53 protein-coding genes (2 of these 53 running past the window's edge) are annotated in these 56280 nt (G+C 66.8%); 26 read left to right on the top strand and 27 right to left on the bottom strand.

Going from position 1 to position 56280, the window contains the following annotated elements; all coding sequences use genetic code 11:
* Together cydB and ACZK33_RS15740 are read right to left on the bottom strand one after the other, a co-directional pair.
* On the bottom strand, window positions 1-281 hold the 5' portion of the coding sequence (gene cydB / locus ACZK33_RS15745; RefSeq protein WP_014037846.1) for a cytochrome d ubiquinol oxidase subunit II. 871 nt of this gene lie to the left of the window's left edge; the window shows 281 of its 1152 coding nt (coding positions 1-281); its start codon is at window positions 279-281; its stop codon lies off the left edge, out of view.
* Window positions 282-296: 15 nt separating this feature from the next.
* Complete coding sequence (locus tag ACZK33_RS15740; RefSeq protein WP_071229725.1) at window positions 297-1886, bottom strand: cytochrome ubiquinol oxidase subunit I; 1590 nt, start codon at window positions 1884-1886, stop codon at window positions 297-299.
* A gap of 228 nt (window positions 1887-2114) precedes the next feature.
* Between ACZK33_RS15740 and cydD the strand changes: the two genes are divergently transcribed.
* Together cydD and cydC are read left to right on the top strand one after the other, a co-directional pair.
* Entirely contained in the window at window positions 2115-3860 is a 1746-nt protein-coding gene (cydD, locus tag ACZK33_RS15735; protein ID WP_423175463.1) for a thiol reductant ABC exporter subunit CydD, read from the top strand.
* Window positions 3857-5530 carry a thiol reductant ABC exporter subunit CydC gene (cydC, locus tag ACZK33_RS15730; RefSeq protein WP_423175465.1) on the top strand — a complete coding sequence of 558 codons (1674 nt, stop codon included), beginning with the start codon at window positions 3857-3859 and terminating at the stop codon, window positions 5528-5530. Before cydD ends, cydC begins: the two co-directional genes overlap by 4 nt.
* A 73-nt stretch (window positions 5531-5603) precedes the next feature.
* On the opposite strand, the gene ACZK33_RS15725 is transcribed toward cydC, so the two are convergent.
* From ACZK33_RS15725 to ccmA, 11 genes are all read right to left on the bottom strand, one after another.
* Window positions 5604-5948 carry a DUF1294 domain-containing protein gene (locus ACZK33_RS15725; RefSeq protein WP_317217056.1) on the bottom strand — a complete coding sequence of 115 codons (345 nt, stop codon included), beginning with the start codon at window positions 5946-5948 and terminating at the stop codon, window positions 5604-5606.
* Entirely contained in the window at window positions 5949-7061 is a 1113-nt protein-coding gene (metX, locus tag ACZK33_RS15720) for a homoserine O-acetyltransferase MetX (protein ID WP_423175466.1), read from the bottom strand.
* A 138-nt stretch (window positions 7062-7199) separates the two neighbouring features.
* A complete protein-coding gene (locus tag ACZK33_RS15715; RefSeq protein WP_180844503.1) occupies window positions 7200-8189 on the bottom strand; it encodes a tetratricopeptide repeat protein in 990 nt (329 codons plus the stop codon).
* Window positions 8183-8632 carry a cytochrome c-type biogenesis protein gene (locus tag ACZK33_RS15710; RefSeq protein ID WP_032129419.1) on the bottom strand — a complete coding sequence of 150 codons (450 nt, stop codon included), beginning with the start codon at window positions 8630-8632 and terminating at the stop codon, window positions 8183-8185. Before ACZK33_RS15710 ends, ACZK33_RS15715 begins: the two co-directional genes overlap by 7 nt.
* A 4-nt stretch (window positions 8633-8636) precedes the next feature.
* A complete protein-coding gene (locus tag ACZK33_RS15705) occupies window positions 8637-9254 on the bottom strand; it encodes a DsbE family thiol:disulfide interchange protein (protein WP_423175010.1) in 618 nt (205 codons plus the stop codon).
* A gap of 8 nt (window positions 9255-9262) precedes the next feature.
* Window positions 9263-11182 (bottom strand): heme lyase CcmF/NrfE family subunit, encoded by a 1920-nt coding sequence (locus ACZK33_RS15700; protein WP_423175011.1) that lies wholly within the window; start codon window positions 11180-11182, stop codon window positions 9263-9265.
* Window positions 11183-11644 carry a cytochrome c maturation protein CcmE gene (gene ccmE / locus ACZK33_RS15695; protein WP_032129787.1) on the bottom strand — a complete coding sequence of 154 codons (462 nt, stop codon included), beginning with the start codon at window positions 11642-11644 and terminating at the stop codon, window positions 11183-11185.
* Window positions 11641-11829, bottom strand: a complete 189-nt coding sequence (locus ACZK33_RS15690) for a heme exporter protein CcmD (protein ID WP_423175012.1) — start codon at window positions 11827-11829, stop codon at window positions 11641-11643. The genes ccmE and ACZK33_RS15690 overlap by 4 nt, the downstream gene beginning before the upstream one ends.
* A complete protein-coding gene (gene ccmC, locus ACZK33_RS15685; RefSeq protein WP_049460760.1) occupies window positions 11826-12596 on the bottom strand; it encodes a heme ABC transporter permease CcmC in 771 nt (256 codons plus the stop codon). The genes ACZK33_RS15690 and ccmC overlap by 4 nt, the downstream gene beginning before the upstream one ends.
* A 43-nt stretch (window positions 12597-12639) precedes the next feature.
* Window positions 12640-13335 (bottom strand): heme exporter protein CcmB, encoded by a 696-nt coding sequence (ccmB, locus tag ACZK33_RS15680; protein ID WP_032129785.1) that lies wholly within the window; start codon window positions 13333-13335, stop codon window positions 12640-12642.
* Complete coding sequence (ccmA, locus tag ACZK33_RS15675) at window positions 13332-13961, bottom strand: heme ABC exporter ATP-binding protein CcmA (protein WP_032129784.1); 630 nt, start codon at window positions 13959-13961, stop codon at window positions 13332-13334. Before ccmA ends, ccmB begins: the two co-directional genes overlap by 4 nt.
* A gap of 187 nt (window positions 13962-14148) precedes the next feature.
* On the opposite strand from ccmA, the gene ACZK33_RS15670 reads away from it, so the two are divergent.
* The 3 genes from ACZK33_RS15670 to ACZK33_RS15660 all read left to right on the top strand — a co-directional run bounded on the left by ACZK33_RS15670 (window position 14149) and on the right by ACZK33_RS15660 (window position 16656).
* Window positions 14149-15297, top strand: a complete 1149-nt coding sequence (locus ACZK33_RS15670; protein ID WP_049423978.1) for a pyridoxal phosphate-dependent aminotransferase — start codon at window positions 14149-14151, stop codon at window positions 15295-15297.
* 14 nt (window positions 15298-15311) lie between these two features.
* Window positions 15312-16118: an amidohydrolase gene (locus ACZK33_RS15665; protein ID WP_423175013.1), complete on the top strand. Its 807-nt coding sequence runs from the start codon at window positions 15312-15314 to the stop codon at window positions 16116-16118.
* Between the two features lie 103 nt (window positions 16119-16221).
* Window positions 16222-16656, top strand: coding sequence for a hypothetical protein (locus tag ACZK33_RS15660; protein WP_071229733.1), 435 nt, complete (start codon window positions 16222-16224; stop codon window positions 16654-16656).
* On the opposite strand, the gene ACZK33_RS15655 is transcribed toward ACZK33_RS15660, so the two are convergent.
* A complete protein-coding gene (locus ACZK33_RS15655; protein ID WP_121505078.1) occupies window positions 16643-16936 on the bottom strand; it encodes a hypothetical protein in 294 nt (97 codons plus the stop codon). The two genes, ACZK33_RS15660 and ACZK33_RS15655, sit on opposite strands and share 14 nt — an antisense overlap.
* A 352-nt stretch (window positions 16937-17288) precedes the next feature.
* On the opposite strand from ACZK33_RS15655, the gene ACZK33_RS15650 reads away from it, so the two are divergent.
* A complete protein-coding gene (locus ACZK33_RS15650; protein WP_010486702.1) occupies window positions 17289-17696 on the top strand; it encodes a hypothetical protein in 408 nt (135 codons plus the stop codon).
* 84 nt (window positions 17697-17780) lie between these two features.
* Here ACZK33_RS15650 and ACZK33_RS15645 read toward each other — a convergent pair whose 3' ends face one another.
* The gene (locus tag ACZK33_RS15645; RefSeq protein ID WP_423175014.1) at window positions 17781-18929 is read right to left on the bottom strand and encodes an MFS transporter; all 1149 of its coding nucleotides are present in this window, start codon (window positions 18927-18929) and stop codon (window positions 17781-17783) included.
* Window positions 18930-19019: 90 nt separating this feature from the next.
* Here ACZK33_RS15645 and ACZK33_RS15640 point away from each other — a divergent pair, with 90 nt between their 5' ends.
* Window positions 19020-19808 (top strand): AraC family transcriptional regulator, encoded by a 789-nt coding sequence (locus tag ACZK33_RS15640; protein ID WP_049401109.1) that lies wholly within the window; start codon window positions 19020-19022, stop codon window positions 19806-19808.
* Window positions 19809-19924: 116 nt separating this feature from the next.
* Here ACZK33_RS15640 and ACZK33_RS15635 read toward each other — a convergent pair whose 3' ends face one another.
* From ACZK33_RS15635 to ACZK33_RS15625, 3 genes are read right to left on the bottom strand one after another with little or no spacing between them, the layout of a single operon-like run.
* Complete coding sequence (locus ACZK33_RS15635; RefSeq protein ID WP_423175015.1) at window positions 19925-21547, bottom strand: pseudouridine synthase; 1623 nt, start codon at window positions 21545-21547, stop codon at window positions 19925-19927.
* Complete coding sequence (gene scpB / locus ACZK33_RS15630; RefSeq protein ID WP_049401104.1) at window positions 21540-22415, bottom strand: SMC-Scp complex subunit ScpB; 876 nt, start codon at window positions 22413-22415, stop codon at window positions 21540-21542. The genes ACZK33_RS15635 and scpB overlap by 8 nt, the downstream gene beginning before the upstream one ends.
* Window positions 22416-22428: 13 nt before the next feature.
* Entirely contained in the window at window positions 22429-23334 is a 906-nt protein-coding gene (locus ACZK33_RS15625; protein ID WP_423175016.1) for a segregation and condensation protein A, read from the bottom strand.
* A 375-nt stretch (window positions 23335-23709) separates the two neighbouring features.
* On the opposite strand from ACZK33_RS15625, the gene ACZK33_RS15620 reads away from it, so the two are divergent.
* The 10 genes from ACZK33_RS15620 (at window position 23710) to ACZK33_RS15575 (ending at window position 37593) form a co-directional block, all read left to right on the top strand.
* Window positions 23710-24009: a YciI family protein gene (locus ACZK33_RS15620; RefSeq protein WP_032129789.1), complete on the top strand. Its 300-nt coding sequence runs from the start codon at window positions 23710-23712 to the stop codon at window positions 24007-24009.
* Entirely contained in the window at window positions 24006-24281 is a 276-nt protein-coding gene (locus tag ACZK33_RS15615) for a BolA family protein (RefSeq protein ID WP_434060509.1), read from the top strand. The genes ACZK33_RS15620 and ACZK33_RS15615 overlap by 4 nt, the downstream gene beginning before the upstream one ends.
* 149 nt (window positions 24282-24430) lie before the next feature.
* Window positions 24431-25468, top strand: coding sequence for a LacI family DNA-binding transcriptional regulator (locus ACZK33_RS15610; protein WP_032129774.1), 1038 nt, complete (start codon window positions 24431-24433; stop codon window positions 25466-25468).
* A 76-nt stretch (window positions 25469-25544) separates the two neighbouring features.
* Complete coding sequence (locus ACZK33_RS15605; RefSeq protein ID WP_423175017.1) at window positions 25545-28631, top strand: TonB-dependent receptor; 3087 nt, start codon at window positions 25545-25547, stop codon at window positions 28629-28631.
* Window positions 28632-28881: 250 nt separating this feature from the next.
* A complete protein-coding gene (locus tag ACZK33_RS15600) occupies window positions 28882-30486 on the top strand; it encodes a glucoamylase family protein (RefSeq protein ID WP_099551830.1) in 1605 nt (534 codons plus the stop codon).
* A 4-nt stretch (window positions 30487-30490) separates the two neighbouring features.
* Window positions 30491-31828 (top strand): sugar ABC transporter substrate-binding protein, encoded by a 1338-nt coding sequence (locus ACZK33_RS15595; RefSeq protein ID WP_423175018.1) that lies wholly within the window; start codon window positions 30491-30493, stop codon window positions 31826-31828.
* Entirely contained in the window at window positions 31825-32706 is an 882-nt protein-coding gene (locus ACZK33_RS15590) for a carbohydrate ABC transporter permease (protein WP_005410323.1), read from the top strand. The genes ACZK33_RS15595 and ACZK33_RS15590 overlap by 4 nt, the downstream gene beginning before the upstream one ends.
* A complete protein-coding gene (locus ACZK33_RS15585; protein WP_006378064.1) occupies window positions 32703-33539 on the top strand; it encodes a carbohydrate ABC transporter permease in 837 nt (278 codons plus the stop codon). Before ACZK33_RS15590 ends, ACZK33_RS15585 begins: the two co-directional genes overlap by 4 nt.
* Window positions 33536-36703, top strand: a complete 3168-nt coding sequence (locus ACZK33_RS15580; RefSeq protein ID WP_423175019.1) for a discoidin domain-containing protein — start codon at window positions 33536-33538, stop codon at window positions 36701-36703. Before ACZK33_RS15585 ends, ACZK33_RS15580 begins: the two co-directional genes overlap by 4 nt.
* A 2-nt stretch (window positions 36704-36705) precedes the next feature.
* Window positions 36706-37593, top strand: a complete 888-nt coding sequence (locus ACZK33_RS15575; RefSeq protein WP_423175020.1) for an endonuclease/exonuclease/phosphatase family protein — start codon at window positions 36706-36708, stop codon at window positions 37591-37593.
* A gap of 481 nt (window positions 37594-38074) precedes the next feature.
* On the opposite strand, the gene ACZK33_RS15570 is transcribed toward ACZK33_RS15575, so the two are convergent.
* Window positions 38075-41341 carry an Rne/Rng family ribonuclease gene (locus ACZK33_RS15570; protein ID WP_423175021.1) on the bottom strand — a complete coding sequence of 1089 codons (3267 nt, stop codon included), beginning with the start codon at window positions 41339-41341 and terminating at the stop codon, window positions 38075-38077.
* Window positions 41342-41748: 407 nt separating this feature from the next.
* On the opposite strand from ACZK33_RS15570, the gene ACZK33_RS15565 reads away from it, so the two are divergent.
* A complete protein-coding gene (locus ACZK33_RS15565; protein ID WP_423175022.1) occupies window positions 41749-42723 on the top strand; it encodes an RluA family pseudouridine synthase in 975 nt (324 codons plus the stop codon).
* Between the two features lie 550 nt (window positions 42724-43273).
* Here ACZK33_RS15565 and zupT read toward each other — a convergent pair.
* The 3 genes from zupT to ACZK33_RS15550 all read right to left on the bottom strand — a co-directional run bounded on the left by zupT (window position 43274) and on the right by ACZK33_RS15550 (window position 44945).
* Complete coding sequence (gene zupT, locus ACZK33_RS15560) at window positions 43274-44083, bottom strand: zinc transporter ZupT (protein WP_201116816.1); 810 nt, start codon at window positions 44081-44083, stop codon at window positions 43274-43276.
* A gap of 98 nt (window positions 44084-44181) precedes the next feature.
* Window positions 44182-44598 (bottom strand): energy transducer TonB, encoded by a 417-nt coding sequence (locus tag ACZK33_RS15555; protein ID WP_032129663.1) that lies wholly within the window; start codon window positions 44596-44598, stop codon window positions 44182-44184.
* On the bottom strand, window positions 44595-44945 hold the full coding sequence (locus tag ACZK33_RS15550) for a 4a-hydroxytetrahydrobiopterin dehydratase (RefSeq protein ID WP_006456031.1): 351 nt from the start codon (window positions 44943-44945) through the stop codon (window positions 44595-44597). Before ACZK33_RS15550 ends, ACZK33_RS15555 begins: the two co-directional genes overlap by 4 nt.
* Window positions 44946-45035: 90 nt before the next feature.
* On the opposite strand from ACZK33_RS15550, the gene ACZK33_RS15545 reads away from it, so the two are divergent.
* Together ACZK33_RS15545 and ACZK33_RS15540 are read left to right on the top strand one after the other, a co-directional pair.
* Window positions 45036-45635 carry an NfuA family Fe-S biogenesis protein gene (locus tag ACZK33_RS15545; protein ID WP_032129662.1) on the top strand — a complete coding sequence of 200 codons (600 nt, stop codon included), beginning with the start codon at window positions 45036-45038 and terminating at the stop codon, window positions 45633-45635.
* A gap of 10 nt (window positions 45636-45645) precedes the next feature.
* Window positions 45646-47412, top strand: coding sequence for a hypothetical protein (locus tag ACZK33_RS15540; protein WP_423175023.1), 1767 nt, complete (start codon window positions 45646-45648; stop codon window positions 47410-47412).
* Window positions 47413-47936: 524 nt separating this feature from the next.
* Here ACZK33_RS15540 and ACZK33_RS15535 read toward each other — a convergent pair.
* Together ACZK33_RS15535 and ACZK33_RS15530 are read right to left on the bottom strand one after the other, a co-directional pair.
* A complete protein-coding gene (locus ACZK33_RS15535) occupies window positions 47937-48350 on the bottom strand; it encodes a barstar family protein (RefSeq protein WP_032129660.1) in 414 nt (137 codons plus the stop codon).
* The gene (locus tag ACZK33_RS15530; RefSeq protein WP_423175024.1) at window positions 48350-48808 is read right to left on the bottom strand and encodes a guanyl-specific ribonuclease; all 459 of its coding nucleotides are present in this window, start codon (window positions 48806-48808) and stop codon (window positions 48350-48352) included. The genes ACZK33_RS15535 and ACZK33_RS15530 overlap by 1 nt, the downstream gene beginning before the upstream one ends.
* A gap of 219 nt (window positions 48809-49027) precedes the next feature.
* On the opposite strand from ACZK33_RS15530, the gene ACZK33_RS15525 reads away from it, so the two are divergent.
* Window positions 49028-49639, top strand: a complete 612-nt coding sequence (locus ACZK33_RS15525; protein ID WP_005410310.1) for a superoxide dismutase — start codon at window positions 49028-49030, stop codon at window positions 49637-49639.
* Window positions 49640-49771: 132 nt separating this feature from the next.
* On the opposite strand, the gene ACZK33_RS15520 is transcribed toward ACZK33_RS15525, so the two are convergent.
* Window positions 49772-50620, bottom strand: coding sequence for an endonuclease/exonuclease/phosphatase family protein (locus ACZK33_RS15520; RefSeq protein WP_423175025.1), 849 nt, complete (start codon window positions 50618-50620; stop codon window positions 49772-49774).
* 163 nt (window positions 50621-50783) lie between these two features.
* Between ACZK33_RS15520 and ACZK33_RS15515 the strand changes: the two genes are divergently transcribed.
* Window positions 50784-52349 (top strand): POT-type proton-dependent oligopeptide transporter, encoded by a 1566-nt coding sequence (locus tag ACZK33_RS15515; protein ID WP_032129657.1) that lies wholly within the window; start codon window positions 50784-50786, stop codon window positions 52347-52349.
* Window positions 52350-52356: 7 nt separating this feature from the next.
* A complete protein-coding gene (locus ACZK33_RS15510) occupies window positions 52357-52983 on the top strand; it encodes a rhomboid family intramembrane serine protease (protein WP_010486760.1) in 627 nt (208 codons plus the stop codon).
* A 42-nt stretch (window positions 52984-53025) separates the two neighbouring features.
* Here the strand turns inward: ACZK33_RS15510 and ACZK33_RS15505 are convergent, their stop codons facing one another.
* Complete coding sequence (locus tag ACZK33_RS15505) at window positions 53026-53187, bottom strand: hypothetical protein (RefSeq protein WP_165929939.1); 162 nt, start codon at window positions 53185-53187, stop codon at window positions 53026-53028.
* Between the two features lie 209 nt (window positions 53188-53396).
* Between ACZK33_RS15505 and ACZK33_RS15500 the strand changes: the two genes are divergently transcribed.
* From ACZK33_RS15500 to cfa, 3 genes are read left to right on the top strand one after another with little or no spacing between them, the layout of a single operon-like run.
* Window positions 53397-53699 carry a GNAT family N-acetyltransferase gene (locus ACZK33_RS15500; RefSeq protein ID WP_006455911.1) on the top strand — a complete coding sequence of 101 codons (303 nt, stop codon included), beginning with the start codon at window positions 53397-53399 and terminating at the stop codon, window positions 53697-53699.
* Window positions 53700-53736: 37 nt separating this feature from the next.
* Complete coding sequence (locus tag ACZK33_RS15495) at window positions 53737-54618, top strand: DUF3298 and DUF4163 domain-containing protein (protein WP_049421528.1); 882 nt, start codon at window positions 53737-53739, stop codon at window positions 54616-54618.
* Between the two features lie 19 nt (window positions 54619-54637).
* Window positions 54638-55753, top strand: coding sequence for a cyclopropane fatty acyl phospholipid synthase (gene cfa, locus ACZK33_RS15490; protein ID WP_423175026.1), 1116 nt, complete (start codon window positions 54638-54640; stop codon window positions 55751-55753).
* A 174-nt stretch (window positions 55754-55927) separates the two neighbouring features.
* Here cfa and ACZK33_RS15485 read toward each other — a convergent pair whose 3' ends face one another.
* Window positions 55928-56280 carry the 3' portion of a M3 family metallopeptidase gene (locus tag ACZK33_RS15485; RefSeq protein WP_423175027.1) on the bottom strand. Its footprint extends 1816 nt past the window's final position, so only the last 353 of its 2169 coding nucleotides appear in the window; the start codon falls outside the window, past its right edge — the gene reads right to left on this strand; its stop codon occupies window positions 55928-55930.

Raw genomic sequence — 56280 nt, 5'->3', positions numbered from 1 at the left:
ATCGCCAGGTAGAACCCGGAGAAGCTGACCGCATACAGCGGCGGCCAGGCGGCGAAGATCGCACCGCCACCGAGCACCAGCCATACCTGGTTGCCTTCCCAGACCGGGCCGATGGTGTTGATCACCAGCCGGCGCTCGGCGTCGTTGCGGGCGACGAAGGGCAGCAGGGTGCCCACGCCCAGGTCGAAACCATCCATCACGGCGAAACCGATCAGCAGGATGCCGAGCAGCAGCCACCAGATCACGCGCAGCGTGGTGTAGTCCAGAAGAATGAAATCCATCTTGGTTCTCCTGCCTCAGGCCTGGCCGGCGGCCGGCGCCGAGGCATTGTGGGAAGCATGCGGCTGGGGCGACTGCAGCGACGGCAGCACCTCGTCCGGACCCTTGCGGATCGCCTTGAGCATCAGCTTGATCTCGACCACGATCAGCGCGGTGTAGATCGCGGTGAAGCCGGCAAGGGTCAGCACGATTTCATGCAGGGCTAGGCCCGACGCCGCATAGAAGGTCGGCAGCACGCCGTCGACCGCCCACGGCTGGCGACCGTATTCGGCCACGAACCAGCCACATTCGATCGCGATCCACGGTGCAGGCAGCGTCCACAGGGCCAGGCGCAGGAACCAGCGCTTGTCCTGGAAGTTGTTGCGGCAGGAGTAGTAGAAGGCCAGTGCGAAGAAGGCGATCAGGTAGAAGCCCAGGCCGGCCATCACGCGGAAGGTCCAGAACAGCGGCATCACGCGCGGCACGGTGTCCATCGCCGCCTGCGAGATTTCCTGCGGGGTGGCGTTGAGGATGTCATCGCGGTAGCGCTTGAGCAGCAGGCCGTGGCCCAGGTCCTGCCAATGGCGGTCGAACATTTCGCGCGCCTCAACGTCGTTCTTGTTCGCACGCAGGCGTTCCAGCGCACCGTAGGCCAGCTGGCCGCCGCGCACGCGGTGTTCGGCGCGCTCGACCAGTTCCAGGATGCCCGGAATCGGCTGGTTCAACGAGCGGGTGGCGATCAGGCCCATCAGGTACGGGATTTTCACCGCGTAGTCGTTCTGGTGGGTTTCCTGGTTCGGAATGCCGAAGGCGGTGAAGTCGGCCGGCGCACGCTCGGTCTCCCACATCGCTTCGATCGCGGCCAGCTTCATCTTCTGGTGCTCGCTGGCGGCGTAACCGCTCTCGTCACCCAGCACCACCACCGACAGCGACGACAGCAGGCCGAAGGCTGCGGCCACCGCGAACGAACGGCGGGCCAGGTCCTTGTGCTTGTTGCGCAGCAGGAACAGGGCGCTGATCGCCATCACGAACACCGCACCGGTCACGTAACCGGCGCTGACGGTGTGCACGAACTTGGCCTGCGCCACCGGGTTGAACACCACGGCCATGAAGTCGACGACTTCCATGCGCATGGTTTCCGGGTTGAACACCGCGCCGGTCGGGTTCTGCATCCAGCCGTTGGCGATCAGGATCCAGATGGCCGACAGGTTGGTGCCCAGCGCCATCAGCCAGGTCACCATCAGGTGCTTGACCTTGGTCAGGCGGTTCCAACCGAAGAAGAACAGGCCGACGAAGGTGGCTTCCAGGAAGAACGCCATCAGGCCTTCGATGGCCAGCGGCGCACCGAAGATGTCACCCACGTAGTGGCTGTAGTAGGACCAGTTCATGCCGAACTGGAACTCCATGACGATGCCGGTGGCGACGCCCATGGCGAAGTTGATGCCGAACAGGACGCCCCAGAACAGGGTCATCCTGCGCCAGATCTCCTTGCCGGTCATCACGTACACGCTCTCCATGATGGCCACCATGAAGGACAGGCCGAGGGTGAGCGGTACGAATAGGAAGTGGTACATCGCGGTCAGCGCGAATTGCAGCCGCGACAGTTCTACGACTGTCTGATCAATCATGGCCTGGCTACCTCGTTGGATAGTGCCGTTGCAGGTGGCGGGAAGGGTGGTCTACGACGTGAATGATGTGACCGACTACTTCAAACAGCCTTGATCCAGATCAATGTATGAACAGGTGTGCGAAGGGATCGTATGCGAACCTGATGAAGACTGCGACCGCCGGCCGCAGGGGCGGGCTATTGCCTGCGCCTACAATGCCGTGTCTCCCCCGTTGCCCGTGAAGACCTCTTGAGCGCTGCCGAAACGACCCCTGACGGCCTGTCCCCGGAAGCTGAAACCGCCCGCCAGCGGCGTGTCCGCACGGCCTGGCTGGCCGATCTGGCACGCTCCGCCCGGGGCCGCCAGCGTCTGGCCGCGCTGTGCATCAGCCTGTCCGGCGCACTGTTGATCGGCCAGGCTGCCGCCATCGCCTGGCTGGTGCAGCAGGTGCTGGTGGAGCGCGCGCCGCTGGCATCGGGCCTACCGGTGCTGGCGGGACTGGCGGTGATCCTGGTGCTGCGCACCCTGCTGGGCAGCGCCACCCAGGCGGCTGCCGGTGATGTGGCCGATGCCGCGCGGTTGGCGCTGCGCGAGCGTGTGTTCGCGCGCCTGCTTGGACATGGGCCGCTGTGGCTGCGCCAGCGCCGGACCGGCGAGCTGGGCGAACTGATGCTGCATCACGGTGATGCGATCGAGAGCTATTACAGCGGCTTCCTGCCGGTGCGCACCGAAGTGGTGGTGGTGCCGCTGCTGATCCTGGCCGCAGTGGCCTGGGTGGATTGGGTGGTGGCGCTGATCCTGCTGTTCACCGCACCGCTGGTGCCGTTCTTCATGATGCTGGTGGGCTGGGGCGCTGAAGCGGCCGGGCGCGCACAGCTGGGTGAGCTGGCGCGGATGAGCGGCCACTTCGCCGACCGGATCAAGGGTCTGGGCCTGCTGCGCCTGTATGGCCGCGGCGAGGCCGAACTGGACGGCATCGCGGCCGCGGCCGAAGGCGTGCGCGTGCGTACGATGAAGGTGCTGCGCATCGCCTTCCTGTCGTCCACGGTGCTGGAATTCTTCGCCTCGGTGAGCGTGGCGATGGTCGCGCTGTACCTCGGCCTGAGCTATCTGGGCCTGATGTCGCTGCATGCAGCGGTGCCGACGCTGGGCGCCGGCCTGTTCTGCCTGCTGCTGGCGCCGGAGTTCTACGCGCCGCTGCGGCGGCTGGCCGCGCACTACCACGACCGCGCCAACGCGCTGGCCGCTGCCGCCGAGGTGGAGCGCCTGCTGCAGTCGCTGCCCGGGGAGCAGGGCTTGATCGAAAGCGAGGTTGCACCGTTGGCGGTGGAGCCGGCCGAGGCCGCATTGCCGCCGCTGCAGGCGCAGGGGCTGGTGCTGCGCCCGTTGGGCGCGCCGCACGACGTGCTGCAGGATCTGGATGTGCTGCTGGAACCGGGCCAGCGCCTGGCCCTGGTCGGTCCCAGCGGGTCCGGCAAGAGCACGTTGCTGGAAGCGCTGGCCGGATGGTTGCCGCCGCGTGCCGGCAAGCTGCAGCTGCGGCCCGGCGTGCAGGTGGCCTATGCCAGCCAGCGGCCGTACCTGTTCCACGGCAGCATCGCCGACAACCTGCGCCTGGCCGATCCCGGTGCCAGCGATGCGCGGTTGCGCGCAGTGGCCGAGGCCTCGCAGGTGCTGCAGTTCGCACAGCGCCTGCCGCAGGGGCTGGATACCGTGATCGGCGAACGCGGCTTCGGCCTGTCCGGTGGTGAAGCACGCCGCATCGGCCTGGCCCGCCTGCTGCTGCGCGACCCGCAGGTGCTGCTGCTGGATGAACCCACCGCGTTCCTCGATGCCGATACCGAAGCGGCGTTGCTGCGCAGCCTGGCCGCCTATGCACGCGGCCGCAGCGTGGTGGTCGCCACCCACAGCCCTGCGGTGATCGCCTGGGCCGACCGCTGCCTGCTGTTGCCGGAAGGCCGCCTGGTCGAGCCGGCACAGGCGGTGCGCGCATGAGCCGTTCGCCTGATTCGCTGCGCGCGGTGTTCCTGCGCCACCGGCCGCGCCTGTTGCTGACCATGCTGCTGCTGTGGACCACGATGCTGGCCGGCACGGCGCTGCTCGGCCTGTCCGGTGGCTTCCTCACGGCGGCTGCGCTGGCCGGTGCGGCCGGCCTCGGCCAGGGCTTCAATTTCTTCTCACCCTCGGCCGGCATCCGTGGCCTGACCATGGCGCGCATCGTGTCGCGCTACTTCGAAAAGCTGGTCGGCCACGATGCCACCCTGCGCATCGCCCGCGACCTGCGCGTGTGGTTCTTCCGCCGCGCGCTGCCACTGGCACCGGCGCGGCTGGGGGCCACGCGTACCGGCGAGTTGCTGGCGCGCCTGCTGGGAGACATCGGCGAAGTGGATGGACTGCTGGTGCGTGCGATCGGGCCGCTGGTGGCGCTGGGTGCGCTGTCACTGGTGGCGGTCGCCTCGGCAGCGCTGATCCTGCCCTCGGCAGCGGTACTGCTGGCGGTGCTGGCGCTGCTGATCGCCTTCGGTGTGCCGTGGCTGGGCGTGCGTGGTCGCGACGACGAGGAGGCCGACCGTGCCGCGCATCGTGCTGCCCTGCGTACCGCAGCCTTCGAAGGACTGGAGGGCGCGGGTGATCTGGCCGCGTTGCATGCCGATGCAGCGTGGCAGTTGAAGGTGCGCGTGGCGGCCAAGCAGCTGGCTTCGCGGGATCGTCGTCGGCGCTGGCGCCTGATCGCGGCCTCGACCCTGCATGGCCTGGTCGCCGGGCTGGGCCTGGTGGCGATTCTGGCGTTGGCCCTGCATGCGGCCGAACAGCAGCGCATCGCGCCGGAAATGGCGGCGGGTCTGGTGTTCCTCACCGTGGCACTGATCGAACTGTGGGCCGGCATGGGCCTGGCCTGGCAGTCGCTGCAGTCCGGGCGCATCGCCGCCGATCGCCTGCAGGCCATCGTCGAGCAACCGCCGACGGTGGAGGACCCGCAGGCGCCGCAGGCGGTGCCGCAGGCCGCGCGCGTGCATTGGGATGACGTGCACTTCCAGTGGCCCGGTGCGGCGCGGCCGGTGTTGTCCGGCCTGCAGCTGACACTGGCGCCGGGCGAGCGGATCGCGATTCGCGGCGACAGCGGCAGTGGCAAGACCACCCTGTCGAGCCTGCTGCTGCGGCTATGGGATCCGCAACAGGGACGGTTGACCTACGGGGGCCGCGACCTGCGTGATTTCGCCCAGGCCGACTGGCACCGGCAACTGGCGTGGCTGCCGCAGAACGCGCCGGTGTTTGCCGGCAGCGTGGCCGAGAACCTGCGATTGGGTGATCCCGATGCCAGTGACGCAGCGTTGTGGGCGGTGCTGCGTCGCGTGCGCCTGGGTGAGTGGGCCGAGCGCAACGGTGGCCTGCAGACCTGGGTGGGCGAGAACGGCGCGACGATGTCGGCCGGCCAGGCACGACGCCTGGCGCTGGCGCGCGCGCTGCTGCGCAATGCGCCGATCCTGCTGCTGGACGAACCGACTGAAGGCCTGGACGTGGATACCGCACGTGCGTTGCTGCAGGACCTCTCCGGGTTGCTGGACGGGCGCAGCCTGCTGATGATCACCCACGACGACCTGCCCGACGGCGTGGTGGATGCGCAGTACCGGTTGCGTGATGGGGTTCTGGTGCGCGAAGCGTGAATGGTAGTGCCGGCCGCTGGCCGGCAACCTCATGACGTTGCCGGCCAGCGGCCGGCACTACCCATTTGAACGGTTACCACGAGAACTCGCGCAGCATCACCGCGATCGAGGCCACGTTGGCCAGCACGCACAGCCAGAACACCCACTGGAATTCGGCTTTGCGATGCTTGTGGCGGAACAGCGCCTGGCCCAGCAGCGCGCCCGGCCAACCGCCGGCAAAGGCCAGCAACTGCAGTGTGCGCTCGGGAACACGCCACTGCTTTCGCTGCGCCGCGCGCTTGTCGTGGCCGTACAGGCCGAACGACACCGCGCTGGCGAGCAGGCACCAACCGCCCAGCCACAGCGGCAGCACGCCGCTGACCGTCAGTGCGATCAACGCACCGAATGCGGCCAGCGCGAGGTTACGCCGCCATGCCACTTACAGCGCGTCGAGGAAGCCGCGCACGGCCGGGCCGAAACGCTCGAAATCGACGAGGAAGGCGTCATGGCCCTGCGGCGACTCCAGGCCGATGAAGCGCGCATCGGCACCGCCGGCGCGCAGGCCCTCGGCGACCTGTTGCTGCTGCTGCACCGGGAACAGGATGTCGGTGTTGGCGCCGATCGCCAGCGCCTTCTCCACCCGGATCTTCGCCAGCCCGGCCAGCACGTCGCCGTCGGCATACTCAGCCAGGTCGAACCAGTCCATCGAACGGCTCAGGTACAGATAGCAGTTCGGATCGAAGAAGCGCACGAAGCGCCGGGCATGGCCTTCCAGATAGCTTTCCACCTGGAATTCGAGGCCGAACGGATCGTCGTCGGCCTGGTCCGAATCCAGCCGCACGCGGCCGAAGCGCCCATCCCATTCCAGTGCCGAACGGTAGGTGATCACGCCCAGCTTGCGCGCCATGCGCATGCCGGACTCGGGATACTCGGCATCGTCGTAGTGGCCGCCATTCCAGCGTGGATCAAGGCGGATCGCCTCGCGCTGCAGCGAACGGATCGCGATCGAGAACGGCAGTGCCTGCGCACTGCCGGAAATGTTGACGTGGCTGCGCGCAATGCCCGGGTGCAGCATCAGTACCGCGAGTGCGGTCATGCCGCCCATTGAATTGCCGACCACGCAGGCCAGCTGTTCGATGCCCAGTGCACGCACGACTTCGATCGCGGCGCGTGCGCCGTCTTCGATCGACAGCTCGGGGAAGTCGAGGCGATACGGTTGGCCCGTGGCCGGGTTGAGCGATGCCGGGCCGGTCGAACCCTTGCAGCTGCCCAGCGAGTTCACGCACACCACGTACCAGCGGTCGGTATCGATCGGCTTGCCGGGGCCGACCATGCCTTCCCACCAGCCCACTGCGGGGTTAGCGTCATTGGCCGCGGCGTGTGCATCCGGCGACAGGCCGGTCACGATCAGGATCGCATTGCTGGCGTCCGCCGCCAGCGTTCCCCAGGTTTCATAGGCCACGCGTGCGCCATGCAGGGCGCCACCGCGCTTGAACGGGAATGGCGAGGGCAGGGCGTGGAAGCGGGTGCCGGGCGGGATGAATTCGGTCATGCAGTCATTCTAGCGGGGCCGCATGTGGAGCTGGCGACACGCTGGTTTCCATCGGCGATGCACCCGGTAGTGCCGGCCGCTGGCCGGCAACCTCATGAATCTGGATGCGCCCGCGTGGTTGCCGGCCAGCGGCCGGCACTACGGGAACCGCAGCTCCACCACGCCTTCATGCGGCAGGCTCACCTTTACCGGCACGCTCTGCAGATCGTCCTCGCTGCGGTTGGCACTGCCGCTGCGCGAGATGCGTGCCAGCACTTCTACTTCGCGATGCGCGGACAACGGTGCGGTCGGCATCGGGCTGTCTGCGTCGCCCAGCCCGACCGTGGCCGGGAAACCGGCCAGAGGCAGCTTGCGTGCGGCCACCGGCATCGGCGGTCCACCCACGGCGCGGGCCAGCACGAATACCTGGGTGCTGGCGGGCCACTCGGCGTTGTTCAGCGCAGGCAGTTGCACGCGCACCTGCAGCAGCGCCGGTGGCGCCGCAGCGGCAGCATCGGGCGCCTGGCCGGCGGCCTCACGGGCGATGGCGATCTGCGCCTGCAGCGCCTGCGCGGCGCCGGGCTCAAGCCGTGGCAGCAGGCCGCTCCAGACGTCGGCAGCCTCGGCGTTCTTTCCGCGTTGGCGCAGGGCGATGCCCAGCAGCCAGCTGGCGCGCTCCGCATCGGGCGCCAGCGCACGAGCCTGCTGCAACCAGGCCATCGCGGTGTCATCGAACTGCTTGCCGGCATCGGCCTGCGCACGTGCCTGCGCCGCTTCCACCAGCACGCCGGGGTCTTCCGGGGCGAGAGCGGCAGCACGTGCGAAGGCATCCGCTGCGGCGGCGGCGTTGCCCAGTTCGGCCTGCGACCGGCCCAGCAGCGTCCAGCCATCGGCTCGCTGCGGGTCTCGCTTCAGTGCATCCTGCAGGGCCTGCACGCCATCGCGCAGGGTGGCTACCGACGGGGTCGGTTGTACCTGTGCGGCACGCGGATCACCAACCAGCAGATACAGGCAGGCACCGGCCACGCCCAGCGCGAGCACGCCCACCACGAAACCGCGGCGACCGTGGTGGCGCAGCGGCCACAGCACCAGCGCCGCCATCAGTGCGGCCACCAGTCCAGCCAGCATCGGCAGCCAATGGCTCACCATCCGTCTCCTTCATCGGTCTTGCTGGCGGGGGCGGCAGCAACCGTGCGGCCACGGCGGCGGACGATGCCCAGTACCACCAGCGCGCCGGCGCCAAGCACCAGCAGCGGACCGCCCCACAGCAGCCAGGTGCCCGGCTGCAGAGGCGGTTGATAGAGCACGAACTCACCGTAGCGCGCGACCAGGAACTGCTTGATCTGTGCGTCGTCGCGGCCCTGCTGCATCAGCTGCAGCACCTCGCGGCGCAGGTCCTGCGCGATCTGCGCGTTCGAGTCGGCCAACGACTGGTTCTGGCACTGCACGCAGCGCAGCTGCGCGGCCAGGTCGTGGAAGCGGCGTTCTTCGGCGCCATCGCGGAACTGCAGTGGCTGCGGATCATGCAACGGCTGCTGTGCCAGCACGGCCAGGGGCAGCATCAGAAGCAGCAATGCCAGCAGCCAGCGCATGGGCTCAGGGCGCCGTGTGCAGCGTGCTGCCGGCATTGCCCTGGGCCTTCTCGATCTTCTCCAGTGCCGGGATCAGCTTCTCGTCGACCACACGCTGGGTCATCGCACCGCTGTACTTCCAGCGCACGACGCCGCTGCCATCGACCAGGAAGGTCTCCGGTGCGGCGGTCACGCCCCAGTCGATCGCGGTGCGGCCTTCCACGTCGCTGAGCACGACCATGAACGGGTTGCCCAGCTGTTCCAGCCAATGCAGGGCATCGGTCGGTTCATCCTTCCAGTTGTAGCCGATCACGCGCACGCGCTTGCTCTCGGCGAAACGGGTCAGCACCGGGTGTTCCTCGCGGCAGGCCGCGCACCAGCTGCCCCACACGTTCAACAGGTAAGGCGCGCCGCGCAGTTCGTCGCTGTGCACGATCATTTCCGGGTCGTGCAGCATCGGCAGCGCGAACGCCGGCGCCGGCTTGTCGATCAGCGCCGATGGCAGCACGTCGCGCTGCGGATCGCCCGATTTCATCACCCCGTAGATCATCAGCCCGAGCAGGCCGAAGAAGAACAGCACGCCGATCACGATGGCTACCGGCGGCAGCGGGCGGGAGGGGCGCGGGGTGGGGGACTCGGACATGGGAACTCCTACGGACGACGGAAGCGGCGGTCGGCGGCGGTGATGAATCCGCCCAGGGCCATCAGCAGCGCGCCCAGCCAGATCCAGCGCACGAACGGCTTGATGTGCACCCGGACCGCCCATGCATTGTTGCCCAGCGGCTCGCCCAATGCCACGTAGACATCACCATCGAAGCGTGCATCGATGCCGGCCTCGGTCATCACCTGGCCGCCGCTGGCGTACTGGCGCTTCTCCGGATGCAGCAGCGCCAGCTCGCGGCCGTCGCGGAACACGCGCAGGTGACCACGGTCGGCGATGAAGTTCGGGCCTTCGCGATGGTCCACGCCCTCGAAGCGTACTTCGTGGCGGCCGACCACCACCTGCTGGCCCGGTGCCAACGCCACTTCGCGCTGCACGTTCAGGGCTTCCACCAGCAGCGCGCCAGCCAGGAACACGGCAATGCCGGCGTGGGCGACGATCATCCCGAGCATCTCGGCGGTGAAGCGGCCGTTGCCGCGCAGTCGTTGCCAGACGAAGCGTGCGGTACCGAAGCCGACCCAGACCGCGGCAGCGACACCGAGACCGGCCTTCCAGCCGTTCTGCGGCGCCTGCCACCAGGCCAGCGCACCCAGCAGCACCGCCAGCCCCAGCCAGGGTGCCAGCAGCGCGAACGCGCGCGAGGGCTGGTCGCGTTGCCACTTCACCAGCGGGCCGAACGGCAGCAGCAGGATCATCGGTGCCATCAGCAGCAGGAACAGGCTGCCGAAGTAGGGCGGGCCGACCGAGATCTTGCCCAGCGACAGCGCATCGGCCAGCAACGGATACAGTGTGCCGAGCAGCACCATCGCGCAGGCGGTGGCCAGCAGCAGGTTGTTGGCCAGCAGCAGGGTCTCGCGCGAGGTGGCGGTGAAGCCACGGCGCGGATCGTCGGCGTCCACGCTGAGCTGGCTGGCGCGCAGCGCGTACAGCAGCAGGCTGCCGCCGACCAGCACCGACAGGAACACCAGAATGAACAGGCCGCGCGAGGGATCGGCGGCAAACGAATGCACGCTGGTCAGCACGCCGGAGCGCACCAGGAAGGTGCCCAGCAGCGACAGCGCGAAGGCGGCGATCGCCAGCAGCAGGGTCCATCTGCCGAAGGTGCCGCGCTTCTCAGTGACCGCCTGCGAATGGATCAGTGCCGCACCGACCAGCCACGGCATGAAGCTGGCGTTCTCCACCGGGTCCCAGAACCACCAGCCGCCCCAGCCCAGCTCGTAATAGGCCCACCAGCTGCCCAGCGCGATGCCCAGGGTCAGGAAGCCCCAGGCGACGTTGGTCCACGGCCGCGTCCAGCGCAGCCAGCGTGCGTCGACGCGGCCTTCCAGCAGTGCCGCTACCGCGAACGCGAACGGCACAGCAAAGCCCACGTAACCGATGTACAGCATCGGCGGATGGATGATCAGGCCCGGGTCCTGCAGCAGCGGGTTGAGATCACGGCCTTCCAGCGGCGCCGGATTCAGGCGCAGGAACGGGTTGGAGGTGAAGATCAGGAAGGCGAGGAATCCGACGCTGACCACGCCCATCACCGCCAGCACGCGCGCCTGCACCGGTGCCGGCAGGTGCCGCGAGAACAGCGCCACTGCGCCGGTCCACAGCGCCAGCACCAGCGCCCACATCAGCAGTGATCCCTCGTGCGCACCCCACACCGCCGAGTAGCGGTAGATCATCGGCAGCAGCGAATTGGAGTTCTCGGCCACGTAGCGCACCGAGAAGTCCTGCTGCACGAACGCGGCGGTGAGCACCGCGAAGGCGCCGGCGAGCAGCAGCAGCTGTGCGAAGGCGGCTGGCCGTGCCACCGCCATCCATGCCGTGTTGCCGCGATGCGCGCCGATCAGCGGCAGGCCGGCCTGCAGCAGCGAGGCCAGCAACGCGCACAACAACAGGATCTGACCCAGTTCGGGCAGCACTCAGCGCACCTCGGGTGCCGTCACCGGCACGTCATGCTTGCGATGGGCGTCGCCCATCTTGTCGGCCACTTCCTTGGGCACATACTTCTCATCGTGCTTGGCCAGCACCTCGTCGGCGACGAACACATCGTCCTGCAGGCGGCCACTGGCGACCACCGCGGTGCCTTCGGCGAACATGTCCGGCAGGATCCGCGACGTGGTCACCGCCAGCTGGGCATCGCCGTCGGTCACTTCAAAACGTGCTTCCAGCGAACCGACCGGGCGGTTGAAGGAGCCCTTCACCACCATGCCGCCCAGGCGGAACCGCGACTGCGCATCGACATCGCCGCGCAGCACTTCCGAAGGCGTGTACAGGTAGGCGATGTTGCGTTCCAGCGCCATCGCCACCAGCGCGGTGGCCAGCCCGGAGGCGAGCAGGGCCAGCAGTACCCAGACCAGGCGGCGACGTTGTACCGGCGTCATCGTTCCAGCTCCGTCGACAGCGGCGCCGCAGCGTCCTGTTTGACGGCGCGGGTCTGCTGCCGCTGCTGGCGTGCCATCGCCAACCGGCGTGCCACGCGCAGGCGCAGCCACGAACCGATGGCATCGGCGCCGAGTACCAGCACGAACACGGCGTAGGCGCCGATCACATAGGGCAGGTGGGTCATGATTGGGCCTCCCCGGCCGCACGTGCGGCATCGACGCGACCACCGACCCAGGCCTTGCCGGCCTCGCGGTCGAGATTGTCGGCGCGGGCCTTGGCCAGCACCGAACCGGCGAACCAGAACTTGGTGCCGATCACCATCCACCACAGTGGCGCGATCATCGCGCTGCTGATCGCCGATTCACCGAACACGTTGATCGACTGGCGCTGGTGCAGGCCGCCCCACCAGTCCACCGAGTAGCGGATCACCGGCAGCAGGCTGACACCGACGATAGCCAGCAGGCCAGCCGCGCGCGCGGCGCTGCGACGGTCCTCGATTGCGTGGTAGAGGCCGATCACGCCCAGGTACAGGAACAGCAGCACCAGTTCACTGGTCATGCGCGGGTCCCAGTCCCACCAGGTGCCCCAGGTGCCCTTGCCCCAGATGCTGCCGGTGAGCAGGGTGATCAGGGTGAAGCCGGCGCCCATCGGCGCGCAGGCCATGGCCAGGATCTCGCAGACCTTGATCCGCCAGATCAGGGCGATGGCGGCATACAGCGCCATCAGCGCGAACACGAACAGGCTCATCCAGGCACTGGGCACGTGGATGTAGAGGATGCGGAAGCTGTCCAGCTGCTTGGCTTCCGGCGGCACCACCAGCAGTGCCTGCCACATGCCGACCAGCAGCACCGGCACCGCAGCGAGGTAGAACACCCGCGACCAGCGGGCAGCGAATCGGTCGAACGTGGGGGGCGAACCGAGTTGGTGGAACCAGCGGACAATCGGATTCATGCGTGGCGGCTATCCAGCAGGGGTGGATTGGCTCTCAGCTCGGTCAACTCAGAGAAATACGTATTGCAGCGGCGGTGGCCAACGGCGCCAGCACCAGCGCGACCAGCAGGCCGGCGCCCAGCATCAGCAGCGCACCGACCGGATCCTGTCCGCGTCCCGCCGCTGCCAGGCTGCCTGCACCGAACACCAGCACCGGCACGTACAGCGGCAACGACAGCAACGCCACGAGAATACCAGAGCGCCGGATGCCTACGGTCAGTGCAGCGACCACGCCACCGATCAGGCTCAGCAACGGTGTTCCCAGCAGCAACGATGCCAGCAACATCGGCAGCTGGTCATGCGGCAGATGCAGCATTTCGGCCAGCAACGGGCTGACCACGATCAGCGGCAGCGCAGTGGTGGCCCAGTGCAGCAGCACGCGCACCAGCACCAGCCAGGCCAGCGGCACCGGCGCCAGCAGCCATTGCTCCAGCGAGCCGTCTTCGGCATCGGAGCGGAACAGCGAATCCAGCGACAGCTGGCCGGCCAGCAGTACCGCCAGCCACAGCACCGCGCCGGCGGTGGCGGCCAGCAGTTGCGGTTCGCGGCCCTGGGCGAGCGCGAACAGCACCACCACCAGTACCGCGAACAGCAGCGGCTGCAACGCATCGCCGCGGCGGCGCCAGAGCAGGCGCAGGTCGCGCTTGAGCAGGGCCGCTGCGGTCTGCCACAGGCCCGGTTCGGTGCCTGGCGCGATCATGCGGTACCGCCGAGGTCGAGCTGGCGGGTACGCACCGGCGGTGCGGCATAGGCGCCGTGGGTGGTGACCAGTGCAGCGCCGCCGGCACGCAGATGCGCGGAAATCATCCGGTTGACCAGGGTGATGCCCTCCAGGTCGAGGTTGGCATAGGGTTCGTCGAGCAGCCACAACGGCGCCGGTGACAGCCAGATGCGTGCCAGTGCCAGCCGCCGCTTCTGCCCGGCGGACAGATGCCGAACGAGAGTGTCCTCATAACCGGCCAAGCCGACGATGGCCAGCGCGTTGCCGGGCATCTGCCGCGCACGCCGTCCGTGCAGGCCGCACAGGAAGTGCAGGTTCTCCAGCGTGTCCAGATCGGGCTTCAATGCGGGCAGGTGGCTGAGGTAGGCGACGTAACGCGCGCGCTCGGCATTGCCGGCCGGCCTGCCATCGATCTGCACCTGCCCGGCACCAGGCCGGGCCAGGCCCGCCAGCACGCGCAGCAGGGTGGTCTTGCCGGCGCCATTGCCGCCCTGAACCAGCAGGGCTTCGCCGGCGTCCACATGGAAGTCCAGCGGGCCGAACACCGGCTCGTCATTGCGGGAAAAGCTCAGGCCGCTGGCGGCCAGCAATGCAGGGGTGTTCAAGGGGCAAAGGTCTTCATGCCGGAGTGCGGCGGCAATTGTAGCGGTGAATTCACAGGGTAGTACCGGCCGCTGGCCGGCAGGTGCGACCCAGCGTCGCAGATTGCCTGGGGTTGCCGGCCAGCGGCCGGCACTACCGAAGCAGGGATTGCGTAAACTCAGGGGTCTGTCTCCCCATATCCCCAGGCCGATGCAACCCACCACCAAGCTGCCCAAGGTCGGTACCACGATCTTCACCGTGATGTCCCAGCTCGCCGCCGAACACGGCGCAGTCAACCTCGGTCAGGGGTTCCCGGACTTTTCCGCACCGCAGCGCCTGATCGACGAGACTGCCAAGGCGATGGCCGCCGGGCTGAACCAGTACCCGCCGATGACGGGTGTGGCGCCACTGCGCCAGGCCATCGCGCAGAAGGCGCTGGACTGCTACGGCGCGCAGGTCGACGCGGACAGCGAAATCACTGTCACCAGCGGCGGTACCGAGGCCATCTTCAACGCCATTCACGCCGTGGTGCGTGCGGGCGAGGAAGTGATCGTGCTCGACCCGGCGTATGACTGCTATGAACCGGCGATCGATCTGGCCGGCGCCAAGGCCGTGCACGTGTCGCTGGATCCGCAGACCTTCGCCGTCGACTGGGACCGCGTGCGTGCTGCGATCACCCCGCGTACCCGCATGCTGATCGTCAACACCCCGCACAACCCGTCCGGCGCGATGCTGTCGGCGCAGGACATGCAGGCGCTGGCCGAGCTGCTGCGCGGCACGCAGATCTACCTGATCTCCGATGAGGTGTACGAACACATCATCTATGACGGTCGCCGCCACGAGTCGGCGCTGCGCTACCCGGAACTGCGCGAGCGCGCGTTCGTCATCTCCAGTTTCGGCAAGACCTACCACTGCACTGGCTGGAAGATCGGCTATGCGATCGCCCCGCCGGCGCTGACCGCCGAGTTCCGCAAGGTGCACCAGTACAACACCTTCACCAGCTTCGGCCCTGCGCAGTACGGCTTCGCCGCGATGATCCGCGATGAGCCCGAACACCACCTGGAGCTGGGTGCGTTCTACCAGGCCAAGCGCGATCGTTTCCGCGAACAGCTGGCCAGCACCCGGCTGAAGGCGCTGCCGGTGCCGGGCGGTTACTTCCAGCTGGTCGACTACTCGGCCATCAGCGACCTGCCGGACCATGAGTTCGTGAAGTGGCTGACCATCGAGAAGGGCGTCACTGCCATTCCGCTGTCGCCGTTCTACGAAAATCCGCCGGCCGGCCAGCGCCTGGTGCGCCTGTGCTTCGCCAAGAACGAAGCGACCATGGACGCGGCGATCGAACGCCTGCGCCTGCTCTGAGCGGAGGGTTGAACATGCAGGACCTGCGCATTTCCCTCGTTCAGGGCGACACCCGCTGGCACGACCCGGCGGGCAACCGTGAGTACTACGGCGCGCTGCTGGCACCGCTGGCCGGCACCACCGATCTGGTGATCCTGCCGGAGACCTTCACCAGTGGCTTCTCCAATGAAGCCATCGCCCAGGCCGAAGGCATGGATGGTCCGACCGTGGCCTGGGTGCGTGAACAGGCCAAGGCGCTGGACGCGGCGGTGATCGGCAGCGTGCAGCTGCGTGATGGCGAAGGCGTCTACAACCGGCTGCTGTTCGCCACACCCGATGGCGACCTGCAGTACTACGACAAGCGCCACCTGTTCCGTTACGGCGGCGAGCACGAGCGCTATGCCGCCGGCCGTGAGCGCCTGAGCGTGGAATGGAAGGGCTGGCGGATCAATCCGCAGGTCTGCTACGACCTGCGTTTCCCGGTGTTCTGCCGCAACCGCTACAACGTGGAGCGTCCGCAGCAGCTGGATTTCGATCTGCAGATCTTCGTCGCCAACTGGCCGTCGGCACGCGCCTATGCGTGGAAGACACTGCTGCGTGCACGTGCGATCGAGAACCTGTGCTTCGTTGCTGCGGTGAACCGTGTCGGCGTCGATGGCAACCAGCTGCATTACGCGGGTGACAGCGCGGTGCTGGATTTCCTCGGCCAGCCGCAGGTGGAAATCCGCGAGCGCGAACAGGTGGTCACCACCACCATTTCGGCCGAGGCGCTGGCCGCCCATCGCGCGCGCTTCCCGGCGATGCTTGATGCCGATGCCTTCCATCTGGACGAGCAGGCCTGAGCGACGGCCTGAACGCCGCCGCACCAGCGCGCGCGCCTGCATCCAACGTGCACGCGCGCGCTGCTAGATTCGCCGCCAGTCCGACCGAACTGGAAGTCCTGCCATGAACACGTCCTTCGCCCTGCTGCTGGCCCTGTCGGCCGCATCGCTGGCCCCGGCCGCGCACGCCGCCGGCAACCTCGACTGCCAGCTGCGCTACAACCTGTCCGGCTGGTCGCTGATCTACAAGACCGCCTCCGGCAATGGCACGGTCACCTGCAGCAATGGCGCCAGCATGCCGGTGCGCATCCAGATGAAGGGCGGCGGCCTGACCGTGGGCAAGTCGAAGATCACCAACGGGCGTGGCAGCTTCACCGGCGCGGTCAGCGTCAACGAACTGCTGGGTACTTACGCCTCGGTCGGCGCGCATGCCGGTGCGGTGAAGTCCAGCAACGCGCAGGTGATGACCAAGGGCGACATCTCGCTGGCCCTGTCCGGTACCGGCAAGGGCTGGGACCTGGGCGTGGACGGCACCGCGTTCACCCTCAGCCGGCGCTGAGGCGCGACGGCTCGGCAGATCCCCAGCTGATGCGGATGTAGTGCTGTTCGGAATCGCTCAACAACCGTTCGACATCGAAACCATTCTTGAGCAGTTGTGCGGTCACGTCTTCGACGAGCTGCTCGCTGGCCATCACCTGGCTGAAGCCGAACACGAGATAGCGGCGGCCATTCTCCGAGCCGATCTGGATCGAGTTGTCGAGGTCGCGGTAGAACTGTTCGATCGGGCGCTTGGCGGCATCGGCGTTGGCGCGTGCCTGTTCGGCGGTAATGGTGATCATGGGCATCTGCCTGGTGTGGGAGAGCGCGCACGATAGCCAGCGCCCTGATGTGAATTCCGGGCGTGGCGCACAATGCCTTGTGTTTGCAGCAATTCCTAACATGCGGTGTGAGCGTCGATCCGCGCCGGAAAAGTGCCGCGCGACGGTGAGCATCCTGCATCTACATGAGGTCATCGGTCAGGGATGGGTTCCAACGGCAGTGGAGGCGTGAAACGCGCCGCCCACAGGGGATCCTGCGGCCATCCGATGCTGTGGACGCTCATGCATTTACGTTTCCTTGACCCTGCAGTAACCACGCAATGCCTAACAGGGACGTCCCAGCGATTCTGCTGGGATCATTGGAGACGCTGGAATGGAGTTCAGAACGTCCGTGCTGCTCGTGGCCCTCATCGCCACGCCCGCCATCGCCCACGCCGAGGTCTGCCTGTCTGACAGCGGACTCGTTGTGCCGTGTCCCAGCCTGTTGCCGCATCCGGTGACGGCCAGATTCGAGATCGGCACCCTGCCGCGTGTGGCTGGCTCGCCGTCGGAAATCTACATCACAGGCGGCGGCCAGGTGGATGGAACGAGTAATTTCTCGGTCTATGCCAATGGTCAGTTCCTGTGCCGTACCAATGACAATTACGACGGTGGCAACACCACGCCCATCCGCCATTGCACCGCGACCATCGCAACACCCGGGACCTATGTGATCTCGGCGTCGCGCAACAGTCCTGGCAACTTCCTCGCGCCGATGGACGAAGTGATCAACGTGCAGTAACCCGCTGTTCGCTGATCCAGGCCCCGGGGCAGGGACCTCGGGGCCCCTGCTGCCCGCGTGGCAGCAGGAGCGAGTCCTTCATCGTTACGATCGGCAGCCAGGCCTTCCGCCGTCGACTGACCGATCCCGCTGCAGCCACAAGGCCAGCAGGCCACACACGATGAGGGTCGGTGCCAGCAGCTGCACTGCACCGACCAACGCCATTGCCGCGCCGATCAACAGGTAGTAAAGCAGGCCGAACAGCGCGCCTGCGCTGCCGAGACAGTGTGGATAGCCGCGCAGGGCCTGGCCGAGCACATTGGGAATGGCAAAGCCGAAGCCAGTCACCACCGGCACCATCGCCGCGACCAGGGCAGGGTGATCATGCAGCAGCGCGGCCAGCAGGCCTCCCGTCAGAACCAGGCCTGCGGCGATGCGGATGCGCGTGGTTGCGGCAACGCCTGCACGCAGCAGGCGGCCATTGCCCCACGCGCCCAGTGCCGAGCCCAATGCCAGCACCGCGCCGCTGGCGCCGAACCAGGTGGCTGGCCAGTGCAGGCGCGCAAACAGGAAGGGGCCGAGTGCATACCAGCTGTACATCGCCACGTTGAAGGCCATCACCAGCAACGCGTGTGACCAGATCCAGCGATCGTGCAGCAGTTCCCGCAGCAGCGGCAGCATGGGCGTGTGCGGGATATGTGCAGGGCGGCTTTCGCGCAGGCCAGCCAGGCATGCGACTGCCAGCAGGACAGCTATCAGCAGCAGGCCGGACTGTACGCCGACATAGCCATTGGCGGCGACCAGCAGCGTGCCCAGTGCAAGACCGATGGCCGGGCTCAGGGCCAGGGCCATGCCGATCCAGGAGAATGCCTGGGCCAACGCTGGCCCCTGCAGATGGTCGCGCAGCACGGTCTGGGTCACCACCGAAGCGGCGGCGGCGCCGACTGCGGCCAACACCTGGGCCAGCAGCACGTGGCCGAAGCTGCCAGCCACCAGCCCGCCCAATGCGCCCGCTGCGAAAACGCCGAGGCCACAGAGAAGGGCAGGGCGACGACCGATACGATCGGCCAGACGCCCCCACAGCAGCACGCCTGCAGCGAAGCCGAACAGGTACAGGCTCATGGCCTGGCTGGCGGCACTCGGCGGCAGGGCGAAGCGTTCGGCCAGATCGGCCAGGGCCGGGCTGTACAGGGTCTGTGCCAACTGCGGAAACATCAGCAGTGCAATGGTGAGCAGCAACAGGCGGCGCGACATGCGGGCGCTCCAGGAACAGGGCCGCGCATTGTGGTCGCGTCCGCAATGGCGCACTCTGTATATCCTGTCATCGAATACATGAAATAAGTCATGGCCTGGTTGCAGCCGGATGCACACTTCGACGCCGATGCCTGGGGCGCTCCGGTGCTGGGTATCGCGGCCTCATTGGCGGATCACGACTCGGGTTGGCACCAACATGCGCGCGCGCAGCTGCTGTACACCCGGCAGGGCTGTACGCGCCTGACCTATGGTGATCGCGTCAGCCTGCTGCCGCCCGCGCGCGCAGCGTGGATTCCGGGTGGGCTGCGCCATCGCGCGCAGATGCGCCAGGCGGTCGACTACCGTTCGTTGTACTTCGACGCCACCCTGTCGGCCCAGCTGCCCCGCCAGCCGGCCATCATCGGCGTAGGTCCGCTGCTGCAGGCCTTGCTGGAGCCGATCGCGCAGGCACCGTTCGACCATGACTGGCAGTCGCCGCGCGCACACCATCAACTGGCGTTGTGCGTGCTGGAAATCGTCGCTGCACCGGTGGCGCCGATGGACCTGCCTCTGCCGCGTGATCCGCGGATCGCACGTTGTCTGCCGCTGGCCGAACAGTTGCCGCCCGAACTGGGCGAATTGGCTGCGCGTGCGGACCTGAGCGTGCGTACCGTTGGCCGGCTAATGCAGCGTGATACCGGCATGAGCTACCAGGCCTGGCGCCAGCAATGGCGCCTGATGCGGGCCATGGAGCTGCTGCTGCTCGGCCATCGCGTCGCGCATGTGGCGCAGGACACCGGCTTCTCCGCCGAGAGCCCGTTCATCGCCTTCTTCCGCAGCATGACCGGCACCACACCCGCCGCGTTCCAGCGCCACGCAAAAGGGGACGGAGGGGATTAAGTCGCTTTCGCCCCTTCGACACACGCCGTGGCAAAAACGACTTAATCCCCTCCGTCCCCTTTTTAAAGAAAAACCCCGGCCGGAGCTGGGGTTTTTCATTTCAGTCGGATCGCTGATCAGCCGCCGCGCGGGCCGCTGCGGCGCGGGCCGCCCGGACCGCGGTTGCCACCCGGACCACCGGGACCACGGTTACCGCCCGGGCCACGGTTGTTGCCACCGCCCGGACCGCGACCGCCCGGACGGGCGCCCTGCGCCGGCTTCGGGCTGCCATACGGGTTGAAGCCCGGGGTGGCGTGGTCGGACGGGAAGCTCGGGGCATTGCCTGGATGGCCGTACGGGTGCTTGTTGCCCTGGCCCTGCGAGCGGTTGCCCGCGCCGGCCGGACGACCCTGGCCGCCTGCGCCGCCACGGCCTTCACCGCCGAAGCCGCCACGGCCCTGGCCGCCACCGGCGCCAGCACCCGGACCCTTCGGCTTGCCGTACGGACGACCCTGGCCGCCTGCGCCCGGACCACGGGCACCCGGGCCACGTGCGCCCGGACCGGCATTGCGATGGCCGCTCGGGCCGGTGCTCACGCCATCCGGCACGTACCAGGTGCGGAACGCGGCCGGGTTGCCTTCCGGCAGCGAACGATCGTTTTTCTGGGCACGCTGCTTGAACGGCTTCTGCGACTGCTTGGCCGCCGCTTCGCCGCTGACCGTCAGGCCGCCCTTGAAGCCGCCGCCCTTGCCGCCGCGACCACGGCCGCGGTCTTCGCGGACGTTGTCGAAACGACGCAGCTCGCGGCCTTCGTCAGCGGTGTTGTGACCGTTGACGTAGGCGTTGCCGCGGCCACCTTCGCGCACGCGCACGGTGGTCTTGGCGGCACGGCGCTGGCCGATCACCGGCTGCAGGGTCAGTGCCGACGGTGCGCCTTCTTCCAGCTTCAGCTGCGCACGCAGGGCTTCCACCTGGGCGGTGCCCAGTTCCACCGAATGGCCGCGGGCCAGTTCGCGCGGCAGGCTCACCTTGCCGTAGCGGGTGCGCTTCAGGCGGCTGACCTGGCAGCCCTGCGACTCCCACAGGCGACGCACTTCGCGGTTGCGGCCTTCCTTCACCACGACGCGGAACCAGTCGTGCGAGTCGGTGCCGCCGATGCGTTCGATCTCGTCGAACTTGGCCGGGCCGTCTTCCAGTGCCACGCCACGGGTGAGGCGGTCGACGATGGCGTCGGAGACCTTTTCCTCGCCTTCCGGTGCACGCACGCGCACCACGTACTCGCGTTCGACCTCGAACGACGGGTGCATCATGGCGTTGGCCAGTTCACCGTCGGTGGTGGCCAGCAGCAGGCCGGTGGTGTTGATGTCGAGGCGGCCGATCGCGATCCAGCGCGCGCCCTTCAGCGGCGGCAGCGATTCGAACACGGTCGGGCGGCCTTCCGGATCATCGCGGGTGGTCACTTCGCCTTCCGGCTTGTTGTAGACCAGCACGCGCGACGGCTCGGCCAGGGCGGTGGCGACGAAGCCACGGCCATCCAGTTCGATCTTGTCGCCGCTCTTGACCGACATGCCGGTCTGCGCGACTTCACCGTTGACCTTGACCAGGCCTTCGGCAATGCGCTGTTCCAGCGCGCGGCGCGAGCCAAGGCCGGCCTGGGCCAGCACCTTGTGCAGGCGTTCTTCCAACTTGAACTGTTCGGAGGTGGCTTCGCGCTTCAGCGAGAGCTTGTTCAACGACAGCTTGCGAGGGGTGTCACTCATCAGTTTTGCTCCGGCCGACGGTTTCGAGGTCGGCCTCTGGTTCGGAATCGGCTTGGTCAACAGCCACGGTCGTCATCGCGACGGCGTTGTCTTCGCGTTCGTTCACTGGCACCGCGCGCTCGCCCGGCGCGGAATCGGGGTGCCCATCATCGAGGGGCGAAGGTGCTTGCTCATCGGAAGCCGGCGCAGGGGCTGCGTCGGCGGAATCGGGGGTGTCACTGCCGGCCAGGCCGGCATCATCGTTCGCGGCAGCGCCTTCGTCGCCGGCCGAGATGTCAGGACCGTCGGCGCTTGCCGCTGCCGGTGCATCGCGGTCCAAGGACAGCTGGGGTTCCAGCTCGCCCAGGTCCTTCAGTTCCGACAGTGGCGGCAGCTCATCCAATCGCTTCAGGCCGAAATAATCCAGAAAGCCCTTGGTGGTGCCGAACAGCGCCGGCTTGCCGGGTACGTCTCGGTGGCCGACCACGCGGATCCACTCGCGTTCTTCCAGCGCCTGGATGATGTTGCTGCTGACCGCCACGCCGCGCACCTGCTCGATCTCGCCACGGGTGATCGGCTGCCGGTAGGCGATCAGCGCCAGGGTTTCCAGGGTGGCGCGGGTGTAACGGGTCTTGCGTTCGGTCCACAGCCGGCTGATCCAGCCATGCACTTCGCCGGTGACCTGGTAGCGGAAGCCGGAGGCGACCTCGACCAGTTCCACGCCGCGGCCTTCGCAGGCTTCGCGCAGGCGTTCCAGTGCGCGTTCGATGCTGCCCGGCGGTGCCGGTTCCTCTTCCGGGAACAGGTCCTTCAGCTGGGCCAGGGTGAGCGGCTGGCTGGAGGCCAGCAGCGCACCTTCGACAATGCGGTTGATCAGCAATTGATCCATCGGCAGTCAGCGCTCACTCGTCTGCATTGGCGGCGTCGTTGTCGTCGAACTCGCTGCTGAACTGCAGCGGGGCGTTGGTGTTGCCGGCGGCCAGCGATTTCACGTAGATCGGCGCCAGCGGTTCTTCCTGGACGATGTCCAGCAGCTGTTCCTTGGCCAGTTCCAGCACCGCCAGGAACGTGACCAGCACGCCCAGCTTGCCTTCTTCGGCCGTGAACAAGCCTTCAAAACGATAGAACTTGCCATCTTCCAGGCGTCCCAGCACTTCGCCCATGCGTTGCCGCACGCTCAGTGCCTCACGCTTGATGGCGTGGCCGCTGAACAGCTCGGCGCGCTTGAGCACGTCGTGCAGCGCCAGCAGCATCTCCTTCAGGTCCACCGGCGGCGGCAGTTTCACCGTAGCGCGTTCGGGCATGAAGGCATGGGCCAGGCTGGTGTCGCGGTCCTGGCGGGGCAGGGCGTCGATGTCCTCGGCGGCCTGCTTGAAACGTTCGTATTCCTGCAGCCGGCGCACCAGCTCGGCGCGCGGGTCGGCTTCATCGCCTTCCTCGCTGACCGGGCGCGGCAGCAGCATGCGCGACTTCACCTCGGCCAGGATCGCGGCCATCACCAGGTACTCGGCGGCCAGCTCGAAGCGCAGCACGCGCATCACGGTGATGTATTCCACGTACTGCCGGGTGATCTCGGCGACGGGAATGTCCAGTACGTCCAGATTCTGGCGGCGAATCAGGTACAGCAGCAGGTCCAGCGGGCCTTCGAAGGCATCCAGGATGACTTCCAGCGCATCCGGCGGAATGTACAGGTCCTGCGGAATCTGCAGGACCGGTTGCCCATGCACCACGGCCAGCGGCATTTCCTGCTGCTGGGGGGCGGGCGGCCGGGTTGGCGGGTTCGCGTCGAGCGCGAGTTCGGAAGTCATCTAATGGACATCAGGATTGCAACGGACCAGTCGCGGCACCGGGTTCGCCGGGCCTGCGCCACGGAGCCCCAGGGCACCAGACACGCCGGGATCGGCGCGATTCCATACATATCAAACAGCAGGACGCGCCGCAGGGAACGGCAGCGACAAAACTACGGGGAGGTCGTCTACGTGGCCCGGCCGGGTGGTCCGGTTTGAAGCAGCGGGACGGTCGTCGGGGGCTGCGTTGGCCGCAAAAACCGACGGGCTGCTGCATCCAGCCACGTGCAATGGAGTCTAGGGTAAGCCTTTGTTGCGCCAGTGTCCAGCCGGGCCGGGGCAGGGGCCGCATTGGCTAGAATCTGCGGACCCGACAACGCAAGCGAGGAAATGCCGGTGTGGTATGTGATCGAAGGGTATGACGGCCAGGATGTGCTGGCGCAGCGGCTGCAGGCGCGGCCGGAACACCTGGCGCGGTTGCACGCGCTGCGCGACGAGGGACGCCTGCTGCTGGCCGGCCCCTGCCCGGCGGTGGACAGTGAAGACCCCGGCCCGGCCGGTTTCAGTGGTTCGGTGGTGATCGCGCAGTTCGAGTCGCTGCTGCAGGCCCAGGCCTGGGCCGACGCCGACCCGTACGTGGCCGCCGGCGTCTACACCCGCGTGCAGGTGCGACCGTTCCGGAAGGTGTTGCCGTGAACGCGGAACGGATCTCGCGAATGCGTGATGCGCTGCAGCATGCGCTGGCGCCGAGCGTGCTCGAGATCGAGGACGACAGCCATCGCCACGCCGGCCATGCCGGTGCGCGCGATGGCCGCGGCCATTTCAACGTACATGTGGTCAGTGAACGCTTCGCCGGACTGGGCCCGCTGGCCCGGCATCGCGCGGTGTACGCCGCGCTGGGGACGATGATGGAGACCGATATCCACGCGTTGTCCATCCGCGCGCAGACCCCGTCAGAACAGGGCTGAGCCCTTGTCCCACGCTGTCCTGGCGGGTCCCTGCGGGGGCTCGCTGCAGACAGATTTCCATGTCCATTTCGGGACATTCGCCTAACGGACTGTTTACAAGCCCAGATGGAAACGCTTACATTCCGCGCCAATGCTGGTAGGTCCAAGCCGTGGAGGGCGGCTTCGTGAACAAGGCAGCTATCACAATCAAAGACGTCGCTCGCGAAGCCCGGGTCTCCGTGGCCACGGTTTCCCGCGCGCTCAACGGGCATGAAAATGTCGCCGAACCGGTCCGCCAGCTTGTGCTGGAGGTGGCCGCACGGCTGCGTTACACCCCGCACGCCGCCGCCCGCAGCCTGAGCAGCCGCCGCACCAATACGGTGGGCGTGGTACTGCCTGACCTGTACGGCGAATTCTTCTCCGAACTGATGCGTGGCATCGACAATGTCGCCCGTAGCCGTCGCCAGCACCTGCTGGTGTCCAGCTACCACGGTGACCAGGAGCAGCAGGGCGCGGCCCTGCGCGCCATGCGCGGCCGCGTCGACGGCCTGCTGGTGCTCTCGCCCTATGCCGAGAGCCCCGGTTTCCTGACCGACAACCTGCCGCAGTCGTTGCCGACGGTGTTGATCAACACCTATCTGCCCGGGCAGGACCACCCGGTGCTGAGCATCGACGACCATGCCGGTGCGATGGCGATGACCCGCCATCTGCTTGACGCCGGCCACCGTCGCATCGCTTTCATTTCTGGCCCGGATCTCAACTTCGACGCGCGCGAGCGCCTGCGCGGCTTCCGTGACGCGCTGGCGGCTTTTGGCGGTGGCGCCGAGGGCATCGAGCTGCCCGGTGATTTCGACGAAGCTTCCGGCCATCGCGCCGGTCAGGAGTTGCTGGCAGCCGGAGCGCTGCCTGATGCCGTGTTCGCCGCCAACGACATGATGGCCCTGGGATGCCTGTATGCATTCACGCAGGCCGGTGTCCGTGTTCCGACCGATGTCGCCCTGGCGGGTTTCGATGACATTCCACTGGCGCGTTTCGTCCACCCGTCGCTGACCACCATGCAGGTCAGCATCGCCGAGCTCGGCGACCGGGCCATGACGCGCCTGCTGCAGTTGATGGACGGCACCTCCACGGACGGGACAGGGGACAAGCAGACCCTGGTTCCCCGCTTGATAGTTCGCGATTCCACCACTCCGCCATCGGGCCATTGAAGCCAGAGGCGTTCCTTCTTTTTTGATTGATCGCAGGGACCGCGCAAGCGGTCACCGCCACCCGGAGATTGAGTTGATGATGCATACCACCTTCCGCACGCCGGCACGCCGGCTGCTGAGCACCGCACTGGTCAGCTGCCTGATGCTGGCCGCCGCTCCGAACGTCATGGCGCAGTCGGCCAATGCCAGCCTGCGCGGCCAGGTTTCCGGCGCCCAGGCCGGCGCCGAAGTGACCGCCACCAACCTGGCCACCGGCACCGTCCGTCGCGGCACCGTCCGTGCCGATGGCAGCTACTCGCTGATGGGCCTGGACCCGGGCACCTATGACGTGGTCGCCAACGGCCAGTCGCAGAAGGTCACCGTCACCGTGGCCTCGACTGCTACCCTGAACTTCGCCGGTGCCGCCAGCAGCACCCCGGGTTCGACCACGGCCACCAACCTGGACACCGTCAACGTTGTCGCACCGACCCTGCTGCAGGAAGTGCGCACGTCCGAAGTCGGCAAGACCGTCAGCCTGCAGCAGATCCAGACCACGCCGCAGGTCTCGCGCAACTTCCTGGAGTTCGCCGACGCGGTGCCGGGCATGATCTTCACCCGCGATGCCAAGGGCAACACCTCGCTGCGTGGCGGTGCCACCAACTCCGACGGCACCAACGTCTATATCGATGGTGTGGGCCAGAAGAGCTACGTCAAGGGTGGCGGCATCTCCGGCCAGTCCGGCAGTGCGGGCAACCCGTTCCCGCAGCTGGCCATCGGTGAGTACAAGGTCATCACCGGCAACTACAAGGCCGAGTACGGCCAGGTGTCCAGCGCCGCGATCACGGCTGCGACCAAGTCGGGTACCAACGAGTTCAAGGGTGAGACCTTCTACCGTTATACCAACGAAAGCATGCGTGCGATGACCCCGGCCGAACGCCAGCCGGGCAAGAGCAAGGAAGACTCGGCCGAGAAGGAATACGGCTTCGCGCTGGGTGGCCCGATCATCAAGGACAAGGCCCATTTCTTCGTCACCTATGAAGCCAAGCGCTTCGATCTGCCGGTGACCATCGCGCCGGACGGTGCCGTCACTCCGTCGGCCGCCAATCTGCCCGCCGATGGTCTCGCAGGTCTCGGCCCGGCCAGCCAGCCGTTCCAGCAGGACCTGATCTTCGCCAAGATCGACTTCGAGCCGACTGACAACGATCGCATCGAACTGACCTTCCAGGACCGGGACGAAACCCAGCAGCAGTTCAGTGGCCAGACCGCGAAGGTACACGGCAAGGTCGTGGACAACACCGACCGCCGTTATGCGCTGCGCTGGAACCACAGCGGTGAGCGTTTCTACAACGAGTTGATGGTGACCCACGAGGAGGCCTTCAACAATCCGCTGCCGTTGACCATGGGCAACGGCATCATCTACACCGCACCGGATTTCGGTGACTCGGACGCCAACCGCCCGCAGGAGAAGACGCTCGTCCAGGTTGGCGCGGCTGATGCCTTCGCCTCGCAGGTGAAGGGCCAGAAGGGCTGGGCGATCGAGGACAACCTGACCCTGGACGGCCTGCAGTGGGCGGGTGACCACACCATCAAGATGGGCGCCAAGTACAAGCAGATCGACCTGTACGCTTCCGACGCGGCGCAGATCAACCCTCAGTTCTCCTACACCATCGACAACCCGGCGTTCCCCTCGAGCACGCCGTATAAGGCGCAGTTCACCAAGGCCAGCACCGGCGTCACCGGCGTGCAGTCCGAGGTGCGTGCCAAGGTCAAGCAGATTGGCCTGTTCATCCAGGATGACTGGCAGGTCAACGATCACCTGCAGCTGAATATCGGCCTGCGCTGGGACTACGAAAAGAACCCGGTCTACACCGATTTCGTGACCCCGCCGGAGGTAGTGAAGGCGCTGTTCTCGCAGGATCCGAACGCGCCGGCGGGCGTGTCCCAGACCTATGCGCAGACGCTGGCGCTCAGCGGGCTGAACGTCAACGACTACATCAGCACCGGCCACAACCGCAAGAACTTCAAGAACGCCTGGCAGCCGCGCCTGGGCTTCTCGTATGACGTCAATGCCGACGAACGGCACGTGTTCCATGGTGGCGCCGGCCGTTCCTATGACCGCGACCTGTTCGACAACCTGGCACTGGAAACCACCAAGCTGGCACTGCCGCAGCCGACCGTTTACTTCCGCAACCCGGCCACCGGCAACTGCATGTACGGCCAGACTCCGTGCTTTGACTGGAACCCGAACCTGATGAACGGCATCGAGAACGTGCAGGCACTGCTGGGTTCCACCAGCAATGAAGGCATGGAAGTCGATCTGCTGAACAACAACATGAAGGTGCCGTACGCCGACCAGTTCAGCCTGGGCATGAGCAACCAGTTCGGTGAGTGGCTGACCGACGCGACGATTTCTCGCACGCTGACCTATGATGGGTTCGCCTTCACCCTGGGCAACCGCTTCAACAACGGCAACTTCTTCGATAACCAGATGCTGTGTGGTGCCAAGGAGCCGACCTACGGCCAGCCGTGGAACTGCAACATTCCGGGCTTCGGCAGCCTGATCATCGGCCAGCAGGGCATCAAGACCCGTTCCACCCAGGTGCTGCTGTCGGCGCAGAAGCCGTACAGCAAGGAAAGCGGTTGGGGCACCTCGATCGCCTATACCTGGACCAACGCGCGTCACAACCGAAACATCAACGAGCATTACTCGTTCGATCGCGGCACCATCGGTGAGTACCCGACCATCAAGTCCAACGGCGCGCCGCGCCATCGCCTGGTGGTCACCGGCTCGTATGACGGCTTCTGGGGCATCACCTTTGGCGGCAAGCTGACCTTGGCCACGCCTACCCCGGGCAATGACTGGTCCTGCATCGCGCAGGCTGGCACTGCCAACTGCCTGCCGACTCCGGCCGCGGGTACTCCGGGTGGCAATGGCCGCTTCCTGCTCGGTGGCAAGATCTTCGGCTACCGCTCGCTGGACCTGCAGGCGACCAAGACCTTCAAGCTGGCCGGCGATACCGAGCTGTATGCGCGTATCGACATCATCAACGTGCTCAACTTCGACAACTTCTCGAACCTGAACTACGTGAAGAGCGATGGCAAGCTGCTGGTGAGCTACAACGAGACCGGCGATGTGATCGGTACCCCGCGTCAGGTGAAGGCCGAAGTGGGCTTCCGCTTCTAAGCGGATCCGCCTGATGCACGACCCCGTTGCCGCCGCTCCGCCGGCGGCATCGGCTGCTTGAAAACGGCAATGGCCGGCCCCGTGCCGGTCCATTGCCCATGCCGCTGCCGGCCAGGCGGCAGCGGCATGGGCAATGATCGCGGTGTCAAACCACGTTTTTCGTGGTTTTTTCAGAACGCATCTTGTAAACGATTTCAGATCATTGGACGGTATGCTTTCCCATCGATCAGACCACCGGAGAAATCGCGCCATGCAGGCACGCCATCTGTTGTCCGCCGCAGCGTTGAGCCTGGCCGTGGCCGCCTGCCAGCCGGCCCAGCAGGAACCTGCCAAGCCGCGGCCGCCGGTGATCCTGATCGAGGCCGACGCACCGCCGCGGCCGATGAAGCCGGTGCTGCCGCCGCTGTTCGATGACATCGAGCGCCGTACCTTCCAGTTCTTCTGGGATACCACCAACGAGATCAACGGCCTGACCCCGGACCGCTATCCGTCGCGGCCGTTCGCCAGCATCGCCTCGGTCGGCTTCGCGCTGACCGCCTATCCGATCGGCATCGAGAACGGCTGGGTCAGCCGCAACCAGGCGATCGACCGCACCCTGACCACGCTGAAGTTCTTCCGCGACGTGCCGATGGGGCCGCAGCGCACCGGCAAGGCCGGCTACAAGGGCTTCTACTACCACTTCCTGGACATGCAGGAAGGGCGTCGCTACGACAGCTGGGTTGAACTGTCCTCGGTGGATACCGCGCTGCTGATGATGGGCGTGCTGTTCGCGCAGTCGTACTACGACGGTGACGATCCGCGCGAGAAGGAGATCCGCCAGATCGCCGACACGTTGTACAAGAAGGTCGACTGGCCGTGGCTGCAGCAGCGTGCGCCGCTGATCTCGATGGGCTGGTTCCCGGAGAGCGGCTTCATCGACCACGACTGGATGGGCTACAACGAGGCGATGATGGTCTACATCCTCGCCCTGGGGTCGCCGACGCACCCGGTCAGCCCGGATGCGTGGACGGTGTGGACGCGCACCTACGACAACGACTGGGGCGTCTACCAGGGCCAGGAATACCTGTCGTTCGGCCCGCTGTTCGGCCACCAGTACAGCCATGTCTGGATCGACTTCCGCGATATCCAGGACGCGTACATGCGCGAGCGCGGCAGCACCTACTTCCTCAACAGCCGCTCGGCTGCCCTGGCCCAGCGCGAGTACGCCATCGCCAACCCGATGCAGTGGAAAGACTATGGCGAGAACGTATGGGGCCTGACCGCCAGCGACGGCCCGCAGAACACCACCCAGGAGTACCGCGGCGAGCAGCGCCAGTTCCGCCACTACTCCTCGCGCGGCGCCGGCCTGCGCGAGAACTTCGATGACGGCACCATCGCCCCGACCGCCGCGATCGCCTCGGTGGTGTTCGCGCCCGAGCAGGTGATCCCGGCTACGCTGGAAATGCACAAGCGCTACGGCGACTACATCTATTCCAGCTACGGCTTCCTCGATTCGTTCAATCCCAGCTTCAACTACGACATCCCGATCAAGACCGGCCGCCTGGTGCCGGATCGCGGCTGGGTCGCCAGCGATTACATCGCCATCGACCAGGGCCCGATCCTGACCATGATCGCCAACTACCGCGATGACTTCGTCTGGGAAGTGATGAAGAAGAACCCGTACATCCGCAAGGGCCTGGAACGGGCCGGGTTCAGCGGTGGCTGGCTGGCGCCGGAAGGCTCGTTCCAGCCGCTGGAACTGCAGAAGGACGAAAAGGCCGCGGCAGCACGCGCGGTGGGTATCGCCGAATCACGCGCGGCTGCCGCGCAGGAACAGAAGAACAATGCCAACCGCACCACAGGCCAGGGCAAGTAACCCGATGCCGAACTGGATCGACCGCCTGCGCCGTTGGGCGCTGCCTGCCCTGGCCGCGTTGGCCGTGGCCGGCTGCGCCCGTACCGAACCGGGCACCACCGTGCGTTTCTGGGCGATGGGCCGCGAAGCCGAGGTGGTCAGCGAGCTGATCCACGAATTCGAGGCCGAGAATCCCGGCATCAAGGTGGATGTGCAGAACATCCCGTGGACCGCCGCGCATGAGAAGCTGCTGACCGCGTTCGCCGCCGACGGCCTGCCGGACGTGTGCCAGCTGGGCAACACCTGGGTGCCGGAGTTCGCCGAACTCGACGCGCTGACCCCGCTGCAGCCGTTCGTGCAGCGCTCCACCGTGGTCGACCCGAAGGACTACTTCCAGGGCATCTGGGATACCAACGTGATCCACGGCGAACTGGTCGGCGTGCCGTGGTATGTCGATACGCGCCTGATCTACTACCGCAAGGATCTGCTGGCCAAGGCCGGCTACGACCACCCGCCGCGCACGTGGCAGGAATGGGAGGAGCAGATGGCGGCGATCAAGCGCATGCAGGGCCCGAACCGCTACGCGGTACTGATGCCGATCAACGAATTCGAGCAGCAGCTGTCGCTGGCCTTGCAGCAGCCCGACCCGCTGCTGCGCGACGATGACACCCGCGGCAATTTCGCCAGCCCGGGGTTCCGTCGCACGCTGGCCTTCTACGCCAACATGTTCGAGCAGGGCTGGGCGCCGAAGATGTCCGAGACGCAGATTTCCAACGTCTGGGACGAATTCTTCCGCGGCTTCAACGTGTTCTACATCTCCGGCCCCTGGAACATCCGCGAGTTCAAGAAACTGCAGCCGAAGGAACTGGAAGGGCAGTGGGGCACCGCCGCGCTGCCGGGGCCGGATGGTCCGGGCGCGGGCATCGCCGGTGGCACCAGCCTGGTGATCTTCCGCAAGTCGCAGCAGAAGGAGGCTTCCTGGAAGCTGATCGAATTCCTGTCGCGCCCGGAAATCCAGGCGCGCTTCCATTCGATCATCGGCGACCTGCCGCCGCGCCGCAGTACCTGGAACGCGCCGTCGCTGGCCAACGATCCGCTGGCCGCTGCGTTCCGTGACCAGCTGGAGCGGGTCAAGCCGACGCCGAAGGTGCTTGAGTGGGAGCGCATCGTGCAGGAAATGCGCATCGTCACCGAGAAGGTGGTGCGTGGTGGCCTGGCGCAGGACAAGGCCGTGGAAGAGCTGGACCAGCGCGTGGACAAGGTGCTGGCCAAGCGCCGCTGGATGCATGAACAACAACGCCTGCAGGAGCGCGCGCCGTCGCCGCAATCGAGCAGCGCCGTGGCCGCCGGGAGCGCGCAATGAAACGTACTTCGCTGGCCGGCTGGATCTTCGCCGGCCCCTCGCTGATCGTGCTGGGCGTGTTCTTCGGCCTGCCGGTCGCCTCGGCGCTCGCGCTGAGCGTGACCGACTTCGACCTCTATGCGCTGGCCGACAGCAGCAACCTGCGCTTCGTTGGCCTGGGCAACTACATCGACCTGCTGCAGACGCCGATGTTCTGGAAGTCGCTGTGGAACACCACCTACTTCGTGCTGATCGGCGTGCCGTTGTCGATCGGCGTGTCGCTGGGCGCGGCGATGCTGCTCAATGCGCCGGCCGCGCGCTTCAAGGCGCTGTTCCGCACGGCCCTGTTCGCACCGGTGGTGACCACGCTGGTGGCGGTGGCGGTGATCTGGCGCTACCTGTTCCATACCAGCTATGGCCTGGTGAACTACGGCCTGGGCCATCTGGGCATCAGCCCGATCGACTGGCTGGGCGATCCCAACTGGGCGATGCCGACCATCATGCTGTTCGCGGTGTGGAAGAACTTCGGCTACAACATGGTGATCTTCCTGGCCGGCCTGCAGGCGATCCCGCATGACCTGTACGAGGCCGCCCGCATCGACGGTGCCTCGCGCTGGAAGCAGTTCCTGCACATCACCCTGCCGATGCTCGGCCCGGTGCTGCTGGTGGTCGGCGTGATCACCGTGTCCGGCTACTTCCAGCTGTTCGCCGAACCCTACGTGATGACCCGCGGCGACCCACTGCAGAGTACCGTCAGCGTGCTGTATTTCATGTTCGAGGAAGGCTTCAAGTGGTGGAACCTGGGACGCGCCTCCGCGGTGGCGTTCCTGCTGTTCCTGATCATCCTTGCGGTGACCACCGTGATGCTGCGTTTCGGCCGCAAGAGGCAGTTGGTATGAGTCGTGAAATCGGCCAGTCGCGCTGGTACCCGTGGTTGATCAATGGTGCGTTGCTGGTGCTGGCCCTGGTCAGCCTGGCACCGCTGCTGTGGATGCTCTCGGTTTCGTTCATGCCACAGGGCGAGGCGACCCATTTCCCGCCGCCGCTGCTGCCGTCCAGCATCACCACGCGCAACTACCATGAGTTGTTCGCGCGCACCGGCATGGGCGGCAATTTCGCCAACAGCCTGCTGGTGTCGGTCGGCATCACCCTGGGTTCGCTGCTGCTCAACACCATGGCCGGCTATGCCTTCGCCAAGCTGAACTTCGTCGGCCGCGAGCGCCTGTTCCAGGTGCTGATGGCGGCGCTGGTGATTCCGGCCCAGGTGGCGATGCTGCCGCTGTTCCTGCTGATGAAGCAGCTCGGTCTGGTCAACAGCTTCGGCGGCGTGATCGTGCCGGCGCTGGCCAGCGTGTTCGGCATCTTCCTGGTGCGCCAGTACGCGCGTTCCATTCCGGACGAACTGCTGGAAGCGGCCCGCATCGACGGGGCAGGGGAGCTGCGGATCTTCTTCCAGATCGTGCTGCCGATGCTCAAGCCGGTGCTGGTGACCCTGGCGATCTTCACCTTCATGGGCGCATGGAACGATTTCATGTGGCCGTTGATCGTGTTGACCGACCAGGAGCACTACACTTTGCCGGTGGCGCTGGCCACCCTCTCGCGCGAGCACATCATGGACGTGGAAATGATGATGGCCGGCGCGGTGGTCACCGTGGTCCCGGTGCTGGCGCTGTTCCTGGTGCTGCAGCGGTACTACATCCAAGGTCTGTTGCTGGGGAGCGTCAAAGGATGAAGCGAGCGATCGCCGTTGGACTGGGCCTGTTGTGGACCTCCCTGGCGATCGCCGCACCACCGGCGCTGCCGGCACCGAAGGTGCTGGACGACTTCGACGACATCGCAGCCTGGAAGCTGGTGCTGTCCGACCAGGTCAGCGGTTCGCTGCGGCCGGTCAGCGGCGCCGGTGGTGGCCGCGCGCTGTGCCTGGACTATGACTTCCACGATGTCTCCGGTTACGTCGGCATCCGCCGCGCGCTGAACATCGACTACCCGGTCAATTACCGTTTCGGTTTCCAGCTGCGCGGTGATTCACCGGGCAACGACCTGCAGTTCAAGCTGATCGATGCCAGCGGCGACAACGTCTGGTGGGTCAATCGTCCCGGCTACAGTTTCCCCAAGGCGTGGACGCCGGTCGAGTATCGCCGTCGCCAGATCGACAAGGCGTGGGGGCCGTCGCCCGAGAAAGAGATGGCACGCAGCGCTGCGGTCGAGTTCACGATCTACAGCAAGGTCGGCGGCCGCGGCACAGTGTGCTTCGACAAGCTGACCCTGCAGGGCCTGCCAGCCCAGGATGACTCGGCGCTGGTGCCGTCGGTTATCGCTGATACCGCCACCGCGCTGCAGGACCGCATGATCGACGGCAAGAGCGATACGTTCTGGATCAGCGGTGGCGTCAAGCAGCAGACCATCAGCCTGGACCTGCACAAGAGCCGCGAGATCGGTGGTGCGGTGATCGACTGGCTGCCGAACCTGGAAGCCCGCCGCTACACCGTGCGCACCTCCGAGGATGGCCGCGACTGGCGCACCGTGCGCGAAGTCACCAGTGGTGCCGGTGGCCGCGACTGGCTTGCGCTGCCGGACACCGATGCGCGCTACGTGCGCTTCGATCTGCAGGACGGCCCGAACTGGCGCTACGGCATCCGCGACATCGCGCTCAAGCCGCTGGCCTTTGCTTCCACCCCGAACGCATTCCTGTCCTCGGTCGCCGCCGACCTGCCACGGGGCTCGCTGCCTCGTGCCTATGTGGGCGAGCAGCCGTACTGGACCCTGCTCGGCCTTGATGGTGGCCAGGAACAGGCGTTGATCAGCGAGGATGGCGCACTGGAGCCGGCCAAGGGCAGCTTCAGCATCGAGCCGTTCATCCGCCTCGATGGCAAGCTGCTGGACTGGTCAAAGGTGGCCATCACCCAGTCGCTGCAGGATCACTACCTGCCGATCGCCAACGTCGACTGGGTGCATGAGAAGGTCGGCCTGGCAGTGACCAGCTTCGTGCAGGGTACGCCGGAGCGCGCGCAGCTGATCGGCCGCTACCGTCTGAGCAATCCGGACAAGGTCGCGCACGAGTACACCCTGGCGCTGGCGATCCGCCCGTGGCAGGTCAACCCGCCCACCCAGTTCCTCAACACCGTCGGTGGTTTCAGCCGCATCGATGCATTGGACGTGGGTGAGCAGCTGGTGCGGGTCAACGGTGAGCCGCGCATCTACCCGCTGCAGGTGCCGGACGCGCGCTTTGCCAGTACGTTCGACGGCAAGCTTGATGCGATGCATCTGGAAAGCGGCACGTACCCGGCGACCACAGCGGTGAAGGACAGCACCGGCATGGCGTCGGGTGCGCTGATGTACACGATCAAGCTGGAGCCCGGCCAGAGCCGTGAAGTGGCGGTGGTGCTGCCACAGACCGGTGGCTGGGCACCGCAGGCGCTGGACGTGGCCAAGGCGCAGGCGCAGGTGGCCGAGCAGTGGCGCAAGAAGCTGGGCGTGGTCTCGCTGCAGGTGCCGGCTGCGGGCCAGGCGCTGGTGGATACCCTGCGCACCGCGGTCGCGCACATGCTGATCTCGCGCGTCGGCCCACGCCTGCAGCCGGGCACGCGTTCGTATGCGCGCAGCTGGATCCGCGATGGCGCGATGATTTCCGAGGGCCTGCTGCGCATGGGCCGCAGTGATGCGGTGCGCGACTACATCAACTGGTATGCGCCGTATCAGTTCGAGAACGGCAAGGTGCCGTGCTGCGTCGATGCCCGCGGCAGCGACCCGGTGCCGGAGAACGACAGCCATGGCGAGTTGATCTACAGCATCGCCGAGTACGGGCGCTACACCGGCGACAGCACTTTCACCGAGCTGATGTGGCCGCATGTGCAGGGCGCCTACGGCTACATGGAGCAGCTGCGCGCCAGCGAGCGCACCGAGGAGAACCGCGCACGCAACCCGGCCTTCTACGGCATGATGCCGGCCTCGATCAGCCACGAAGGCTATTCGGCCAAGCCGATGCACTCGTACTGGGACAACTTCTGGGCACTGCGCGGCTACAAGGACGCGGCCCTGCTGGCGACCCAGCTGGGCAAGGTCGAGGCGATGCAGATCGCCGAATCGCGCGACCAGTTCCGGGATGATCTGCAGGCCTCGCTGCTGTCCGCGATGCAGCAGCACAACATCGACTACCTGCCGGGCTCGGCCGAGCTGGGTGACTTCGACGCGACGTCGACGACCATCGCACTGGCCCCGGGCGGCGAACAGGGCAGGTTGCCGCAGCAGGCGCTGGAGGCGACCTTCGAACGCTACTGGAACGAGTTCGTTGCCCGTCGCGACGGCAAGCGCGAGTGGAAGGACTACACCCCGTACGAGTGGCGCAACGTGGCCGCGTTCGTGCGCCTGGGCTGGCGCGATCGCGCCTGGCAGGCCACCGAGTTCTTCTTCAAGGACCGCGCACCGCAGGCCTGGAACCAGTGGGCCGAAGTGGTTTCGCTCACGCCGCGCAGGCCGTTCTTCGTCGGTGACCTGCCGCATGCCTGGGTGGCCTCGGACTTCGTGCGCTCGGCCTTGGACATGTTCGCCTACAACCGCGACATGGACGAGTCACTGGTGCTGGCCGCCGGCGTACCGACCGCGTGGTTGCAGGGCGAGGGCATCGCCGTGCAAGGCCTGCGCACGCCGCAGGGCCAGCTCAACTACCGCCTGCAGCGCAGCGACAAGCAGCTGGTGCTGGAGGTGCAGCCGGGCCTGGTGCCACCGGTGGGAGGCGTGGTGTTGCCGTGGCCATACGCCGGTGATCCGGGCGAGGCGAGTATCAACGGCGAAGCAGCCGAGTGGGTCAACAAGGAACTGCACGTGCACCAGCTGCCGGCGCGGGTTGAGATCGACATACCGAGCGCAGTGCGCCGCGCCGAGCGCAAGGGGCAGTAACGATGAAGCAACAGGGGGCAAGGGTGCGCACGTCGGTGCGTGCCCTGGGGCTGGCAATTGCATTGGCAGTGCCGGGCGCGGTGATGGCGGCCGAGCCGGCTGCCGCGAACGTGGCGCCCGACGTTGCCAGCGCAGCGGGTATGAGCATGGTCACCTTCAACCTGCATCATGACCGCGAAGACTGGCCGAGCCGGCGCCGCACCATCCTGGCCGAGCTCAAGCGCCTGCAGCCGGATGCCATTGCGTTGCAGGAGGTGATCCAGCGCCGCAACGTGCGCAACCAGGCGCAATGGCTGGCCAGTCAGCTCGGTTACAGGTACATCTTCGTCTCCACCGATCCGGTCGGGGCACCCAAGCGCTACGGCAATGCGCTGCTGACCCGGCGGCCGATCCTCGCCCGTGGTGATCATCTGCTGCTGCCGTTGGACGACTACCGCACCGTGGCTCACCTGCGCATCGACGTCGACGGCACGCCGGTGAACGTCTACGCCACGCATCTGAACGAGCGCAGCGATGAGAGTGGGCAGCGCATCCGTCGCACCCAGGTCGAGGACCTGCTGCGCTTCATCACTACGACGTCGGCCGGTGCGCCGGTGGTGATCGCGGGCGACTTCAATGCGCTGGTGGATGCCGGCGACCTGAGCGAGCTGCGCAGCCACTACGGCGACAGCTACGGCAGCGTGCACGTCAACACCGACCTGTCCGGGGTCAGTACGCTCAACCGCCACTATTACCAGGCGCCGTCGCGGATCGACCACATCTTCTTCCAGCAGGACGAGATGGTCGCGCGCGAGGCGAAGCTGCTGTTCGACCAGCCCGATGACAGCGGACGCTGGGCCTCGGACCACTACGGCGTGTGGACCCGGTTGCAGTTCGCACCGAAGCCCTGACGGAGCAGGCTCCGGCAGGTGCCAACCTTGGTTGGCACAAACGTGTCCGCGTGCACTGAATCAACGGCGCCAACCAAGGTTGGCCTCTACCAAAGCAGTGACCGTGCGCGGGTTGTGCGCTGGTTGGCCTCCACCAAAGCAGTGACCGTGTGCGGGGTGTGCCCTGGTAGGTGCCAACCTTGGTTGGCACGAACGTGTCTGCGTGCACTGAATCAACAGCGCCAACCAAGGTTGGCCTCTACCAAAGCAGTGACCGTGCGCGGGTTGTGCGCTGGTTGGCCTCCACCAAAGCAGTGACCGTGTGCGGGTTGTGCGCTGGTGGGTGCCAACCCTGGTTGGCACGGACGTGTCCGCGTTCGCTCAATCAACGGCGCCAATCAAGGTTGGCTTCTACCAAAGCGAAGCCAGCGCCAAACGCACACACAAAAACGGCGGGGATCATTGATCCCCGCCGTTTCGTTTTCACGCGATCAAGGAGCGATCAGTTCGCCGGCGGCGTGCGCTTGGCGGCCTCTTCGTCTTCTTCATCGGTCTTGGCTTCTGCAGCCTGGGCCGCAGCGTCGGCATGGCCATCGGCGACCGGGTCGATCGACGGCGTCACCACCGCTTCGGCGACCGGGGCAGCGGCCTCGATCGGCGCGGCTTCCACCGCCACCGGAGCGACCGGCTGTTCGGCGGCCACGACGGGCTCGACGACCGGCGTGGGTTCAACCACCGGCGCGGCCTCAACGGCCACCGGCTTGGCTTCAACCGCCGCAGCGGCTTCAACGATCTCTGGCTTGGCTTCAACGACCGGCGCAGCCTCGACCGCCGCCGGCTTCGCTTCGATCACCGGAGCGGCTTCAACCACCGGGGCGGCTTCAACCGCGATCGGCTTTGCTTCGGTCACCGGCGCAATGGCTTCGGTCACCGGCGCGGCAGCGGCTACCGGCTGGGCCGGGGTCGCGGCGTCGATGGCATCGAGCATGCTGGTCTGCACCGGCGAGGACACCGCTTCGGTCTTCGCAGCAGCTTCGACCGGGGCCTGCACTTCAGCCACGACCGGGGCGGCGGCTTCGACCACAGCGCTGCTCACCACGGCAACCGGTGCGGCGGCAACAGCGGCGGCAGCACGGACCGGCTTTGCGGCGTCGGCAGCGGCCGGTTCGGCTTCGTCATCGAAGTCGAACTCCGGCTGCGAACGGGCCGGCTGCGCAGCAGCGACCGGCGCAGTGCCGGCAGTGCTGTCGACGCTCGGCTCGGCGCCGTCGGCGTCATCACCGTCGTCACCATCGTCCTGGTCATCGCCCAGAGCGTCGCTGCCGGCGGCGTTCTCGGCGCCACCGCGACGACGGCGACGGCCACCGCGACGGCCGCGACGACGGCGGGTCGCGCCTTCGCCGGTCTGCTCGCCATTGGCGTCGGTTGCAGCCTCTTCACCGGCAACCGCAACCACATCGGTCTCGCTGGCGGCGTTGGCAGTGGTGTCGACCGGTGCTGCGGCTTCGGCCGGAGCGGCGGCCACCGGCGCAACCGGTGCGGTCGCTTCCTGCGCGGTCACCGTATTGGCGGCGACCGCCGTGGCGGCCACGGCTGCAGCCGCGGTCACGGCTTCGGCCGGTGCTTCGGCGGCGTTGCGCTGCGGCTTCTCGGCCGGCTTGTCACCGTCCTGCTGCGGGCGCGGCTGCTTCGGCTGCTTCAGCTTCGGCTGCTGCGGGTTCTGGCCCTGCTGCTCGTTGCGCGGCTTGTTCTGCTGCTGCGGCTGCTGCTGGCCATCCTTCTGCTGCGGCTCCTTCTGCTTGCCCTGCTGCGGCTGCTGCTGGGCATTGCCGTTGTTACCGTTGCGGCCGTCCTTGCTGCGCTGCTCACCGCGCTCCTTGCGGTTGCCGCCGTCCTTCTGCTGCTGCGCGTTGCCGTTGCCGCCGTTGCCACGGTTGTCGTCGCGACGGTCCTTGCGGTCCTTGTTGCGATCCTTGTTGCGGTCCTTGCGGCCGCCGTCCTGCTGCTGACGGGCGACCGGAGCCGCCGGTGCCGGTGCCGGCGCCGGTTCGCCACCGAACACGCGCTTGAGCCAACCGATCACGCCGCCGCTCGGGGCCGCTGCAACCGGCGCTGCCACGACCGGGGCCGGTGCCGCTGCGGCCGGCTCCACTTCCTCGCGCACCGGAGCGGGGGAGGTGTGCTTGACTTGGGTCACGGCCGGCGGCGGGATGTTCAACTGGCCCTTGGTCAGGGCGTGCACCGGCAGCTTGCGCGGGGTGCCGCGCTGGTAGCTGGGCTTGTTGCTCTCTTCACCCAGCTCGTTCTCACGCAGGCGGGTGACGGTGTAGTGCGGGGTGTGCAGCTGCTCGTCGGCGACGATCACGATCGGCGCCTCGTGGCGCTGCTCGATCTCACGCAGGGCGCTGCGCTTTTCGTTCAACAGGTAGTTGGCGATCTCCACCGGGGCCTGCACCAGCACCTGCCCGGTGTTCTCCTTCATCGCATGCTCTTCGGCGACGCGGATGATCGACAGCGACAGCGACTCGACGCTGCGCATGCGGCCGTGGCCGTCGCAACGCGGGCAGACGATCTGGCTGGACTCGCCCAGGCTCGGGCGCAGGCGCTGGCGGCTCATTTCCAACAGGCCGAAGCGCGAGATGCGGCCGACCTGCACGCGCGCACGGTCGTACTTCAGCGCGTTGGCCAGGCGGTTCTCGACCTCACGCTGGTGCTTGTTGGAGGCCATGTCGATGAAATCGATCACCACCAGGCCGCCCAGGTCACGCAGACGCAGCTGGCGGGCCACTTCCTCGGCCGCTTCCAGGTTGGTCTGGAAGGCGGTGTCCTCGATGTCGCTGCCCTTGGTGGCGCGCGAGGAGTTCACGTCGACGGCGGTCAGCGCTTCGGTCTGGTCGACCACGATCGAGCCGCCCGACGGCAGGCGCACGTTGCGCTCGTAGGCGCCTTCGATCTGCGATTCGATCTGGAAGCGGTTGAACAGCGGGATGTCGTCCTTGTAATGCTTGAGCTTGCGCAGGGTCTGCGGCATCACCTGCTGCATGAACTCGCGGGCGTGCTCGTACATCTCCTCGGTGTCCACCAGGATCTCGCCGATGTCGGCGCGCAGGTAGTCACGCAGGGCGCGCACGATCAGGCGCGATTCCTGGTAGATCAGGAACGGGGCCGGCTTGCTCAATGCGGCTTCGGCGATGGCGCGCCAGACGTTGAGCAGGTAATCCAGATCCCACTGCAGCTCTTCCGCATCGCGGCCGACGCCGGCGGTACGGATGATCACGCCCATGTCGTCGGGGATGTTCAGCTTGTCCAGGGCGTCCTTCAGGGCGGCCCGGTCTTCGCCCTCGATGCGACGGGAGACACCGCCGGCGCTGGGCGAGTTCGGCATCAGCACCATGTAGCGGCCGGCCAGCGAGATGAACGTGGTCAGGGCGGCGCCCTTGTTGCCACGCTCTTCCTTGTCCACCTGGACAACGATCTCCTGGCCTTCCTTCAGCAGTTCGCGGATGCCGGCCTTGTTGTGGTCGACACCGGCCTGGAAGTAATCGCGGGAGATTTCCTTCAGCGGCAGGAAGCCATGGCGGCCGCCACCGTATTCAACGAAGGCCGCTTCCAGCGAGGGCTCGATGCGGAAGATCCGGCCCTTGTAGATGTTGGACTTCTTCTGTTCCTTCGACGGCTGCTCGATGTCGATGTCATACAACGACTGGCCATCCACGATGGCAACACGCAGCTCTTCAGCCTGCGTGGCGTTGATCAGCATTCGCTTCATTGTTGCGTTCCTCGCAAGCGGCTACCGCGCGGAACGCCATGGGGTTTCGCCTCTGGACACGGTTCGCCGCCCATTCGCGCAAGCGCGGGGAGGGCGGCTTGGGTTTCCAGCGCTACGACACCACGGCAGGCCGCGGGAGCGCTTCACTCTTATGGGTTTTGGGGTGTTACAGGCCGCAGGCAGCTGTCAGCCAGGCTGGAGCGCCACGCGGGACATGTTCAGCACGGTTGCGTGTCAGGCATCCGGCGATGGCCGGGAAGGCCGGTGAGCCGCTAACATGGCCGCCCCGCGGGCGGTGGTCGCGCACTGTGCCGGATTCGTCGGAAGCTGGGCTTCTGGCCCTGAGTAACTTCCAACGAAATCAATCCCTTATCTCGCCCCCCGAGTGTAACAGAATAAACAGCCTGATGACTGCCCAAGACCCCACCAAACCCGCTGGCGACAAGCCTTCCGTGCGCATGATCACCGTTCCCGCCGACCGTGCCGGCCAGCGCCTGGACAACTTCCTGCTCGGCCAGCTGAAGGGTGCCCCGCGCAGCCTGGTCTACAAGCTGGTGCGCAGCGGCCAGGTACGGGTGAATGGTGGCCGCGCCAAGGCCGAACGCAAGCTCGAGGCGGGTGATGAGGTGCGTGTGCCGCCGGTCCGTCTCACCGAAGAGGGAGACAAGGCCGGTCCGCCGGAGGCGTTCTTGCGCCGCCTGGAGCAGGCCATCGTCTTCGAGGATGCCCGCCTGCTGGCCCTGAACAAGCCCACTGGCGTGGCCAGCCATGGCGGCAGCGGCATCAGTTTCGGTGCCATCGAGACCCTGCGGGCCCTGCGCCCGGGCCAGACCCTCGAGCTGGTCCACCGGTTGGATCGCGACACCTCGGGCCTGCTGATCGTGGCCAAGAAGCGCTCCGCGCTGAGCGAGCTGCAGGCGCTGCTGCGTGAAGATCACGGCGCCGGCATCCGCAAGCGCTACCTGACCCTGCTGGCCGGGCGCATGCCCGACGGCGTGATGACGGTCGATGCGCCGCTGCACGTGGGCTTGCGCCAGGGCGGCGAGCGCCATGTGCAGGTCAATGCGATCGGCAAGGAATCGATCAGCCACTTCCGTGTGCTGGAGCGTCGCGGCGGTCATTCCTACTGCGAAGTCCGCATCGAGACCGGCCGTACCCACCAGATCCGCGTGCATGCCCAGCATCTGGGGCATCCGGTGGCCGGAGACGACAAATACGGCGATCCTGCGGTCAACAAGCGGCTTCGTGAGCAGATCGGGCTGAAGCGTCTGTTCCTGCACGCGGCCTCGCTGGAGTTCGCGCTGGACGACGGCAAGAGCCCGTACGTGCTGAACGCACCGCTGGCCGATGAGCTGGTCGATGCGCTGGACCGGCTGCGCTGACGGCGGTTCGGCGGCGCCGGGTGCTTGGTCGGCGCCGTCGCTTCCCTGCGATGAGTGGGCTTGTCACTTTCTTTGCTCGTGCAAAGAAAGTAACCAAAGAAACACGCCGCCATCCGCGAGCCGGCGCTGCGCGCCGGTGCCCTGCACTCCTCGGTCCGCCGAGGGGCGGCGCGGAACTCGCTGCGCTCAGACACCCGCGCCTCTTCGCCCTCGCCGGACCTGCGGTGCTCGGCTCGCTACAAGGCGGACCAGACAGCCGCAGCGTAGACCCATACCCGCACGCAGCCTTTGTAGAGTCGAGCGACGCTCGACTCGCGCGCGCAGCGCGGGCTTCGCTTTCTCATTCTTTCATCGCGTGGCTGGCACGCACGGAAAAATGACGGGGCACGGGCGGGGGGCGGCTTGCAGGGGTGTCCGCCGCATGGATGCGGCGGCCAAGCCTCCATGGATGGATTCACGGCATCCCCTGCAAGCCGCCCCCGCCCGTGACCTCTCGATGCTGCGAGACGTACCAGCCGCGAGGGGGCTCAGCCCGTTGGCCGCAAACCCCTCACCACTTGAACAGTACCAGGCTGATCGCCAGCGTGCCCATGCCCGCCACCAGTCCGTACACCGTCTCGTGGCCCTTGGCATAGCGCTTGGCCGCCGGCAGCAGTTCATCCAGCGCCAGGAACACCATCACGCCGGCGATCAGCCCGAACACCCAGCCGAAGGTGGCGTGCGACAGCGACCCGGACAGCAGCCAGTAGCCCAGCGCCGCACCCACCGGTTCGGCCAGGCCGGACAGAAGGCTGGCACTGAACGCGTAGAACTTGTTCTGGGTGGCGAAGTACACCGGCACCGCAATGGCGATGCCCTCGGGGATGTTGTGGATGGCGATGGCGAAGGCCAGCGGCATGCCCACCGACGGGCTTTCCAGCGTCGCGAAGAAGGTTGCCAACCCTTCCGGGAAGTTGTGCGCGGTGATCGCGACCGAGGTCAGCAGGGCGACGCGCTTCAGATACTCGCGGCTGTTCTCGCGGAACGCCGGGTCCTGCTTGTCCAGGCTGTCATGCGGGTTGGGGATGAAGTGGTCGATCAGCACGATCACGATCACGCCCAGCAGGAAGGCCAGAGTGCCGTAGGTGAAGCCGGTGCGCTCGCCATAGGCCAGTGCGAACGAGGCAATGGACTTGTTGAGGATTTCCGACAGCGACACATAGACCATCGCACCGCCGGCGAAGGCCAGGCCGAAGGCCAGCAGGCGCGGGTTGGGGCGGCGCGAGAACAGCACCAGCAGGCTGCCGATGGCGGTGGCCAGGCCGGCCGCGAGGGTGACCGCCAGTGCGATCCAGACATTTTCGGGGGGAATCTGCAGCATGTACCGACGCGGTCCTGGTCAACAGACAACCGCCCCGGATGAACCCGGGGCGGGGAGGGCGAGGCGGGCGTCGGCTGGCCTCGTCGGGGAGTGCGCGATCAGCCGCCGCGGCGCAGGCGTTCTTCGATGGCGAAGCACTGGTCCGGCTTCGGCTGCGGCGGGTTGAAGCTCACCGGCACCTGGATCGTGGCCGGCACGGGCTGGCCGTTGCGGGTGGCGGCATTGAACTGCCAGCCCTGTACGGCGGTCCTGGCCAGCTCGTCCAGCTGGGGGTTGCCGGCGCCGGTCAGCAGCGCAACCTCGCTCGGCTTGCCGTCGGTGCCGATGGTCACCTTGAAGGTACTGGTGCCACCCACGCCCATGCAGGCCAGTTCCAGCGGATACTGCGGCGGCGGTGTCTTCACCGCAGCCACTTCGGTGGGCGGCGGCGGTGGTGGTGCCGCTGGTTCGGACGCGCCACAGCCGGCCAGGCCGGTCGCAGCGATCAGGGACAGGCTCAGCAAACGTACGTTCATGGCAGTTGCTCCGTCAGGGCCGAAGTCTTCGCCGCACAGATGAAGTCGTTCTCGCTCAGGCCGCCCACATCGTGGGTGGAGAAGCGCACGACCGCGCGATCGTAGTGCACGCCCAGGTCCGGATGGTGGTCCTCGCGATGGGCGATCCAGGCCAGCGCGTTCACGAAGGCCATGGTGGCGTAGTAATCCTTGAAGCGGAAGGTGCGCGACAGGGCCTGGCCGCCCTCGCTCAGCTCCCAGCCGGGAATCTGCGGCAGCAGTTCGGCCAGGCGGGCTTCGCCAAGCTTGTGATCGCTGCCTTTGCGCGGCACGCAACGGGCCTGGGCCAGTGGAATCAGGTCGGCCATGGGAATCTCCACCTCGTGTTGACTGAACAATGCGCCGGACGGTGTATAAACCGAATGAGCGGTTGACGCTTACTTGGCTAGAATAGCCTGATGATCCAGATCTCCGACACTGCCCAGACCCATTTCCGCAAGCTGATCGAACGCGAGGGCGTGCCCGGCATGGGCGTGCGCTTGAGTGCGGTCGAGCCCGGCACCCCGCGCGCCGATGCCCGGCTGGAGTTCGCCGAACCGACCGACCTGCTCGGTGACGAGTGGGCGGTGGACTGCGATGGCTTCACCCTCTACGTCGATGCGAGCAGCGTCGGCTGGCTCGATGGCGCCGAGATCGACATCGTCGCCGGCACCGCCGGTACCCAGCAGTTGACCATCAAGGCGCCGCGCATCAAGGGCGAGGCCCCCGGCGATGCCGCTTCGCTGGTCGAGCGCGTGCACTGGGTGGTGGAAAACGAAGTCAATCCGCAGCTGGCCTCGCATGGCGGCAAGGTGGCCGTGCAGGAAGTCTCGTCCGACGGCGTGGTGCTGCTTCGCTTCGGTGGTGGCTGCCAGGGCTGTGGCATGGCCGACGTGACGCTCAAGCAGGGCATCGAGAAGACCCTGATGGGCCGCGTGCCGGGCGTGACCGCCGTGCGCGACGCGACCGACCATGACAGCGGCCACGCGCCGTATATCCCGCGCGGCAACGTCGCCTGACCGCTGACGCGTGCCTCTGACCCGGGCCGAGCAACTCATCGAACTGCTGCTGGCCCGCCAGCAGCCACGCGCCGTCCTCGAGAAGTCCACGCGCCTGCCCTATGGCTGGGCGCTGTGGCTGCGCTCGCTGGGCCCGCTGCCGCGGCCGTTCCACGCCCGCGAAGTGATTGCGGTATTGCTGCCGCGCCCGCTGCCTGGACCGCCGGGCCAATCACCCCGGCTGTCGCCGTGGCAGGCGTTGCGCCGGTTGTTCTGGCAGGACTGGGACGCTGCGCCGCGCGATCAGCGCTGGATGCGCTGGACCTCGGCGTTGGCCAGCGCGCTGCTGCACCTGCTGTTCTTCATGCTGCTGCTGTGGGTTGCGGTGATCCGCACCACGGCACCGGAAGCAGAGGGCGCCGAAGGCGAGCGTGTGCAGGTGGAATTCGTCGGCCGCGCCTCCCAGGAGGGCGGAGGCGATCAGCCGGGTGCCGAGGCGGCTGCGGCTGCACCGGCCGGCCAGGTTGCCGCCGGCCAGGCAGCAGGGGCCGCGACTGCACCTGAGCCGCGTCCTGCGGCCGCGTCGGCGCCTGCCCCTGCACCGGCTCCAGCACCGACAGCCAGCGTGCCGTCGCCGCCGGCCGAAGCCGAGCCGGCCCCGCTTGCGGCCCCGCCACCCTCGCCGGTGCAGGCCACCGAAGTGGCGCAGGCCAGCACGGATTTCGTGGTGCCGCCGATCAGCGTGCCGCGCACCGAGGTCAGCATCGTGCCGCGTGACACCACGCCCACGGTGCGCGAGCGCAGCGTGCAGCCGGTGCAGGCGCCGCCAACCCCAACCGCGATGCGTGCGCCGCAGATCGCGGTGCGGACGCCGCAGCTGCGTGACATCCCGGTGCAGGAGCGCGAAGTCAGTACGGTCGATGCACCGGTGGTGTCGCAGCCACTGCGCACGGCCGATGTGCAGGTGCGCGTGCCGCAGCGGGACGTACAGGTGCGCGAGCGTGAAGTGCAGGCGGTGGTCGATCCGCAGGTGCGGATGGCGACCGTCGCCGGTCGTGAACCGGCAGTGCATGCGCCGGCGGGTCGTGACGTACAGGTGCGCGAGCGCGAAGTAGCCTCGGCACCGGTGGCAGCCCCTTCGTCTTCCAGTGGCAATGCACCCGCGGCAGCGCCCGCGCCGGCGGCCAATGGCAGCGCGACGCAGGCCAGCAGCAACACTGCGCGGCCTGCTGCATCCAGCACGACCCCGGCCCAGGCCGGAGCGCGCCCGGCCCCCAATCCGGGCAACTGGGCCACGCCCGCCAAGGGCGATGACTGGGGTGCATCGAGCCGCAACCAGGACGGCGCCGACAAGGGCGCCCGCCACGCCAGTACCAGCGGCAAGGGCAGTGGCCTGTTCAATGCCGATGGCAGCGTCCGCGTGCCGGGCCAGGAAGGCGAGGGGCGTGCCGAGCGCGGTGCCCCCGGTGGTGCCAACGATGGCTGGAGCAAGGAACGCATCGCGCAATCGGGCACCTGGCTGAAGCGACCGCCGTACGACTACACGCCTACCTCGTTCGACAAGTACTGGGTGCCGCAGGAATCGCTGCTGGCCGAGTGGGTGCGCAAGGGCGTCAAGGCTATGGAGATTCCGTTGCCAGGTACCAGTACGAAGATCTCCTGCGTGATCTCGATTCTGCAGGCCGGCGGTGGCTGCGGACTGACCAATCCGAACATGCAGGACCAGCCAGCGGTGGCACGACCGCCGCCGGACATCCCCTTCAAGAAAGAGCTGCAGGAAGACAACGGGAGCCGCTAACGGCTCCCGTTGTCCACGCATGTTTCCTTATCCCCGCGCCGTTGGCGCGCCCCCTTGAACAACAAGGGGGCTTTTCGATGGACCCATCGCGGGATGTGACGGCCATGCTGGCGCGCTTTGGTAGGTGCCAACCTTGGTTGGCACAGAAGCGCCGACCAGGGTCGGCATCTACCGGAGCACGTGCGCCGACCAGGGGCAGCCTCTACCTGGGCGATGACCTCACGCGCTCTGCGACAGGAATACCCAGAACGGCACGTCTCCGCCAACCTGCTGGCCGGCTCGCGCTTTGGTAGGTGCCAACCTTGGTTGGCACAGAAGCGCCGACCAAGGTCGGCATCTACCAGGGCATCGACCTCACGCGCTCTGCGACAGAAACACCCAGAACGGCACGTCTCCGCCAACCTGCTGGCCGGCCCGCGCTTTGGTAGGTGCCAACCTTGGTTGGCACAGAAGCGCCGACCAAGGTCGGCATCTACCGGATGCACGTGCGCCGACCAGGGGCGGCCTCTACCTGGGTGGTGACCTCACGCGCTCTGCGACAGAAACACCCAGAACGGCACGTCGCGGCCAACCCAGTCGCGGCTGGCTTCGTCCATCACGTCCAGCAACGTGTCGAAATCCTTCTGCGTGGAGGCGCGCAACGTGTCCACGTCGGCCAGGAACAGCGCGTAGCCGTTGGCCGGCAGCCACTGCAGGTCGCGCAGGTTGTCCGACAGCGCATCCCAGTTGCCGCCGAAGCCGGCAGGGAAATCCAGTTGCGCGGCCAGCCGGGCCAGCAGGGTGCGCTTGTCGGCCACGCCTTCCAGGTCGATGCGGATCACCTTCAGCCCGGCATCGCGCATCGCCGCGGCCAGTGCGCCGATGTCGTCGCTGTCGATGGCGTAAACGCCGGCATTGTTGATGTCATGCAGGCCGAGGCCGAAATCATCGTGGCTCATCACTGCGCTCCCTGGGCCGGTACGGTGAAGCTGCGGAACGATGCGTAGTGGTCGTCGGTGTAGTACCACGCCTCCGGCGGATCGCCGCCGGTGACGATGCGGCGAGCGCCACGGGTGCGCGCACCGGGGGTGTCGACGGTGTATTCGCGGTAGTAGCCGCGCGGGCGCTGCGGCAGCTGCTGCTCGCGGTTGCCGAAGGTGCTGCCGTCCTGGCGGTGCGGGAACGGGCCGCCACGCTGGATCAGGGCGATGGTCTGCCGGGCTTCAGCGGGCAGGAATGCGGGCAGGCTGCTGTCGTTGCCGGTTGCGGGCGTGGCCGTGGCCGGCGCGCGCGCGGCAGGCGCACCCTGCAGGTCCGGCGCGAACTGCGGCGCCGGCGGGCGCTGCATGAAATGGTTGGCGACCAGGCCGAGCAGCAGCAGGGCGATGGCGGTGATCAGCAGCCGGGGGTTGCGCATGGGCAGGGGCGGGCGAGGATGGTGCGGGCACTGTAGCGCCTGTGCGCTGCACGGTGCATGAGGACGCCGTCGCGTCACTGCTGCGTAACAATTGCCGTCATGCTCACTGGCAGGACGCAATTTCCTTTACATCCCCCTTGGTAATCTGGCGGTCTGTCCCCATCATTCACCGCGCAACGCCCGACACCGTCGGGTGCCCTCGCAATCAGGAGATGCATCATGGCCTATACCCTGCCCAAGCTGTCCTACGCCTACGACGCGCTGGAACCGCATATCGATGCGGCGACGATGGAAATCCATCACACCAAGCATCACCAGACCTACATCAACAACGTCAACGCGGCGCTGGAAGGCACCGAGTACGCTGACCTGCCGGTCGAAGAACTGGTGAAGAAGCTCAAGTCGCTGCCGGAGAACCTGCAGGGTCCGGTGCGCAACAATGGTGGCGGCCATGCCAACCACTCGCTGTTCTGGACCGTGATGGCTCCGAATGCTGGCGGCAACCCGGTGGGCGACGTGGCCAAGGCCATCGACAAGGACCTGGGCGGCTTCGACAAGTTCAAGGACGCCTTCACCAAGGCGGCGCTGACCCGTTTCGGCAGCGGCTGGGCGTGGCTGAGCGTGACCCCGGACAAGAAGGTCGTGGTCGAGAGCACCGGCAACCAGGACAGCCCGCTGATGGAAGGCAACACCCCCATCCTCGGCCTGGACGTGTGGGAACACGCGTACTACCTGAAGTACCAGAACCGTCGTCCGGAATACATCGGCGCGTTCTTCAACGTCATCGACTGGAACGAAGTCGAGCGCCGTTACCAGGAAGCTATCGCCTGATCGCGGTAACGGGATGAACTGAGAAGGCCGGGGGAGACCCCGGCCTTTTCTGTTGCAGGAGTCATTCGGTAGTGCCGGCCGCTGGCCGGCAATCGTGTGGTACCCGAGGAGCCGGCCAGCGGCCGGCACTGCCTACTCGGCCTTGGCCGTATCACCCTGCAGCCGCAGGGTGGCCATCACGCCCAGGCGCAGGCCGGGCAGGTCGCCGTCGGCTGGCAGCAGGATCGGCTGCTGGCGGATGCCGCCGAAGTGCTTGACCTGGAACAGCACATCCAGGCCATGGCCACTGCTGCCACCGCCACCGGCTGCAGGCGCCTCGGCGCGGCCGCCGGGATTGCGCCGGGCCGGCTGGAAGCCGGGCGTGCTGCGCACCAGTTCCACCGTGTTGGCGGAGAAATCGCCTGCGATCAGGCTGGGCATGCCCTCGGCGGTGGCGCCGATCCAGGTCATCAGGTCGCTGGTCTGATGCTGGCGGGCGGTGGCCTCGTCCGGGTCCGGGCGCAGCCGTGCCACATAGATGTTGACCAGTGCCTCGCCCAACTTCAGCCGCATCATGCCGGCGGCGCTGAAGGTGCCGGGTGGGTGCAGCAGGGTCACGCCATCCTCGCTGACCGGCAGCCGGGTCAGCATCGCGTTGCCATGCCGCAACGGCTGGCTGGGCGGATCGGCGGTAACGAAGTCGCAGCTGTAGCGCAGCCGGCTGGCCAGCCAGCAGGCCGGATTGCGGCCCTGCTGCTGCAGCACCTGCTGCACCGAGATCACGTCCGGCTGCAGGTCGGTCAGCAACTGTGCGACCTGCTCACGGCGCAACTTCCATTGCGCGTCATCGCGGCTGGGCAGTTCCAGCGCGGCCACGGTGAGTTGCCGGGGCTCGCTCTCGCTGGCGGCGGTGGCCGTTGCCTGCGGCCGCGCCTGTGCCTGCAACGCCATCAGCAGCACCAGGCAACTGAGCAGGAGACGGGCGGGGGCGAGGGGGCGCATAACGATAAGTTTACGCTTTTGTCGTGCAGGTGCCGTGACTTCCGGCACGGAGTGTCGCTGCCTGCCATGGATTGGCACCGTTGTCATGCAGCCCTGCAGCGTGCTTCGCAAGCCCTGCTTCCGGTAATCTTGCGCCTTTCGCTTTGCAGGATTGCCTTACAGGATGAGCCACGACGCAGTTGCCCCCATCGCCGGCCAGGGAAAGATGCCGCGCCAGATCCCGTACATCATCGGCAATGAGGCCTGCGAGCGGTTCAGTTTCTACGGGATGCGCAACATCCTGGTGCAGTTCCTGATCACCTCGCTGCTGCTGCAGGAAATCACTGCGGAAGGCCGTGCCGGTGAAGCCAAGGACATCATGCACAGCTTCATGATCGGCGTGTATTTCTTCCCGCTGCTCGGTGGCTGGCTGGCCGACAGGTTCTTCGGCAAGTACCACACCATCCTCTGGTTCAGCCTGGTCTACTGCGCCGGCCATCTGTGCCTGGCGCTGTTCGAGAACAGCCGCGAGGGCTTCTTCCTCGGACTGGGCCTGATCGCGCTCGGTGCCGGTGGCATCAAGCCGCTGGTGGCCTCGTTCATGGGCGACCAGTTCGACCAGAGCAACAAGCACCTGGCCAAGATCGTCTTCGACGCCTTCTACTGGATCATCAACTTCGGCTCGCTGTTCGCCTCGCTGCTGATCCCGCTGGTGCTGAAGAACTGGGGCCCGCAGTGGGCGTTCGGCATCCCGGGCATCCTGATGTTCATCGCCACCTTCGTGTTCTGGCTGGGCCGCAAGCGCTACGTGCTGGTGCCGCTGCCGCCGAAGGATCCGCATTCGTTCGCCAACGTGGTGCGTACCGCACTGACCACGCGCGTGGCCGGCCAGGGCCGTCCGGGCCTGGTGATCGCCGTGCTCGGCCTGGTGCTGGCAGTGGCCTCGTTCGGCCTGGTTGGCTCGTTGGGCATTGTCATCTGTCTGTGCCTGGCGCTGGTCTCGATCCTGGCCGGTATCGGCGGTGGCACCTGGCTGCAGCTCGATCGCGCCCGTGGCCAGCATCCGGCCGAAGCCGTCGAAGGCGTGCGCTCGGTGCTGCGGGTGCTGGTGATCTTCGCGCTGACCACGCCGTTTTTCTCGCTGTTCGACCAGAAGGCCTCGACCTGGGTCCTGCAGGGCCAGCAGATGCAGATGCCGAGCTGGTTCACCGCCTCGCAGATGCAGGCACTGAACCCGCTGCTGGTGATGATCCTGATTCCGTTCAACAACCTGGTGCTGTACCCGGCCCTGCGCCGCTTCGGCTTCGAGCCGACCGCGCTGCGCCGCATGACCGCCGGCATCGCCTTCAGCGGTCTGGCCTGGATCGTGGTCGGCGGCATCCAGGTGGTGATGGACGGGGGCAACGCCATGTCGATCTTCTGGCAGATGCTGCCGTATGCGCTGCTGACCTTCGGTGAGGTGCTGGTCTCGGCCACCGGCTTGGAGTTCGCCTACAGCCAGGCGCCGCAGGCGATGAAGGGCGTGGTGATGAGCTTCTGGAACCTGACCACCACCATCGGCAACCTGTGGGTGCTGCTGTCCAACGCGGCTGTGCGCAACGATGCGGTGACCCACAAGATCGCCAGTACGGGCCTGAGCGAGGCGGCGTTCCTGATGTTCTTCTTCGCCGGTTTCGCCTTCGTCGCGGCGTTGGCCTTCGGTTGGTACGCGAAACGCTATCGTATGGTCGACAACTACCGTAGCGCCTGAGCCTGACATGACCCCCGTCAATCTGCTGTTGATCGCCATCACCGCCATCCTGTCGTGGATGGCGTTCAACAACCGCAAGCTGGCCGACCGCCTGATCCTGTGGCCGCCGGCCATCGACCGTCACCGCCAGTACGACCGGCTGGTGACCTATGGCTTCATCCACGCCGACTGGTCGCACCTGATCTTCAACATGATCACCCTGTTCTTCTTCGGGGGATTCATCGAGAGCGTGATGGTGCAGCTGACCGGCAGCTACCTGACCTACCCGGCGTTCTACATCGGTGCGCTGCTGGTCTCGATCCTGCCCAGCTACCTGAAGAACCAGAAGAACCCGAACTATCTCAGCCTGGGTGCGTCCGGTGCGGTGTCGGCGGTGCTGTTCGCCTTCATCCTGATCAAGCCGTGGTCGATCATCCTGGTGTTCTTCATCCCGGCGCCGGCCATCGTCTACGCCGCGTTCTACGTCGGCTACAGCATCTGGATGGACAAGCGCGGCGGTGACCGCATCAACCACAGCGCGCACCTGGCAGGCGCGGCGTTCGGCGTGATCTTCATGCTGGCCATGCAGCCGAGCATCTTCACTCACTTCCTGCGCGAACTCTCTAACCCGACCTTCCGCCTCGGCGGCGGTTGATGACGGGAGCGGGGCGGATCGGCAGCGATCCGCCCCGCTGTTTCAGAGCGTGGGCTGCTGACCGTAGGTATCCAGCAGGCGGGCGAACACTTCTTCGCCGATGCGCTGGAAATCCTGGTCCTGGGTCTGCCCCTCCACCGCCAGTTGCAGCAGGCCCTCCAGCAGGGCGCGGTCGGTATCTGAATGGGAATCGCTGGGGTGCATCGGAGCCTCCGCGGTGGTGCGCATGATCAACGGTCGCAAGGGCCGTGCCAGCCTGGCCGTACCCCTCCACAGGCGATAGCGGCCGCCAGCGCTCCAGCTTGAGGGTCGCAAACTGACGTGAATGGAACGGACTTGCCCCTGTTCAGGCTTCACGCGATCATGGCGCCCGGCTGCGCACCATCCACGCAGTCGCCGCAGGAGACAGTTCCATGGCTTCGGTCACGCCCCCCGGTCTGGCCTACGAGGTCGAACACGACCTGGCCAACCATCGCTTCACCGCCCGTGTGCGCGGACAGCTGGCGGTGCTGGACTACCAGATCAAACGCAGGCGCATGGTCATCACGCATACCGAGGTGCCCGAGCCGATTGCCGGCCGAGGCATCGCCGGTGAGCTGACCCGTGTGGCGCTGCGTTTTGCCCGTGAGCAGAAGTACAAGGTGGTGCCGGCGTGTTCCTACGCCGAGGCCTTCCTGCAGCGGCATGAGGAGTACCACGACCTGCTCGTTGGCTGAATGCCAGCGGGCCACGCTTCAGCCATGGCAGGCGATGATGTACAAACATGAACAGGGGATCCCGATGAAGATTGGAAACAACCGGCCATTGCACGGCAGCGTGCTGGCCGGCGTGGTGGGCGTGCTGTTGCTGGCCGGTTGCCAGCGTGAAAGCGAGCCGGCACCGGCGACCGACGCGGCGCCCGCCGCCGAAGCCACCGCCGCAGGCGAAACGCCGGTCACGGAAGCGCCGCTGGACCTGCGCGACGTGATCGAGAACAACGAACGCGAAGTGGTGGGTATCAGCTACCCGGCCGGCATCGACCGCTACCCGGGCCTGGCCCGCGCGCTGCAGAGCTATGCGACGAGTGCGCGCAGTGACCTGCAACAGGCGCTGGACGGGCTGGGCAATGACAAGCCGACCATGCCGTACGAGCTGTCGCTGAGCTTCGAGAAGCTGCTGGAAACCCCGCAGCTGGTGGTGGTCAGTGCCGATGGCAGCCGCTACACCGGTGGCGCCCATGGCGAACCGCTGGTGGCCCGATTCGTGTGGCTGCCGCAGCATCAGCAGATGCTCAGCGCCGAAAAGCTGGTGGCCGATGCCAAGGGCTGGAAGGCGATCAGCGATTTCGTCGCCGACCAGCTGCGTGAACGCGTGGCCACCCGCCTCAGCGGTGAGGACATGGATCCGGCCCAGCTGCAGGAATCGCTGCGCAACGCATCGCGCATGATTGCCGACGGCACCGGCCCGCAGGCCGACAATTTCAGCCAGTTCCAGCCGCTGACCGACGACAAGGGGCAGATCACCGCGCTGCGCTTTGTTTTCCCGCCGTACCAGGTGGGTCCATACTCGGACGGCACCCAGACCGCCGATGTACCGGCGGCGGTGCTGTTGCCGCACGTGGCCAAGGACTACGTGGAGCTGTTCGCACGCGGTTGACCGCAGTCGAGGAGGTGGCGTGGATACAGGGTTGCAGGAGCGGGTCGCCGGCCTGCTGCAGGAAGCCGGGGTCCGCATCGGCGGTACCCAGCCACAGGATATCCAGGTGCATGACCCGCGCTTCTTCGCGCGGGTCATGGCGCACGGCTCGCTTGGCCTCGGCGAGAGCTACATGGACGGTTGGTGGGATGCCAACGTCCTGGACGACTTCCTTGTCCACCTGATGCAGGCGCACCTGGACGAACGGGTGCACGGTTGGCGCGAAGTGGCCGATGCACTGAAGGCGCGCCTGTTCAACCTGCAGGTGGGGCAGGGCAGCTACGAGGTGGGCCGCCGCCACTACGATCTCGGCAATGATCTCTACCAGGCCATGCTGGGCCAGCGCCTGGTCTATAGCTGTGGCTACTGGCGCAATGCCGGCGATCTCGACGCCGCGCAGGAAGCCAAGCTTGACCTGGTCTGCCGCAAGCTGGGCCTGCGCCCGGGGCAGCGTGTGCTGGACATTGGCTGTGGCTGGGGCGAAGCCCTGAAGTTCGCCGCCGAGCGCTACGGTGTCAGTGGCGTCGGCGTGACCATTTCGCAGGAGCAGGCCGAGTTCGCGCGCGAACTGTGCGCCGGCCTGCCGATCGAGATCCGCCTGCAGGACTACCGTGAACTGGACGAGCCGTTCGATGCGATTTTCTCGATCGGCATGTTCGAACACGTCGGCGACAAGAACTACGCCAGCTTCTTCGAGGTGGCCCGGCGCTGCCTGTCGCCACGCGGCCTGCTGCTGTTGCACAGCATCGGCACCAACATCTCCCGGCACCGCACCGATCCGTGGATTGCGCGCTACATCTTCCCCAACTCGATGCTGCCATCGGCGGTGCAGATCACCAAGGCGTTCGAGGGCCGCTTCGTGCTGGAGGACTGGCACAACTTCGGCACCGATTACGACCTGACCCTGCAGGCCTGGCGGCGCAACGTGGAAGCGGCGTGGCCGCGGCTGGATGCGCGCTACGACGAGCACTTCCGGCGCATGTGGCGCTTCTACCTGGCCGGGTCGATGGCCACCTTCCGTTGCCGGCACGCGCAGCTGTGGCAGCTGGTGCTGTCGCCGGAAGGCGTGCCGGGTGGGTACGTGGCGCCACGCTGACAGCCAGTAGATCCACGCCATGCGTGGATGGACGATGCCGGGGTTCATGGCCCGGAAGGATCGTGCCGACCAACGGTCGGCACCCACCAGTAGATCCACGCCATGCGTGGATGCTTCAACAAAAAACCGCCCGGTCTCCCGGGCGGTTTTCGTTTCAGGCTACCGCGCGGGCGATCAGTTGCCGGCGCCGGTCAGGCCACGCTTTTCCAGCAGCGGTTCGATCTGCGGCTCGTGGCCGGCGAAATCGCGGAACAGCTGCATCGCGTCCACGCTGCCGCCCTTGGACAGCAGGGTGGCGCGGAAGTGGTCGCCGTTCTTGCGGCTCAGGCCGCCGTTGTCCTTGAACCACTTCTGGGTGTTGGCGTCGAGCACTTCCGACCAGATGTAGGCGTAGTAGCCGGCCGAGTAGCCGCCCATGATGTGGCTGAAGTACGGGGTCTTGTAGCGGGGCGGGACCGGCGCGTAGTAGATGCCGTCCTTCTCCAGCGCGGCGCGCTCGAAGGCCATCACGTCCTTGGCGGCCGGCA

Source organism: Stenotrophomonas sp. 86156_Sma (assembly GCF_056481625.1).
Note: the sequence above shows the minus strand (reverse complement) of the source record. Positions and strands in the feature narration are given on the sequence as shown.

What these genes read in the sequence shown, in the direction of transcription:
- ACZK33_RS15740 (WP_071229725.1), bottom strand. Translation starts at nt 1,886, where the DNA reads ATGATTGATCAGACAGTCGTAGAACTGTCGCGGCTGCAATTCGCGCTG.
- cydC (WP_423175465.1), top strand. Translation starts at nt 3,857, where the DNA reads ATGAGCCGTTCGCCTGATTCGCTGCGCGCGGTGTTCCTGCGCCACCGG.
- metX (WP_423175466.1), bottom strand. Translation starts at nt 7,061, where the DNA reads ATGACCGAATTCATCCCGCCCGGCACCCGCTTCCACGCCCTGCCCTCG.
- ACZK33_RS15715 (WP_180844503.1), bottom strand. Translation starts at nt 8,189, where the DNA reads ATGGTGAGCCATTGGCTGCCGATGCTGGCTGGACTGGTGGCCGCACTG.
- ACZK33_RS15710 (WP_032129419.1), bottom strand. Translation starts at nt 8,632, where the DNA reads ATGCGCTGGCTGCTGGCATTGCTGCTTCTGATGCTGCCCCTGGCCGTG.
- ACZK33_RS15705 (WP_423175010.1), bottom strand. Translation starts at nt 9,254, where the DNA reads ATGTCCGAGTCCCCCACCCCGCGCCCCTCCCGCCCGCTGCCGCCGGTA.
- ccmE (WP_032129787.1), bottom strand. Translation starts at nt 11,644, where the DNA reads ATGACGCCGGTACAACGTCGCCGCCTGGTCTGGGTACTGCTGGCCCTG.
- ACZK33_RS15690 (WP_423175012.1), bottom strand. Translation starts at nt 11,829, where the DNA reads ATGACCCACCTGCCCTATGTGATCGGCGCCTACGCCGTGTTCGTGCTG.
- ccmC (WP_049460760.1), bottom strand. Translation starts at nt 12,596, where the DNA reads ATGAATCCGATTGTCCGCTGGTTCCACCAACTCGGTTCGCCCCCCACG.
- ccmB (WP_032129785.1), bottom strand. Translation starts at nt 13,335, where the DNA reads ATGATCGCGCCAGGCACCGAACCGGGCCTGTGGCAGACCGCAGCGGCC.
- ACZK33_RS15670 (WP_049423978.1), top strand. Translation starts at nt 14,149, where the DNA reads ATGCAACCCACCACCAAGCTGCCCAAGGTCGGTACCACGATCTTCACC.
- ACZK33_RS15665 (WP_423175013.1), top strand. Translation starts at nt 15,312, where the DNA reads ATGCAGGACCTGCGCATTTCCCTCGTTCAGGGCGACACCCGCTGGCAC.
- ACZK33_RS15660 (WP_071229733.1), top strand. Translation starts at nt 16,222, where the DNA reads ATGAACACGTCCTTCGCCCTGCTGCTGGCCCTGTCGGCCGCATCGCTG.
- ACZK33_RS15655 (WP_121505078.1), bottom strand. Translation starts at nt 16,936, where the DNA reads ATGATCACCATTACCGCCGAACAGGCACGCGCCAACGCCGATGCCGCC.
- ACZK33_RS15650 (WP_010486702.1), top strand. Translation starts at nt 17,289, where the DNA reads ATGGAGTTCAGAACGTCCGTGCTGCTCGTGGCCCTCATCGCCACGCCC.
- ACZK33_RS15645 (WP_423175014.1), bottom strand. Translation starts at nt 18,929, where the DNA reads ATGTCGCGCCGCCTGTTGCTGCTCACCATTGCACTGCTGATGTTTCCG.
- ACZK33_RS15640 (WP_049401109.1), top strand. Translation starts at nt 19,020, where the DNA reads ATGGCCTGGTTGCAGCCGGATGCACACTTCGACGCCGATGCCTGGGGC.
- ACZK33_RS15635 (WP_423175015.1), bottom strand. Translation starts at nt 21,547, where the DNA reads ATGAGTGACACCCCTCGCAAGCTGTCGTTGAACAAGCTCTCGCTGAAG.
- scpB (WP_049401104.1), bottom strand. Translation starts at nt 22,415, where the DNA reads ATGGATCAATTGCTGATCAACCGCATTGTCGAAGGTGCGCTGCTGGCC.
- ACZK33_RS15625 (WP_423175016.1), bottom strand. Translation starts at nt 23,334, where the DNA reads ATGACTTCCGAACTCGCGCTCGACGCGAACCCGCCAACCCGGCCGCCC.
- ACZK33_RS15605 (WP_423175017.1), top strand. Translation starts at nt 25,545, where the DNA reads ATGATGCATACCACCTTCCGCACGCCGGCACGCCGGCTGCTGAGCACC.
- ACZK33_RS15600 (WP_099551830.1), top strand. Translation starts at nt 28,882, where the DNA reads ATGCAGGCACGCCATCTGTTGTCCGCCGCAGCGTTGAGCCTGGCCGTG.
- ACZK33_RS15595 (WP_423175018.1), top strand. Translation starts at nt 30,491, where the DNA reads ATGCCGAACTGGATCGACCGCCTGCGCCGTTGGGCGCTGCCTGCCCTG.
- ACZK33_RS15590 (WP_005410323.1), top strand. Translation starts at nt 31,825, where the DNA reads ATGAAACGTACTTCGCTGGCCGGCTGGATCTTCGCCGGCCCCTCGCTG.
- ACZK33_RS15585 (WP_006378064.1), top strand. Translation starts at nt 32,703, where the DNA reads ATGAGTCGTGAAATCGGCCAGTCGCGCTGGTACCCGTGGTTGATCAAT.
- ACZK33_RS15580 (WP_423175019.1), top strand. Translation starts at nt 33,536, where the DNA reads ATGAAGCGAGCGATCGCCGTTGGACTGGGCCTGTTGTGGACCTCCCTG.
- ACZK33_RS15575 (WP_423175020.1), top strand. Translation starts at nt 36,706, where the DNA reads ATGAAGCAACAGGGGGCAAGGGTGCGCACGTCGGTGCGTGCCCTGGGG.
- ACZK33_RS15570 (WP_423175021.1), bottom strand. Translation starts at nt 41,341, where the DNA reads ATGAAGCGAATGCTGATCAACGCCACGCAGGCTGAAGAGCTGCGTGTT.
- ACZK33_RS15565 (WP_423175022.1), top strand. Translation starts at nt 41,749, where the DNA reads ATGACTGCCCAAGACCCCACCAAACCCGCTGGCGACAAGCCTTCCGTG.
- zupT (WP_201116816.1), bottom strand. Translation starts at nt 44,083, where the DNA reads ATGCTGCAGATTCCCCCCGAAAATGTCTGGATCGCACTGGCGGTCACC.
- ACZK33_RS15555 (WP_032129663.1), bottom strand. Translation starts at nt 44,598, where the DNA reads ATGAACGTACGTTTGCTGAGCCTGTCCCTGATCGCTGCGACCGGCCTG.
- ACZK33_RS15550 (WP_006456031.1), bottom strand. Translation starts at nt 44,945, where the DNA reads ATGGCCGACCTGATTCCACTGGCCCAGGCCCGTTGCGTGCCGCGCAAA.
- ACZK33_RS15545 (WP_032129662.1), top strand. Translation starts at nt 45,036, where the DNA reads ATGATCCAGATCTCCGACACTGCCCAGACCCATTTCCGCAAGCTGATC.
- ACZK33_RS15535 (WP_032129660.1), bottom strand. Translation starts at nt 48,350, where the DNA reads ATGAGCCACGATGATTTCGGCCTCGGCCTGCATGACATCAACAATGCC.
- ACZK33_RS15530 (WP_423175024.1), bottom strand. Translation starts at nt 48,808, where the DNA reads ATGCGCAACCCCCGGCTGCTGATCACCGCCATCGCCCTGCTGCTGCTC.
- ACZK33_RS15525 (WP_005410310.1), top strand. Translation starts at nt 49,028, where the DNA reads ATGGCCTATACCCTGCCCAAGCTGTCCTACGCCTACGACGCGCTGGAA.
- ACZK33_RS15520 (WP_423175025.1), bottom strand. Translation starts at nt 50,620, where the DNA reads ATGCGCCCCCTCGCCCCCGCCCGTCTCCTGCTCAGTTGCCTGGTGCTG.
- ACZK33_RS15515 (WP_032129657.1), top strand. Translation starts at nt 50,784, where the DNA reads ATGAGCCACGACGCAGTTGCCCCCATCGCCGGCCAGGGAAAGATGCCG.
- ACZK33_RS15510 (WP_010486760.1), top strand. Translation starts at nt 52,357, where the DNA reads ATGACCCCCGTCAATCTGCTGTTGATCGCCATCACCGCCATCCTGTCG.
- ACZK33_RS15505 (WP_165929939.1), bottom strand. Translation starts at nt 53,187, where the DNA reads ATGCACCCCAGCGATTCCCATTCAGATACCGACCGCGCCCTGCTGGAG.
- ACZK33_RS15500 (WP_006455911.1), top strand. Translation starts at nt 53,397, where the DNA reads ATGGCTTCGGTCACGCCCCCCGGTCTGGCCTACGAGGTCGAACACGAC.
- ACZK33_RS15495 (WP_049421528.1), top strand. Translation starts at nt 53,737, where the DNA reads ATGTACAAACATGAACAGGGGATCCCGATGAAGATTGGAAACAACCGG.